Annotated in this window: 57 protein-coding genes (2 of these 57 only partly in view); 33 read left to right on the forward strand and 24 right to left on the reverse strand. The window is 64.2% G+C overall.

Features of this window, described 5'->3' with window-relative positions:
* From C0456_RS02405 to ppa, 3 genes are all read left to right on the forward strand, one after another.
* Positions 1 to 176: the 3' end of an ArsI/CadI family heavy metal resistance metalloenzyme gene (locus C0456_RS02405; protein WP_291047850.1), read on the forward strand. Its footprint begins 304 nt before the window's first position; the window shows 176 of its 480 coding nt (coding positions 305–480); its start codon lies beyond the left edge, outside the window; its stop codon occupies positions 174 to 176.
* A 120-nt stretch (positions 177 to 296) separates the two neighbouring features.
* A complete protein-coding gene (locus C0456_RS02410) occupies positions 297 to 1,571 on the forward strand; it encodes a hypothetical protein (RefSeq protein ID WP_291047851.1) in 1,275 nt (424 codons plus the stop codon).
* 130 nt (positions 1,572 to 1,701) lie between these two features.
* A complete protein-coding gene (gene ppa / locus C0456_RS02415; protein ID WP_291047853.1) occupies positions 1,702 to 2,238 on the forward strand; it encodes an inorganic diphosphatase in 537 nt (178 codons plus the stop codon).
* 81 nt (positions 2,239 to 2,319) lie between these two features.
* Here the strand turns inward: ppa and C0456_RS02420 are convergent, their stop codons facing one another.
* Positions 2,320 to 2,943 carry a carbonic anhydrase gene (locus tag C0456_RS02420; RefSeq protein ID WP_291047855.1) on the reverse strand — a complete coding sequence of 208 codons (624 nt, stop codon included), beginning with the start codon at positions 2,941 to 2,943 and terminating at the stop codon, positions 2,320 to 2,322.
* Positions 2,944 to 3,094: 151 nt separating this feature from the next.
* Between C0456_RS02420 and C0456_RS02425 the strand changes: the two genes are divergently transcribed.
* Positions 3,095 to 3,703, forward strand: coding sequence for a TetR/AcrR family transcriptional regulator (locus tag C0456_RS02425; RefSeq protein WP_291047856.1), 609 nt, complete (start codon positions 3,095 to 3,097; stop codon positions 3,701 to 3,703).
* Positions 3,704 to 3,735: 32 nt separating this feature from the next.
* Here C0456_RS02425 and C0456_RS02430 read toward each other — a convergent pair whose 3' ends face one another.
* Both C0456_RS02430 and C0456_RS02435 read right to left on the reverse strand, forming a co-directional pair.
* The gene (locus tag C0456_RS02430) at positions 3,736 to 4,278 is read right to left on the reverse strand and encodes a DUF1465 family protein (protein WP_291047858.1); all 543 of its coding nucleotides are present in this window, start codon (positions 4,276 to 4,278) and stop codon (positions 3,736 to 3,738) included.
* A 66-nt stretch (positions 4,279 to 4,344) separates the two neighbouring features.
* A complete protein-coding gene (locus tag C0456_RS02435; protein ID WP_035597314.1) occupies positions 4,345 to 4,530 on the reverse strand; it encodes a DUF1192 domain-containing protein in 186 nt (61 codons plus the stop codon).
* A 105-nt stretch (positions 4,531 to 4,635) separates the two neighbouring features.
* Between C0456_RS02435 and C0456_RS02440 the strand changes: the two genes are divergently transcribed.
* A complete protein-coding gene (locus tag C0456_RS02440; protein WP_291047862.1) occupies positions 4,636 to 5,610 on the forward strand; it encodes an NAD(P)H-quinone oxidoreductase in 975 nt (324 codons plus the stop codon).
* Here the strand turns inward: C0456_RS02440 and C0456_RS02445 are convergent.
* A complete protein-coding gene (locus tag C0456_RS02445) occupies positions 5,600 to 6,868 on the reverse strand; it encodes an aspartyl protease family protein (RefSeq protein WP_291047864.1) in 1,269 nt (422 codons plus the stop codon). The two genes, C0456_RS02440 and C0456_RS02445, sit on opposite strands and share 11 nt — an antisense overlap.
* Before the next feature lie 233 nt (positions 6,869 to 7,101).
* On the opposite strand from C0456_RS02445, the gene C0456_RS02450 reads away from it, so the two are divergent.
* The gene (locus tag C0456_RS02450) at positions 7,102 to 7,773 is read left to right on the forward strand and encodes a DUF1013 domain-containing protein (RefSeq protein ID WP_291047865.1); all 672 of its coding nucleotides are present in this window, start codon (positions 7,102 to 7,104) and stop codon (positions 7,771 to 7,773) included.
* A gap of 52 nt (positions 7,774 to 7,825) precedes the next feature.
* Here the strand turns inward: C0456_RS02450 and C0456_RS02455 are convergent, their stop codons facing one another.
* The 3 genes from C0456_RS02455 to C0456_RS02465 are packed head-to-tail and all read right to left on the reverse strand — an operon-like array spanning position 7,826 to position 10,259.
* Positions 7,826 to 8,398: a Smr/MutS family protein gene (locus C0456_RS02455; protein WP_291047867.1), complete on the reverse strand. Its 573-nt coding sequence runs from the start codon at positions 8,396 to 8,398 to the stop codon at positions 7,826 to 7,828.
* The gene (locus C0456_RS02460) at positions 8,364 to 9,593 is read right to left on the reverse strand and encodes an MltA domain-containing protein (RefSeq protein WP_291047869.1); all 1,230 of its coding nucleotides are present in this window, start codon (positions 9,591 to 9,593) and stop codon (positions 8,364 to 8,366) included. The genes C0456_RS02455 and C0456_RS02460 overlap by 35 nt, the downstream gene beginning before the upstream one ends.
* A 51-nt stretch (positions 9,594 to 9,644) precedes the next feature.
* Positions 9,645 to 10,259, reverse strand: a complete 615-nt coding sequence (locus C0456_RS02465; protein WP_291047870.1) for a Tim44/TimA family putative adaptor protein — start codon at positions 10,257 to 10,259, stop codon at positions 9,645 to 9,647.
* Positions 10,260 to 10,395: 136 nt separating this feature from the next.
* On the opposite strand from C0456_RS02465, the gene secB reads away from it, so the two are divergent.
* Positions 10,396 to 10,896 (forward strand): protein-export chaperone SecB, encoded by a 501-nt coding sequence (gene secB / locus C0456_RS02470; protein ID WP_291047872.1) that lies wholly within the window; start codon positions 10,396 to 10,398, stop codon positions 10,894 to 10,896.
* A gap of 7 nt (positions 10,897 to 10,903) precedes the next feature.
* Here the strand turns inward: secB and dnaQ are convergent, their stop codons facing one another.
* Genes dnaQ through C0456_RS02495 form a run of 5 tightly spaced genes read right to left on the reverse strand, consistent with a single transcriptional unit; the run spans position 10,904 to position 14,448 of the window.
* Positions 10,904 to 11,602 (reverse strand): DNA polymerase III subunit epsilon, encoded by a 699-nt coding sequence (gene dnaQ, locus C0456_RS02475; protein ID WP_291047874.1) that lies wholly within the window; start codon positions 11,600 to 11,602, stop codon positions 10,904 to 10,906.
* On the reverse strand, positions 11,599 to 12,207 hold the full coding sequence (coaE, locus tag C0456_RS02480) for a dephospho-CoA kinase (protein ID WP_291047876.1): 609 nt from the start codon (positions 12,205 to 12,207) through the stop codon (positions 11,599 to 11,601). Before coaE ends, dnaQ begins: the two co-directional genes overlap by 4 nt.
* Positions 12,204 to 13,016: a shikimate dehydrogenase gene (gene aroE, locus C0456_RS02485; RefSeq protein ID WP_291047879.1), complete on the reverse strand. Its 813-nt coding sequence runs from the start codon at positions 13,014 to 13,016 to the stop codon at positions 12,204 to 12,206. Before aroE ends, coaE begins: the two co-directional genes overlap by 4 nt.
* A complete protein-coding gene (locus C0456_RS02490; protein ID WP_291047881.1) occupies positions 13,013 to 13,609 on the reverse strand; it encodes a Maf family protein in 597 nt (198 codons plus the stop codon). The genes aroE and C0456_RS02490 overlap by 4 nt, the downstream gene beginning before the upstream one ends.
* Positions 13,606 to 14,448, reverse strand: a complete 843-nt coding sequence (locus C0456_RS02495) for a pyruvate, water dikinase regulatory protein (protein WP_291047883.1) — start codon at positions 14,446 to 14,448, stop codon at positions 13,606 to 13,608. The genes C0456_RS02490 and C0456_RS02495 overlap by 4 nt, the downstream gene beginning before the upstream one ends.
* A gap of 341 nt (positions 14,449 to 14,789) precedes the next feature.
* Here C0456_RS02495 and hemE point away from each other — a divergent pair, with 341 nt between their 5' ends.
* The 9 genes from hemE to C0456_RS02540 all read left to right on the forward strand — a co-directional run bounded on the left by hemE (position 14,790) and on the right by C0456_RS02540 (position 24,486).
* The gene (gene hemE / locus C0456_RS02500) at positions 14,790 to 15,824 is read left to right on the forward strand and encodes a uroporphyrinogen decarboxylase (protein WP_291047885.1); all 1,035 of its coding nucleotides are present in this window, start codon (positions 14,790 to 14,792) and stop codon (positions 15,822 to 15,824) included.
* Between the two features lie 15 nt (positions 15,825 to 15,839).
* Entirely contained in the window at positions 15,840 to 16,913 is a 1,074-nt protein-coding gene (hemH, locus tag C0456_RS02505) for a ferrochelatase (RefSeq protein WP_291047887.1), read from the forward strand.
* Positions 16,914 to 16,927: 14 nt separating this feature from the next.
* Complete coding sequence (locus C0456_RS02510) at positions 16,928 to 17,371, forward strand: CopD family protein (protein WP_291047889.1); 444 nt, start codon at positions 16,928 to 16,930, stop codon at positions 17,369 to 17,371.
* 97 nt (positions 17,372 to 17,468) lie between these two features.
* On the forward strand, positions 17,469 to 18,815 hold the full coding sequence (gene rho / locus C0456_RS02515) for a transcription termination factor Rho (RefSeq protein ID WP_367179190.1): 1,347 nt from the start codon (positions 17,469 to 17,471) through the stop codon (positions 18,813 to 18,815).
* Between the two features lie 12 nt (positions 18,816 to 18,827).
* Positions 18,828 to 20,153, forward strand: a complete 1,326-nt coding sequence (gene mnmE / locus C0456_RS02520; RefSeq protein WP_291047892.1) for a tRNA uridine-5-carboxymethylaminomethyl(34) synthesis GTPase MnmE — start codon at positions 18,828 to 18,830, stop codon at positions 20,151 to 20,153.
* Between the two features lie 64 nt (positions 20,154 to 20,217).
* On the forward strand, positions 20,218 to 22,083 hold the full coding sequence (mnmG, locus tag C0456_RS02525; RefSeq protein WP_291047894.1) for a tRNA uridine-5-carboxymethylaminomethyl(34) synthesis enzyme MnmG: 1,866 nt from the start codon (positions 20,218 to 20,220) through the stop codon (positions 22,081 to 22,083).
* A gap of 3 nt (positions 22,084 to 22,086) precedes the next feature.
* Entirely contained in the window at positions 22,087 to 22,710 is a 624-nt protein-coding gene (rsmG, locus tag C0456_RS02530) for a 16S rRNA (guanine(527)-N(7))-methyltransferase RsmG (RefSeq protein WP_291047896.1), read from the forward strand.
* Complete coding sequence (locus C0456_RS02535) at positions 22,703 to 23,509, forward strand: ParA family protein (protein WP_035597362.1); 807 nt, start codon at positions 22,703 to 22,705, stop codon at positions 23,507 to 23,509. Before rsmG ends, C0456_RS02535 begins: the two co-directional genes overlap by 8 nt.
* The gene (locus C0456_RS02540; protein WP_291047898.1) at positions 23,506 to 24,486 is read left to right on the forward strand and encodes a ParB/RepB/Spo0J family partition protein; all 981 of its coding nucleotides are present in this window, start codon (positions 23,506 to 23,508) and stop codon (positions 24,484 to 24,486) included. The genes C0456_RS02535 and C0456_RS02540 overlap by 4 nt, the downstream gene beginning before the upstream one ends.
* Before the next feature lie 33 nt (positions 24,487 to 24,519).
* On the opposite strand, the gene holA is transcribed toward C0456_RS02540, so the two are convergent.
* Genes holA through C0456_RS02560 form a run of 4 tightly spaced genes read right to left on the reverse strand, consistent with a single transcriptional unit; the run spans position 24,520 to position 29,061 of the window.
* Positions 24,520 to 25,551: a DNA polymerase III subunit delta gene (gene holA / locus C0456_RS02545; protein ID WP_291047901.1), complete on the reverse strand. Its 1,032-nt coding sequence runs from the start codon at positions 25,549 to 25,551 to the stop codon at positions 24,520 to 24,522.
* Positions 25,551 to 26,024 (reverse strand): LPS assembly lipoprotein LptE, encoded by a 474-nt coding sequence (locus C0456_RS02550; RefSeq protein ID WP_291047904.1) that lies wholly within the window; start codon positions 26,022 to 26,024, stop codon positions 25,551 to 25,553. The genes holA and C0456_RS02550 overlap by 1 nt, the downstream gene beginning before the upstream one ends.
* Complete coding sequence (gene leuS / locus C0456_RS02555; protein WP_291047907.1) at positions 26,021 to 28,588, reverse strand: leucine--tRNA ligase; 2,568 nt, start codon at positions 28,586 to 28,588, stop codon at positions 26,021 to 26,023. The genes C0456_RS02550 and leuS overlap by 4 nt, the downstream gene beginning before the upstream one ends.
* 50 nt (positions 28,589 to 28,638) lie before the next feature.
* On the reverse strand, positions 28,639 to 29,061 hold the full coding sequence (locus C0456_RS02560; protein WP_291047909.1) for a DUF3576 domain-containing protein: 423 nt from the start codon (positions 29,059 to 29,061) through the stop codon (positions 28,639 to 28,641).
* 122 nt (positions 29,062 to 29,183) lie between these two features.
* Here C0456_RS02560 and C0456_RS02565 point away from each other — a divergent pair, with 122 nt between their 5' ends.
* Positions 29,184 to 30,377, forward strand: a complete 1,194-nt coding sequence (locus tag C0456_RS02565; protein WP_291047911.1) for a porin — start codon at positions 29,184 to 29,186, stop codon at positions 30,375 to 30,377.
* A 73-nt stretch (positions 30,378 to 30,450) separates the two neighbouring features.
* Positions 30,451 to 30,903, forward strand: a complete 453-nt coding sequence (locus tag C0456_RS02570) for an NtrZ family periplasmic regulatory protein (protein WP_291047914.1) — start codon at positions 30,451 to 30,453, stop codon at positions 30,901 to 30,903.
* 68 nt (positions 30,904 to 30,971) lie between these two features.
* Here the strand turns inward: C0456_RS02570 and C0456_RS02575 are convergent, their stop codons facing one another.
* Positions 30,972 to 31,592, reverse strand: a complete 621-nt coding sequence (locus C0456_RS02575; protein ID WP_291047916.1) for a thiamine phosphate synthase — start codon at positions 31,590 to 31,592, stop codon at positions 30,972 to 30,974.
* 1 nt (position 31,593) lies between these two features.
* On the opposite strand from C0456_RS02575, the gene C0456_RS02580 reads away from it, so the two are divergent.
* The gene (locus tag C0456_RS02580) at positions 31,594 to 32,265 is read left to right on the forward strand and encodes a YggS family pyridoxal phosphate-dependent enzyme (protein WP_291047919.1); all 672 of its coding nucleotides are present in this window, start codon (positions 31,594 to 31,596) and stop codon (positions 32,263 to 32,265) included.
* Here C0456_RS02580 and C0456_RS02585 read toward each other — a convergent pair.
* Positions 32,262 to 32,768, reverse strand: coding sequence for a L,D-transpeptidase family protein (locus C0456_RS02585; protein ID WP_291047922.1), 507 nt, complete (start codon positions 32,766 to 32,768; stop codon positions 32,262 to 32,264). The genes C0456_RS02580 and C0456_RS02585 overlap by 4 nt on opposite strands.
* A gap of 96 nt (positions 32,769 to 32,864) precedes the next feature.
* Between C0456_RS02585 and C0456_RS02590 the strand changes: the two genes are divergently transcribed.
* Entirely contained in the window at positions 32,865 to 33,551 is a 687-nt protein-coding gene (locus C0456_RS02590) for a response regulator transcription factor (RefSeq protein WP_291047926.1), read from the forward strand.
* On the opposite strand, the gene C0456_RS02595 is transcribed toward C0456_RS02590, so the two are convergent.
* The gene (locus tag C0456_RS02595; protein WP_291047929.1) at positions 33,541 to 34,350 is read right to left on the reverse strand and encodes an exodeoxyribonuclease III; all 810 of its coding nucleotides are present in this window, start codon (positions 34,348 to 34,350) and stop codon (positions 33,541 to 33,543) included. The two genes, C0456_RS02590 and C0456_RS02595, sit on opposite strands and share 11 nt — an antisense overlap.
* A 242-nt stretch (positions 34,351 to 34,592) precedes the next feature.
* Positions 34,593 to 35,255 carry an outer membrane lipoprotein carrier protein LolA gene (locus C0456_RS02600; RefSeq protein WP_291047931.1) on the reverse strand — a complete coding sequence of 221 codons (663 nt, stop codon included), beginning with the start codon at positions 35,253 to 35,255 and terminating at the stop codon, positions 34,593 to 34,595.
* A gap of 179 nt (positions 35,256 to 35,434) precedes the next feature.
* Between C0456_RS02600 and C0456_RS02605 the strand changes: the two genes are divergently transcribed.
* From C0456_RS02605 to C0456_RS02620, 4 genes are read left to right on the forward strand one after another with little or no spacing between them, the layout of a single operon-like run.
* Positions 35,435 to 36,322, forward strand: coding sequence for a co-chaperone YbbN (locus C0456_RS02605; RefSeq protein WP_291047934.1), 888 nt, complete (start codon positions 35,435 to 35,437; stop codon positions 36,320 to 36,322).
* Positions 36,323 to 36,364: 42 nt separating this feature from the next.
* Complete coding sequence (locus C0456_RS02610; RefSeq protein WP_291047937.1) at positions 36,365 to 37,009, forward strand: LON peptidase substrate-binding domain-containing protein; 645 nt, start codon at positions 36,365 to 36,367, stop codon at positions 37,007 to 37,009.
* 8 nt (positions 37,010 to 37,017) lie between these two features.
* Positions 37,018 to 37,266 (forward strand): Trm112 family protein, encoded by a 249-nt coding sequence (locus C0456_RS02615; protein WP_291047939.1) that lies wholly within the window; start codon positions 37,018 to 37,020, stop codon positions 37,264 to 37,266.
* Positions 37,263 to 37,568, forward strand: coding sequence for a DUF971 domain-containing protein (locus C0456_RS02620; RefSeq protein WP_291047941.1), 306 nt, complete (start codon positions 37,263 to 37,265; stop codon positions 37,566 to 37,568). Before C0456_RS02615 ends, C0456_RS02620 begins: the two co-directional genes overlap by 4 nt.
* Here the strand turns inward: C0456_RS02620 and C0456_RS02625 are convergent.
* Entirely contained in the window at positions 37,565 to 38,800 is a 1,236-nt protein-coding gene (locus C0456_RS02625; RefSeq protein ID WP_291047944.1) for an FAD-dependent monooxygenase, read from the reverse strand. The genes C0456_RS02620 and C0456_RS02625 overlap by 4 nt on opposite strands.
* 219 nt (positions 38,801 to 39,019) lie before the next feature.
* Between C0456_RS02625 and C0456_RS02630 the strand changes: the two genes are divergently transcribed.
* Positions 39,020 to 40,378 carry an ammonium transporter gene (locus C0456_RS02630; protein ID WP_291047947.1) on the forward strand — a complete coding sequence of 453 codons (1,359 nt, stop codon included), beginning with the start codon at positions 39,020 to 39,022 and terminating at the stop codon, positions 40,376 to 40,378.
* 194 nt (positions 40,379 to 40,572) lie between these two features.
* Positions 40,573 to 43,077 (forward strand): DNA translocase FtsK 4TM domain-containing protein, encoded by a 2,505-nt coding sequence (locus tag C0456_RS02635; RefSeq protein WP_291047950.1) that lies wholly within the window; start codon positions 40,573 to 40,575, stop codon positions 43,075 to 43,077.
* Between the two features lie 191 nt (positions 43,078 to 43,268).
* Here C0456_RS02635 and C0456_RS02640 read toward each other — a convergent pair whose 3' ends face one another.
* Both C0456_RS02640 and C0456_RS02645 read right to left on the reverse strand, forming a co-directional pair.
* Positions 43,269 to 44,285 carry an aldo/keto reductase gene (locus C0456_RS02640; RefSeq protein WP_291047952.1) on the reverse strand — a complete coding sequence of 339 codons (1,017 nt, stop codon included), beginning with the start codon at positions 44,283 to 44,285 and terminating at the stop codon, positions 43,269 to 43,271.
* 61 nt (positions 44,286 to 44,346) lie between these two features.
* The gene (locus tag C0456_RS02645; RefSeq protein ID WP_291047955.1) at positions 44,347 to 45,981 is read right to left on the reverse strand and encodes a tetratricopeptide repeat-containing sulfotransferase family protein; all 1,635 of its coding nucleotides are present in this window, start codon (positions 45,979 to 45,981) and stop codon (positions 44,347 to 44,349) included.
* 203 nt (positions 45,982 to 46,184) lie between these two features.
* On the opposite strand from C0456_RS02645, the gene C0456_RS02650 reads away from it, so the two are divergent.
* Entirely contained in the window at positions 46,185 to 48,620 is a 2,436-nt protein-coding gene (locus C0456_RS02650) for a TonB-dependent receptor (protein ID WP_291047958.1), read from the forward strand.
* A 128-nt stretch (positions 48,621 to 48,748) separates the two neighbouring features.
* Positions 48,749 to 49,660, forward strand: a complete 912-nt coding sequence (gene rarD, locus C0456_RS02655) for an EamA family transporter RarD (protein WP_291047960.1) — start codon at positions 48,749 to 48,751, stop codon at positions 49,658 to 49,660.
* A gap of 115 nt (positions 49,661 to 49,775) precedes the next feature.
* Here the strand turns inward: rarD and C0456_RS02660 are convergent, their stop codons facing one another.
* Complete coding sequence (locus C0456_RS02660; RefSeq protein ID WP_291047962.1) at positions 49,776 to 50,903, reverse strand: serine hydrolase; 1,128 nt, start codon at positions 50,901 to 50,903, stop codon at positions 49,776 to 49,778.
* Between the two features lie 92 nt (positions 50,904 to 50,995).
* Between C0456_RS02660 and C0456_RS02665 the strand changes: the two genes are divergently transcribed.
* The 5 genes from C0456_RS02665 to C0456_RS02685 form a co-directional block, all read left to right on the forward strand.
* A complete protein-coding gene (locus C0456_RS02665; protein WP_291047964.1) occupies positions 50,996 to 51,874 on the forward strand; it encodes a CoA ester lyase in 879 nt (292 codons plus the stop codon).
* A gap of 142 nt (positions 51,875 to 52,016) precedes the next feature.
* On the forward strand, positions 52,017 to 52,721 hold the full coding sequence (locus tag C0456_RS02670; protein WP_291047968.1) for a hypothetical protein: 705 nt from the start codon (positions 52,017 to 52,019) through the stop codon (positions 52,719 to 52,721).
* Between the two features lie 134 nt (positions 52,722 to 52,855).
* Positions 52,856 to 53,203, forward strand: a complete 348-nt coding sequence (locus C0456_RS02675; RefSeq protein ID WP_291047970.1) for an ArsC/Spx/MgsR family protein — start codon at positions 52,856 to 52,858, stop codon at positions 53,201 to 53,203.
* A 199-nt stretch (positions 53,204 to 53,402) separates the two neighbouring features.
* On the forward strand, positions 53,403 to 53,672 hold the full coding sequence (locus tag C0456_RS02680) for a hypothetical protein (protein WP_291047972.1): 270 nt from the start codon (positions 53,403 to 53,405) through the stop codon (positions 53,670 to 53,672).
* 48 nt (positions 53,673 to 53,720) lie between these two features.
* Positions 53,721 to 54,461, forward strand: the 5' portion of a protein-coding gene (locus C0456_RS02685) for a MaoC family dehydratase (RefSeq protein ID WP_291047974.1). The gene runs 312 nt beyond the window's last position; 741 of the gene's 1,053 nt are visible here — the first part of the coding sequence; it begins with the start codon at positions 53,721 to 53,723; its stop codon lies beyond the right edge, outside the window.

The following is a 54,461-nucleotide window of genomic DNA, read 5'->3' on the forward strand; positions in this document are numbered from 1 at the left end:
GGATCAGCGATCCGGCCGGCGTTCCCTGGGAAGTGTTCCACACGGTTGGCGAAAGCGCCGTCTATGGCGGTGGGCCGGAGGTTGCCGGCGGACGCCTCGCCGCAACGCAGACCGGCATGGCGGTTGCAGCCCCTGCCCCCAAGGCGGAGGCGCCTGCCGCCAGCTGTTGCGGCTGACAGGACAGCAGCGGCCGAAAGGCTGACTGCGGGACTGAAATTCAGGGTTGGCGCGGGGCGAGGAAACGTTAGCCTCCGGGCATGAAGACTGTTTCCTGCTTGCTTCGCGCCGCCTGCCCGATGCTTTGTGCGGCTGGGCTGTTGCTGCCTTCGGGCGCGGCGATGGCCGGGGACCTTTCAAACCGGTATGAGATCACCGCCCGCTTTGATCCGGCCAGCGGGGCGATATCCGCTGACGGAACATTCACCGTGGTGGCCGATGGCGATGTGGCGGAAATCCGGCTGTTGCTGAATGCGGGGGTGGATATCACCGCCTTCACCTTCGGCGCGGGCGAGGCCGCGCGCATAGAGCCGGTGGCCACCTTTGGCGGCGAGGTTCTGGAAAAGACGCAGGCGATCATCGTGACGCCTGTGCCTCCCCTGACGAGAGGCGACACGCTGGAGATGGCCTTCTCCTATGCCGGCCATATCACCACGGACGACATCTTCATCGGGCGGGGCGTGGTTTCGCCCGGCTGGACGGAGATGACGCTGGAAACGCTGTGGTATCCGGTCTGGCTGGAAGAGTCGCTGGTGCGCTCCCGCGTCACGCTGGAGGTTCCAGAGGCGTATGAGGTTATCGGGCCGGGCGAGGCCACGCAGATTGCGCCGGGCCGCTGGACGCTTGATCCGGGCGGGCCGGTGGGCGGGCGGATCACCTTTGCGATGTCTGACAGCTGGGTGATGGAAGCGCGCGCGCTGGGCGGCGGGCTCTCGGCCCGGCTCTACAGTGTTGTGGCCGAACCCGAGGCGGATGAAATTCTCGGCACGGTCAGCGCGGCCTACAGCTATTATGCCGGCATCTTTGGCCCGCCGCGGACGGATAAATCCACGATCACCCTGCTTTATCCCAATATCGACCCCGGCCTTGTCTATCCCAACCAGGCCTATGCCACGGCGGGGGATTTCATCGTGATGAACCTCTCCAATCTGGAGGTGCAGCTCGATACGCTCAACCATGAGATAGCGCATCTCTGGTGGTCGGCCGGACAGCCGGGCACCGCGGACGAGTTTCTGTCAGAATCCGTGGCCGAATATCTGGCCATGCGGCGGGGAGGAGCGGCCTGGGGAGAGAGCTGGCTGGCAAAGCGCCGCAGCACACTGGACGCCGCCGCAGCCGAGGCTGAAGGCTCCATCCTGACCCTCGACGGATTTGGCCACGCCCGGCAGAGCCTGCTCTACGAGAAGGGCCCTTCCCTGCTTTGGCAACTGCAGGATCATATCGGCGAGGCAGCGATGGACGGCCTTTTCCGCGATGCCTATGATCGGCGAACCGAAACGCTGGAGAGCTTTCTGAGCCTTTTGGCCGACCGCGAAGGCGAGCAGGTCGCCGGCTGGTTCCGGGAAGCGCTTTGAGCCCGGATTTCCAGGCGCTGCGCGCCAATAACCCGCCTAGTTAACGATCCGGGCCTTGACCTTAAGCGCTGGCAGGTTCATCGGAGCGCCGAACTTTCCTGCCCTCCCACAGCGAAGGATGCGACGCGCTATGGACCTTTCCAAAATCTCCGCCGGCCACAATCCGCCTGACGACATCAACGTGCTGATCGAAGTGCCCCTCGGCGGCGACGCGATCAAATACGAGATCGACAAGGCCTCCGGCGCGATGTTCGTCGACCGCTTCCTCTACACCGAGATGCGCTATCCCTGTAATTACGGCTTTGTGCCCCACACGCTGAGCCTCGATGGCGACCCGGTGGACGTGATGGTGGTGGGCAACCGGCCGCTGGTGCCGGGCTCTGTCCTGCGCGCGCGCCCCGTGGGCGTGCTGATGATGACCGACGACAAGGGCCAGGACGAGAAGATCCTCGCCGTGCCCCACCCGAAACTGACGGGCTATTACGACAAGATCTCGACCTATCACGACCTGCCCCAGACCCTCTGCGACAAGATCCAGCACTTCTTCGAGCATTACAAAGACCTCGAGAAGGGCAAATGGACCCGTATCGACGGCTGGCAGGGCATCGAGAAGGCGCGCGAGCTGATCCGCGAAGCCGTGGCCCGCGAGCAGGCCAATACGAAGTAAGACTTCGCCCTTCAGAAACGAAAACGGCCCGGAGGGATGATCCTTCCGGGCCGTTTTGTTTTGCCCCCTGCCTTGGCGGGTTCAGGGCGCGACGATCTCGAAGCGTTTCGAGCGCGGGTTCCGCCAGTGCAGCTCGCCATGCTTGATGGCAAACCAGGCCCCATGGATTTCCAGCGCGCCGGCTTCGACCTTCTCGCGCACGAAGGGGAAGGTCATCAGGTTCTGGATGGAGGTTTCGATGCCTTCCAGTTCCAGCGCGAATTGCGGATTTACCGGCTGGGTGGCCAGCACACGCTCCCGCGCGTCATCCAGCAATTTAACCCAGGGGGCCACAAACTCGCCGATCAGCGGGCTGTCATTCTTGGTGAGGGAGGCGGTGACGCCGCCGCAACCGCCATGGCCCATCACCACGATGATCTTCACCTTGAGAATATTGACGGCAAATTCCAGCGCAGCCGAAACCCCGTGCAGCCCGCCATTGGGCTGATAGGGCGGCACGAGATTGGCCACATTGCGCACCACGAACATCTGTCCGGGGGCTGCATTGAAAATATCAGACGGCTCCGCGCGGCTGTCGGCGCAGCCGATCAGCATGATATCCGGATCCTGCCCATGACCGAGCTTCTGGTAGAGTTCTGCCTGCTCGGCGTACACACCGGCCCGGAAGCGCCGGTAGCCGGTGATCATGTCATCAACGGTTTTCATCCCAGTTCTCCAAGCTTTCGGAGGGGCGGATCGCCCAAAAACTGCTGGGGCGCAAGCAATTTTGAAACGAATTCTCCCTAACACGGAACGGTCAGTCTCGCCTGAGCGCCGAATCCGGTTTATCAAGGCGGGCCCCATGGAGAAACCAGACATGAGCACGCCGACCGAGACCCCGAGCACGCCTTCGCGCTCCCGCAAGGGCCCGACGCGCAGCGAAGTGTCCAAAGCGGCCATCCTCGAAGCGGCGCGCGACGAGATGGCGGAGAATGGCTGGCGCGGCTTCAGTGTCGATTCCGTCGCCAAGCGTGCCAGCGCCTCGAAACAGACGATCTATCGCTGGTGGCCCTCCATCGGCGCGATGTGTGTCGACGCTGCCCTGGCCCTGATCCCCGACGCCCCGGAGGGCGGGCGCGACCCGCAGGAGCGGATCACCGCGCTGATCATCCCGCTGGAGGCAGCCGCGCGCACCGGGCATGGCCATGCCGTGCTGCGGGTGGCGCTGCTGGCGGCGGCCGATGACAAGGATGCCGGGGAAGTCTGGCGCGCCTGGGTGGGCCGCGACATTCGCCAGCCGCTGCGCATGCTGCTGGCGGAATTGGCGGCAAAACGCGTGATCCGGCGCGATTTCGAGCTGGATGACGTGCTGGAACAATTGCTGGGACCGATCTTCCACCGGCTGACGATTTCCCGCGCGCCGGTCAAGGAAGGCTTCTGCGCCGAGCAGGCGACCGCCTTCCTGCGGACCTACGCGCAGTTCTGAGGGGTTGAATACTGAGGTGGGTGAGCTGCGCGCTATTTCGCGCGGCGCCAGATCATCAGCGGGTCAAACGCGCCGGTATCGGCCGCTTTCTGAAGCGCGGCCATCTGTTGGGACACCGGATTGGCCGCCCCAGCCGCGCGGCCGGGCTGGTAGAGGGCTTCATCCAGGCGGCAGATCTGTTCGAACAGCGCTTCGGCCCGGCCGACGAGTTCGAGGAAACGCGGCGGCAGGCCCCTGCCCTCCTGCATGGCCGGATCAAGGGCGGGTTCGTCCCGGCGGATGCGGTATTTGCGGGCGCTGGCATCTTCGCGGCGCATGTCACCATCGCGCACGGCCTTCTGCATCACCAGCCAGGAGGCCGCCTGCATCAGGCGCGTGGTCAGCTCCATGCTCCAGGCCGCATAGGTGAGGCTGGCTTCGCGGGGCAGGCTTTTTGACTGCTCGCGGCCGGGGCCATCGAGATAGGCGGCGGTTTCCTCAACCAGGGCCATGCCGCGCGTGAACACGGTGTCGAACAGCTTGCCACCCGTGAACGGCTCCAGCGGCTGTGGGGGAACCAAATCGCGCTCTGCCATCACATCTCTCCACGCGCTCTCGCGGCATATCTCCGCAGGTTTACCCTGCAAGCCGTTTCGGCCCGCTTAACTGTTACCACCAAACAGGGCATCTGCGGCGCGTTTCTGCGCTTTCTTTTTCTCAATCTCGGCCTCGCAGGCCAGAATTTCGGCTTTCAGCTGGCCGATGCGCGTTTCGAGTTCATCAATCGACATCTGGTCGAGGGCCTGCGCCTTGCGCACCAGGACGGGCTCTTCATCATTGAGGGCCATGGCTAATTCTCCGGGGAATGTCTCCGTCTCACTGGTTTCATCAAAGCAGAAAGCCGGGCTAGAAGCGACTCCGAGACCCTTAATACTGCGCAAGGAGTTACCCCGATGACCGCACTCATGACCGCCGCCCATGGCGAGCCTGGCGCGCCGTTGACACTGATCGAGCGGCCCCGGCCGGTGCCCGGCCCCGGCGAAATCCTGATCGAGGTGGCCGCTGCCGGTCTAAACCGCGCCGACCTTGCCCAGCGGGCGGGCCGTTACCCGCCGCCGCCGGGGGCTTCGGACATACTCGGGCTTGAGGTTTCCGGCGTCGTTGCCGGGATCGGACCTGGCGCGGCGCGCTTCCAGATGGGAGACCGCGTGTGCGCCCTGTTGGCCGGTGGGGGTTATGCCAGCCATGTGGTGGTGGATGAGGGCTCTGTGCTGCCGGTGCCGCAAAGCATCGACCTTGTGACGGCGGCCTGTTTTCCCGAAGCGATGATGACGGCCTGGGCCAATGTGTTTGACCGGGCGGGCCTGAAACCGGGCGAGACCTTCCTCTGCCATGGCGCCACCAGCGGCATCGGCGTGATGGCGATCCAGATGGCGAAGGTCTACGGCGCCTCGAAAATCTTTGGCACGGCCGGATCAGAGGAAAAATGCGCGCTGGCCCGGGATCTGGGCGCCGACATCGCCATCAATTACCGCGCCGAGGATTTCGAAAAGGTGGTGAAGGAAGCGGGCGGCGCAGACGTGACGCTGGACATGGTGGGCGGCGATTACATCCAGAAGAATATCGGCGCCGCAAAAGCCGATGGGCGGATCATCAACATTGCCTATCAGAACGGGATGACGGCGACGGTGAATTTCGGCCTTGTGCTGATGAAGCGCCTCTCCCTGATGGCAACCACCCTGCGGGCCCGGCCTGTGCCGGAGAAATCGCGCATCCGGGCAGCCGTGGAGGCCGATTTCTGGCCGCATGTGGCCAGCGGAAAGATCCGCCCCGTGCTGGATACGGTCTATTCGCTGGCCGAAGCGGAAGTGGCCCTCGCCCATATGGACAAGGGCGGCCATTCGGGGAAAATCCTGCTCAGGGTGTAGGCAGACTGGCGGGGGGCAAGAGTTCAAACCGCCGCGCGCCGAAATCGATCACATAGCCGGTGGTGGCGTTGAGGATGTCCTGGCCGATCAGGCCGTGGCGCCCATCGGCCGCATCGTCCAGGACATGAATGTCGCTGAGCGTCACGGTCTGTCCGGCGATCTCAATCTCAAGGCGGGGAATGATGGCGGCGTCTTCAAACACGCGTTCTCCCCCTGCCCCGCCGATCCGGGTGCTGTCTGACGTGGCCCCTTCCAGCAGGGCCGGGTAATCGAGCACCGCACGCGGCGTGAGATGGCTGGTGGTGGCGCCGCTGTCGATGAACATGCGGACCGGGGAACCATTCGCCTTCAGAAGCGCGATGGGGCTGAGGCCGCTGAACACGAGATTCGAGCCCTCGGTCCAGCCTTCCTCCGAGGCGGCATGGCGAAGCCATTCAGTCTCGCCTTGCTGCTCGAAGCTGACCCGGCCGAGCGCGGCGAAAACCGGGAGGCCGATGATCGCCGGTATCGTGTAAGCCCCGTCCGCAAATGAGAGCGCCTCATCGGGCAGCACGATGAAGACCACATCTGTCATCTCGCCGCCCGCCAGAACGAGATTGCTGGCAATGCCGATCCGTCCGGCTACGGAATCGTTTGCCGAGGCGCCGACGGAGATATCCCCCTCCAGCAGATGCACGCCGAGCGCTTCGGCAACCGAGGCCATGATGGTGGAATAATTGGCGCCGGTATCGAGCACCGCGTCCTGCGGCTGTCCGTTGATCAGGGCGGTGGCACGGGGAAGGCCCGCCAGATCGCGGGTGATCTCTGCTTCACCGGTATCGGCAACATGGGCGCGCATGGCGGCTGCCGGTGCGGCCGTGCGGGCAAAGTCGCGCGCCTGGGCCGCGCTGCGGGCCGCCTCTTCATCTGCTTCCGGCAAGGCCGCGTCGGCAGCCTCGAAAGCATCGGCCGCCTCGGCAAAACGGCCCTGCCGGAGATAGACACCCGCTGAGACAGACCAGGCGGCTCGCTTCAGGGGGGCTGCCATCGCGTCATCTTCGGCAGCTGCGGCAAGGATTTCCAGCGCGGCATCATCTTCCCGCCGCAGCGCCGCCAGCGCGCCCTGCGCCACCGCGCTTTCTTTCCCATCCGACCCCGCAACCGCCTCGATCACGGCCAGATCATTCTGACGGATGGCGGCGGCCAGATCGGGCGGATCCGCCCAAGCGGCAGAGGCGAAGAAAAATGTAACCGGCAGGGCAGCAAGCAGGGGTTTCATCGCAGCACTCCTTCTCCCGCGATTAATATCGATAAACGATAATGATTGCAAGCCATGAAACCCTGAGTGTCAGATCCGGCGAGGTTGCATCCCTTCGCGCTTCCCAAGGGGACGCATTTGGCCTATAAGCCTTTCAAGGTTCACAGTTTGCCTGAAACCTCATCCCGCCCGGCACTCGCGTGCCGGGCGGCTGCATTTCAGGCCCCCAGTTTGGAAAGATACAGGAGACTTCCATGGCCGATGTCCTGATGCCCCGCGCCACCGCCGTCTGGCTCCTCGACAACACGACGCTGACCTTCGCGCAGATCGCGAAATTCTGCGGCCTGCACCATCTCGAGGTCAAAGGCATTGCCGATGGCGATGTTGCCGAGAACATGCGCGGCGTTGACCCGATCGCCGGCGGAATGCTGTCGCGCGAAGAGATCGCCAAGGGCGAGAAAAACCCGGATTATGAGCTGCAGGTGGCCAAATCCAAGATCGCCCACATTCCCCAGCCCAAGCGCAAGGGCAGCCGCTATACGCCGGTGATCCGCCGTCAGGATAAGCCCGACGCCGTGGCCTGGTTCATCCGCAACCACCCGGAAGTGACCGACGCGCAGATCATCAAGCTGATCGGCACCACCAAGACGACGATCAACAATGTGCGCGACAAGTCTCACTGGAATGCCCAGAATATCCGCCCGGTTGACCCGGTGACGCTGGGCCTCTGCAGCCAGATCGAGCTGGATGAGGTGATCTCCAAGGCATCCGACCGCCGCCGCAAGATGGACGCCGAGCGCGCCGCACGCGGCGAAGGCCCCGGCCTCACCCCGGCCAAGGATACGGCTGACGCGTATGAGGTTGAGGAAGAGGATGTCCGCAAGAAGGACGTCTCGGCCGCAGACGTGTTCCGCGACTTCGACTGATCCTCCGGTGTCAGACAAATTTGAGAGCCGGGCCTTTCGGGGCCCGGCTTTTTTATTCCATCCGCCTCAGGAACACATAGAACGCGCCGCTGCCGCCATGCTTGGGATGGGACTCGGCATAGCCGGAGACGAGCGCGCGCGCCTCCGGGCTTTCCAGCCAGAGCAGGAAATTGCGCCGCAACACCCCCTGCCCTTCCCGCCCCTTGCCGGTGATGACGAGAACGCAGCGCGCCCCGTCCGCCTGCTGAGCGATCAGGAAGCCTGGCAGCGCGCGCGAAGCGCTGATCTGCGTATGCCCGTGAAGATCAAAGGTGGAGGCAATATCCAGCTTGCCGCGCCGGACGCGCTTTTCGCGGCCACGGTCTGCGGGCGGGACCGGCGCTCGCGGCGCGGGCTGTTCGGGCGGAGCAGCGCGGGCGGGTGTTTTGCGCGCAGGCTTTTTCTCGTCCCGCAGCTCGGCTTCGCCTGCTTCGAGCGCGGCCTGGAAATCCGGCAACGAGGCTTCGCGTGGGCCGATGCGCTTCACCGTCGAGGCGACCTTCGCCCAGGCGCGGACCTCTTCTTCGCTGAGCCGGCGGCCTTTCACCGGTTCAGCCCATGTCCGGCGCAGTCTCGAGCGCAGCAACAGGACGCGCGCCAAGATTGTGATAGAGCCGCTCAGCCACCTTGCGCGGCAGGAGCACCCACAGGCGGCCCTGCGCATTCATCGTGCCGGCACGCTGGCCGGCGTCAAATCCGGTGCCGAAATAGATGTCGCCGCGCACGGGGCCCTTGATGGCGCCGCCCGTATCCTGCGCGATCAGCAGGCCGGACCATGCCCCGCCGAGGCCCGGCGCCGTAGTCTGCACGAACATCGGCACGCCGAGCGCATGGAAGGAGGGGTCCACTGCCATGGAGCCGAGCGGGGTGAGCGGTACATTGTGCGCGCCATTGGGGCCGAGCGCCGCGTCGCCTTCGGGCAGCGCCTGGAAGAAGACAAAGCGCGGATTGATGTTCATGGCCTGACGCACTTCATCCGGGGACGCACGGTCCATCCAGGCGCGGATGCCCTGCATGGACCCTTCCCCGCGCGTGATGCGGCCAGTTTCGATCAGCCAGTTGGCGACCGATTTGAAAGGCTGGCCATTATGCGCGGCATAAGCGGCGCGCATGGTGTGACCGTCCGGAAAGATCAGGCGGCCGGAGCCCTGCACCTGCAGGAAGAAGACATCAGAGGGATGCGCCCAGGCGATGACCGGCGCGGAGACATTCGAGGCGATCTCGGCCCGCGGCGGATAAGGCCGGGTGGTGCCATTGGGCAGGCGCTGGAGCGGGCTGTCACCATTGGCCACGAAATCTGACGGCAGGGCGAGCACAGGCTCGGTGAACCCGGGCTCGGGCGTGCGGCGAGCTTCGTACATCGGCTCGAAATAGCCGGTGAAGCGGGGCTTGCCTTCCGGATCGATGATCTCGACCGGGACGAACAGGGATTCAAACACGCGCCGGGCGGCCGCGTCATCCAGCGGGGTGGAGAGCGAGGCGCAGGCGGGCGCCCAGTCTTCGGCAGTTCCCGCCCAGGCGGCATTGCGCGAGAGCGGCGCGTCCCAGGCGCGGCGGGAGAAACGGTCGCAGGTGCGCCGGAAGGCTTCGAGCGAGGCGGCAAGCGGGGCGCTCTGCCAACCGGGCAGATCGCGGTAGCTGGCGGGGCTGGAGGCGGGCGGCGGCGTAAACAGGCCGGGCACCTGCTGGCCGGGGCCCGTCACCGGTGGCGCGGGGCGCGGCGCGGTCTGACAGGCTGCCAGAAGGAGTGCGGCGAAAAGAAGCGAGACAAGACGGATCATGGCCCGCCGGTTATGCCGCGAAACCCCTTAACTTGTCATCTGAGAGATATGTCAGGCAGCAACATCCACATCATCCAGCAGCCAGTTCGGGTCGCTGGAGGAAACATTGCGCATGAAGGTCCAGATTTCGCGCGCGATGCGGGTTGTCTCGCCATCGCCCAGTTCGGCCTCATAGCGCACCATCACGCGGGCCATCGTGCCATCCAGTTCGGCACGCTCGATCTCGGCTTTCTTGATGCGCAGCAGCTCGAACGGACGGGCGCCGCTGGCATCGCGCGCGGCGATCGCCGCGTCCCAGGCTTCATACACGTCATCATCCAGCAGCGGACGCAGGGCATTGCGGTCGCCCTTGGAATAGGCGGCCACAATCATCTGATAGGCGGCCTTGGCACCGCGCATGAAGTCTTCAGCGCGGAAAGACGGGTCGGCATTATAGATGTCTTCGAGGCCGGCCGCGGCGGGGCCGGTAAAGATCGGGCGCTCATTATCGACCCGGCGCTGCATCGGCACAGGGGCCTCTCCCTGCGGGGCGCGTTTTTCCGGCGTCGGCGCCGGGCGCTGCATCGGGCCTTCATCCCCTCCCCGGCCAAGGGCGGAGTAGAGCCGCCACAGAACGAACAGGGCGACAGCCGCAAGGATAAGGACTTCAATCAGCGGGTTGGACATTTTAGCGGCGAAATCCTTCAGTGCATTTACAGGGTCTCCGGCACACATAGTGCCACTACCGTCCTGTTGCCAGCCCATGCGTTGCACCTGACGGGGCTGCATGCTAGGCGCGAGACCCTAACTTCAGAGGTGGATAATGACAGATACGAGCGCCCCCGGAAACCCCACCCCCGGTCAGCAGCCCGCCAATCCGCCGAGCCTTCGTGTGCTCGGCCAGTATGTGAAGGATCTCTCTTTCGAGAATCCGGGCCATGCACCGGTTCAAACCCAGCCGAATATCGATCTGGGGATCGATGTGGGCGCCACGCCGCATGCCGATGGCAACGGCCTGTTCGAGGTTTCCCTGAAACTCTCGGCCAAGGCGACGGCTGGCGAAACTGTCCTGTTCATTTCTGAACTGGACTATGCAGGCCTGTTCCAGCTGCAGAACGTGCCGGAAAACCAGATTGAGCCGATGCTGCTCATCGAATGCCCGCGCCTGCTTTTCCCTTTTGCCCGCCGCATCATTGCCGAGATCACCCGTGAGGGCGGCTTCCCGCCCCTGCTGATCGATCCGGTCGATTTTGTCGCGCTGTATCAGGCGCAATACCGCCGCGCCGCAGAGCGCGTGCAGAACGGAAATGGCGGCGCGAACTGATCGCCCGTCAGAGATACGACTTCCAGAGCGCGTCCGGCCCAAGCTTCTCGACAAGCGCAGCATGGGCGGCGCGCTCTGCCTCGGTCACCAAAGACGGCAGCGGCTCTGGCCGCTGTTTTGCCGCAGGGCGCTTGTAGCTGCTGCTGTCAAAGGCCGGCTCGAACGCGAAGGCGCGGGCCCGCCCGCCTAGCAGTTCCAGATAGACGCTCGCGAGCAGCTGGCTATCGAGCAGCGCGCCGTGGAAGGTGCGGCTTTCCAGAGAAATGTCGAACCGCTTGCAGAGCGCGTCCAGGCTGGCCGGGGCGCCGGGATAGCGTTTACGCGCGATCCGAACCGTGTCGACCCAGCGCTCTTCCGGAATAATGTCCCGTCCGCAGCGTTGCAGCTCCATATTCAGGAAGCCGCGGTCGAAGCTGGCATTGTGCGCGACGATGGTGGCGTCGCCCAGGAAATCCATGAAAGCATCTATAATGTCGGGATGCTCGAAGGGCGGCTTGTCGCGCAGGTGATCATCGGTGATGCCGGTGATGCGGATCGTGGCTTCGGATACCGGCTTGCCGGGATTGATCAGGCGGCGGAAAGTCTTGCCCGTCGGGATGTGATTGATCATCTCGACCGCGCCGATCTCGATGATCCGGTCGCCTTCATTCGGATTGAGGCCGGTGGTCTCGGTATCGAAGGCGATTTCGCGGATACGGTCTGTCATGACGCCTCTCCGGAAGCGATTCGCTGCATCAGGGCAATGATGGCGCGGACCTGGTCGCGTGCAAAGTCGAAACCATGGGCTGTCGACAGGATAAAGTCGGCGCGGGCGCGCTTGTCGGCGTCTGGCATCTGGCGGGCGAGGATAGCCTCGAACGCATCTTCCGTCATGCCGGGCCGGGCGAGCACGCGGGCGCGCTGCACATCGGCCGGCGCGGTGACCACCAGCGTGTAGGTGCAATGCCGGTTGCCGCCGGTTTCAAACAGCAGCGGAATATCCAGCACCGCAAACGGCGCGCCCTGTTCTTTCGCCCGGCGGCGGAAATCAAGCTGGGCCTCTCCGGCGAGCGGGTGAACGATGCCTTCCAGCCGCTTCATCGCGGCGGCATCATCCAGCACGCGGGCGCGCAGCTTCTGCCGGTCTATGGCGCCCTTCTCGGCGACGCCAGGAAAGGCTTCCTCGATCGGGGCCACCGCTGCGCCGCCTTCGGCATAGAGCGCGTGAACGGCGGCATCGGCATCATAGACCGGCACACCGGCGTCGCGGAAAAGGCCCGACGTGGCGGACTTGCCCATGCCGATGGAACCGGTCAGCCCAAGGATGATCATGAGGTTGCCTCCACAAGTCTGCGGCAGCGGGCATGGGCTTCGGCCATATCCGGCATGACGCCGAACCAGTGATCAAAGCTGATGGCTGCCTGGGCCACCAGCATGCCCAGCCCGTCCAGCGTGCGCCAGCCCTTGGACTTGGCTTCGGCCAGCGCGGCAGCCGCGCCTTTGCCATAGCTGATATCATAAAAGATGCCGCCAGCCGATTGGGGCAGCTCCAACTCTCCGCCCGAATGGCCCAGGCTGAGCGTGTTGACGGCGAGCGCCGCAGAGGGAAGCTGGCGCAGCCCCTCTTCCAGCGAAAGCACGCGCGCGCCGGGCGCGAGTTCCCGCGCCAGGGCTTCTGCCCGCGCCACCGTCCGGTTACAGATCGTCAGCTTTGCGCCGCGCTCAGCCAGCACAGAAGCAACTGCCCGCGCAGACCCCCCTGCCCCGAGCAGGAAAACCGCGCGGCCGGAGACATCAATCTCGCCATAGTCAAGCGTCAGTCCAAAGCCGGGGGCATCTGTATTGTCGCCAATCCAGCCATTGTCGCGGCGGACGAGGAAATTCACCGCGCCGAGGCGCTGGGCGGTTTCACTGACCGATGCAGAGAGGCGCAGGGCCTCTTCCTTGTGCGGAAGGGTGACGTTGAGGCCGATAACGCCTTGCCGGGCGAGCCCCTCCAGACCGGCAGCCAGTTCGCCCGCCTTGACCTCGAAGGCCGAGTAAACCGCGTCAATCTGATTGCCGCGCAGCCACCCATTATGGATGAAGGGCGAAAGCGAATGGGCGATGGGATCGCCCACCACGCCGAGAAGATGTGTCATGTAGGAAGCACTTTCCGGATACGGAGGTAGTCCAGGAGCGGCAGCAGGGGCAGACCGAGAATGGAGAAATAATCTCCCTCGATCCGCGCAAACAGCTGCGCGCCCAGACCCTCGAGCTGGTAAGCCCCCACAGTCGAGAGAAGCGCGTCGCCACAGGCCGAAACATAGGTTTCGATGAATTCTTCCGTGAGCGGGCGCATGGTCAGTTTCGGCCGGGCTAGGTGGCGCCAGACTGGCGCGCCATCCTCGCAGACGACAATCGCGGTTTCCAGCGTGTGGGATTTGCCCGACAGCTGGCGCAGATGGTTTTTCGCCGCCTCAAGATCAGCGGGCTTGTCGAAGGCCTGATCGCCAAGGGCGAGCATCTGGTCCCCGCCGATCACAAGACCGGGGCGCTGGGCTGATACGCGCATCGCCTTGAGCTCCGCCAGCTGCATCGCCTGCTCGCGCACGGGCAGCCTGTTGGCGCGCATCGCGTTGCGGAAGGCTTCCTCATCCACATTCGGCGCGGCGCTCTCGGCTTCAACACCGGCAGCGGCCAGCAGCGCGCGGCGGCTCTTGCTGGTGGATGCAAGCGTGACGGCAAGGCTCATGAATGCCCCCAGCGTTCATGCAGCATGTTGAGAATGCCGGCGGCAGTCTCTTCCACCGAGCGGCGGGAGACATCTATCGTTTTCCAGCCATTGCGCTGGAACAGGCGGTTGGCCTGGGTGATCTCGTCGCGCACGGCTTCTTCGTCAGCGTATTCGGTGATCTCGTCCTGGTTCAGCGAGATGAGCCGCTGACGGCGGATCTGCACGAGGCGTTCGGCGGAAATCTTGAGGCCGACAACCAGCGGGCCCTTGTCGCCCAGTTTTTCCATGAAGTCCGGCAGCGGCACGCCGGGCACCAGCGGGATATTCCCGGCCCTCACCTTCCGGTTTGCCAGATATACGCAGGTTGGCGTTTTCGACGTGCGGCTGACGCCCAGGAGGATGACATCGGCGCCGATCAGGCCTTCCACATTCTGCCCATCATCATGGGCCAGGGTGAAGTTGATCGCTTCCATCCGCTCGAAATAGTCTTCGTCGAGGGCGTGCTGGCCGGCGACCCGGTTGTTCGGGGCCACACCCAGATGGCGGCTCAGCATGGCAATTGACGGGTCCAGCACCGGCAGGGTGGGTATGCTCCGCTCACGGCAGAAGGCTTCCAGCCGGCCGCGCAGCGCGCCGTCCGAAATGGTGTACCACACCACACCGGGGGCCGCCTCGATCTCCTTCATCACTCTTTCAAGCTGACGTTCGGAGCGAACGAGGTAATAGTTGTGTTCCAGCGGCTGCACATTCTCGAACTGGGCGCAGGCCGCGCGCTGGATGGCGTTGAGCGTCTCGCCCGTACTGTCGGACACGAGATGCACATTGAAGTAGATGCTGGGGCGTTGAGGCTGGGTCACGGATGTCTCTTGCCGGTCTGGCGCCGATTTCACAAGGGGTGTGACTCCCATGTGGAATTCCAAATCACACACACGGATTCACAGGCGACTCACAATTGCAGGATTCTCACCTCTGGAGAGTCACGCTGCGTTCTCCTCTGTGATTCCAACACGGACGTTTACACCCTGTTAACCATTGACTCATTTCGGATTTGAAACGCCACAGCATCGCGGGCCAATCTGTGACTCGCCTGTGGATTTGCCGGGATAAAGCGTTAACAGATGGGTTATCCCTGAATCCCTCGGGGTTATAATCATAAGCGCCCTGACGGGCATTTAGATGAGATTGGGAAGGGGACTTCGTGGCAACGTCCGTTAAGAAATTGCTGGCTGTACTGTCAGGCGAGGCTGTGAAACCACCTCCGGTGTGGATGATGCGCCAGGCTGGGCGCCACCTGCCCGAATATCTGGAGACGAGAGCGAGAGCGAAAGACTTTCTCGATTTCTGCTACACCCCGTCCCTTGCCACCGAAGCCACGCTTCAACCCATCCGCCGCTATGGCATGGACGGGGCAATCCTCTTCGCAGACATCCTGCTCATCCTGGATGCGATGGGTCTGAAAGTGGCTTTCGAGAAGGGAGAAGGCCCGCTGGTCGAACAGATTTCCGGCCCATCCGATCTGGGAAGGGTCACGCCTCAGAAAGCGGCCGACCGTCTCGCGCCTGTCTATGAAACCGTTTCCCGCGTGAAAGCCGCCCTGCCTTCGTCCACCACGCTGATCGGATTTGCCGGTTCACCCTGGACGGTCAGCCTCTATGCCGTCGAGGGCCGGGGCAAGACCGACAAGTCCACCGCCTGGCGCTGGGCCCATGGCCGGCCGGAGGATCTGGCAGCCGTAATGGATCAGGTCACCGAAGCGACAGCGCATTATCTTTCCCGCCAGGTCGAGGCCGGCGCCGATGCGCTGATGCTGTTTGACAGCTGGGCCGAGGGCCTTCCGGACAACATCTTCCGCGAAGTCGTCATCCAGCCGACGAAGAAGCTGGTCGCCCGGCTGCGGGAAATGGGCATCACGGTGCCGGTGATCGGATTTCCGCGCGGCGCGGGCGTCATGCTGCCCGAATATGTGCGGGAAACCGGGGTCACAGCTGTTGGGCTGGACACGGCTGTCTCGCCCGCCTTCATCAATGCGCAGTTGCCGGCGGGTTTTCCGGTCCAGGGGCATCTTGATCCCCTCCTCCTGATCGAAGGGGGCGGGCGACTTGACGCACGCGTCCGCGAATTGCTGGACGCCTACAAGGGACGGCCCCATATCTTCAATCTCGGTCATGGCATTCGCCCCGAGACCCCGATTGCGCATGTCGAACGTGTGCTGGAACTGATCAGAACCGAATAGAAAGTGAGGGCCGAAATGGGCCGCCGGATCGCTGTTGTCTTGTTCAACCTGGGTGGCCCGGATACCGGTGACGACGTTCAGCCTTTCCTGAAAAATCTATTCCGGGATCCGGCCATCATCCGGGCACCTCTTCCTATCCGCTGGCTGATTGCCCGGCTAATTTCTTCCCGGCGTGCGCCGATGGTGAAGCAAAACTATGCCCTGATGGATGCCGGGGGCGGCTCTCCCCTGCTCCGCGAAACCAAGAAACAGTCTGCGGCGCTTGAGGCGGAACTGGCGAAACGGCTGCCGGGAGATGAAATCCGCTGCTTCATTGCGATGCGCTATTGGCACCCCTTCACCGAGGAAGCCGCTGCCGAAGTCCAGAGATGGGGCGCTGATGAAGTCGTCCTCCTGCCGCTTTATCCCCAGTTCTCCACCACCACGACGGGATCCTCCCTGACCGCCTGGAACACTGCATACAAGGGCAAGAGCCGCACGGTCTGCTGCTATCCTTTCGAGGAGAATTTCGTTTCCGCCCATGTCGACCGGATCATGGAAGCTTGGGAACGCGCCGGCCGGCCGGAAAAGGTAAACCTCCTCCTCTCCGCGCATGGTCTGCCCGAAAGCGTGGTGAAGGCCGGCGATCCCTATCAATGGCAGTGTGAAACACTGGCTGAAATGGTTGCCGGCCGTGTGCCGGCCCATTGGGAGGTCAGCGTCTGCTATCAGTCGCGCGTGGGTCCGCTGAAATGGATCGGCCCGGCGACCGAAGGAGAGATCGAGCGCATTTCCGAACAGGGCGGCAATATCCTGATCGCGCCGATTGCCTTCGTTTCAGAACACATCGAAACGCTGGTTGAGCTTGGTGAGGAATACCGCCTCATTGCCGAAAAGCACGGCGCGGCGAGCTATACCCGTGTCGAGGCGCTGGGCATCCATCCCGGCTTCATCGCCTCGCTGGCGGGTGAAGTGACCCAGGCGCTGGCCATGAAAGAGTCCATTCGCTCCTGCGCCGGCGGGCGCCTCTGCCCTTCCGGCTGGAGCGGCTGCCCCCATGCGGAAACAAAACAGAAAGCCGGCGTCCGTATTACGGAAAAAGCCGTCTAGCGGGGAGCGCAGGCATGGATCTCTATAACTGGCTGAAAGCCGGGCATGTGGTATTCGTCATCGCGCTGATGGCCGGATTGCTGGTCTATCCGCGCTACAAGATCCACCAGCTCTCCAGCCAGCCGGGCGAGCCCCTCTTTGAAACGATGAAGAAATCCTCCGGCCAGCTCCGGATGATCATCCTCAATCCCAGCCTTATCCTTGTATGGGTCTTCGGTCTGGCCATGGTTTATGTCGACTGGCAACGTGGCGGACAGCTCTACCTTGAGGGATGGTTTCACGCGAAACTTCTGCTCGTGCTCATCATTTCCGGCCTGCACGGCTATTTCATCGGTCTTGGCAAGAAGGTCGACCGGGTGACAGGTACGGTTCAGGCTAGGACCCTGCGGATGATGAATGAGGTCCCCTTCCTGCTAATGATCGGCGTCGTGATCCTGGTGATCGTGAAGCCTTTCTGACAGGGCCAGGGCCACAATCCCCTTATGGGCGCTTGACGGGCAACCGGTTTGTGGCGGATAAGGCACGGGCTGGCCCGCCAAGTCCTTTGGCGCCGCGATGTATTTTCGCCCGGCCCCTCCCCTTTTGACTATTCCAAGTCCGGATACTGCCCGAATGGCTTCCACGATGCTCGACAACCTTACCAGTGTGACTCTGCGCGAACTCAAGGCGAAGTCGCCTGAAGAACTCCTCGCCTATGCCGAGGAGCTCGAGATCGAGAACGCCTCCTCGATGCGGACGCAGGACATGCTGTTCGCGATCCTCAAGGAACTCGCTGACAGCGAAGTCGAAATCACCGGCCAGGGCGTGCTCGAGGTTCTCACCGACGGATTCGGCTTCCTGCGCTCGCCGGAATCAAACTACTTGCCCGGCCCGGACGACATCTATGTCAGTCCCGAAGTGTTGAAGAAGGCCAACATCCGCACCGGTGATACGGTCGAAGGCCCGATCGTCGCCCCGCAGGACAGCGAGCGTTACTTCGCGCTGACCGATGTGAGCCGCATCAATTTCGAGGAACCGGAGAAGGCCAACAAGAAGGTTCACTTCGACAACCTCACCCCTCTTTATCCGGAACAGCGCCTCAAGATGGAGAGCCGCGATCCGACCAAGAAAGACCGTTCGGGCCGCGTCATCGACATCGTCTCGCCGATCGGCAAAGGCCAGCGCGCCCTGATCGTTGCCCCGCCGCGCACCGGTAAAACGGTTCTGATGCAGAACATCGCCGCGGCCATCGAAGAAAACCATCCGGAATGCTACCTCATCGTTCTGCTGATCGATGAGCGCCCGGAAGAGGTGACCGACATGCGCCGCACGGTGAAGGGCGAAGTTGTCGCCTCCACCTTTGACGAGCCGGCGACCCGCCACGTCCAGGTGGCCGAAATGGTCATCGAAAAGGCCAAACGCCTTGTCGAACACAAGCGTGATGTCGTGATCCTCCTCGACTCGATCACCCGTCTTGGCCGCGCCTATAACACCACCGTCCCCTCCTCCGGCAAAGTGTTGACCGGCGGTGTGGATGCCAACGCCCTGCAGCGCCCGAAGCGTTTCTTCGGCGCCGCGCGGAATGTCGAGAATGGCGGCTCGCTGACAATTGTGGCCACCGCCCTGATCGATACCGGCAGCCGGATGGATGAAGTCATCTTCGAGGAATTCAAAGGCACCGGTAACTCCGAAGTCGTTCTCGACCGGAAGATTGCCGACAAGCGGACCTTCCCGGCCATCGACATCATGAAGTCAGGCACGCGGAAAGAAGAACTCATCACGCCGCAGGACCAGCTTTCGAAGATCTACATCCTTCGCCGCATCCTTGGCCCGATGGGCACGACCGATGCGGTCGAATTCCTGCTCGACAAGCTGAAGCAGACGAAGACCAACGAAGAATTCTTCGAAGCGATGAAGAACTAGAGGAGCGGCCCGATGGGCGCGCGCGACACAATCTGCGCTCTCGCCTCGGGCCCTCCGCCGTCGGCCATTGCCATCATCCGCATTTCCGGCCCGGCGGTTGCCGAGGTCGGAGAGCGATTTCTCGCGTCCGGATTGCCGGAACCCAAACGCGCGGCGCTGACATATATATATGACGCCGCCGGCGAGCAGATCGACCAGGGCCTCGCGCTCCATGCGCGCGCCCCAAACTCCTATACCGGCGAAGATACACTCGAGCTCTACCTGCATGGTGGCCCGGCCGTCATCGATCATGCCCTCCGTGCACTGACATCCGTTCCCGGAATACGTTTGGCTGAGCCCGGGGAGTTCACGCGGCGTGCCTTTGAAAATGGTAAACTGGATCTTACCGAGGCCGAGGGCGTAGCTGACATCATCGAAGCGGAAACGTCCGCGCAGAAATCCCAAGCCCTTCGCCAACTCGGCGGCGGCCTCACCGAAATCTATGAGGCCTGGCGCGAGGAACTGACCGGCGCGCTCGCCCTCATCGAAGTGATGATCGACTTTCCCGATGAAGGCGATGTCCCCGAAGATACCGCCGCCCCCATCCTTCAGCGCCTCGGCAAGGTGATCGCCGAGATCGAAACCGCCCTCGGCGACCGGGGGGTTGGCGAGCGCATCCGCGATGGTTTTCGCATTGCCATTGTCGGCCCGCCGAACGCGGGCAAGTCGTCCATCCTCAACCGGCTTGCCCGGCGCGAAGCGGCCATCGTCACCGACATCGCCGGCACGACGCGCGACGTCGTCGAGGTGCGGGTGATCCTCGGCGGTCAGGTTGTCTGGATTGCAGACACCGCCGGTCTGAGGGAAACCGAGGATGTGGTCGAGGCTGAAGGCGTCCGCCGGGCAATCCGCGCGGCGGCCGAGGCGGACCTCCGCATCCATGTGATCGATGGCGCGGCCCCCTCCCCTCCCCCCGGCCCGATCGAGACACAGGATATTGTCGTCTTCAACAAGGCGGACGCCCGGCCGGGCATCCGTGGGCCCGAAGGCGCGCTGCCCCTCTCGGCGGCAACAGGCGAAGGCATGGATACGCTCGAAGCCTCGATTGCCGGTTTCGTCTCCCAGCGGGCCGCCTCGGTCGAGGCGCCGGTCATCACCCGCGCGCGTCACCGGGAAAAGCTCGCTGCCGGTCTCGCCAGCCTGGTCTCTGCCCGCGACGCCCTCACCCAGGATATCGGCGCCGAACTTGCCGCAGAAGACGTCCGCATGGCTCTGCGCCAACTCTCCTCAGTCATCGGCAAGGTCGATGTGGAAGATGTTCTGAGCGCTGTCTTCTCCAAATTCTGCATCGGAAAATGACCCCTAGGGTTTGAGGGCGCCCGGCGTTATATAGCCGCCTCAAGCAGCGCTTAAGGGTTGGTTAATGCCGGACTTCCCGGATTTCGACGTTATTGTCATTGGTGGCGGCCATGCCGGCTGCGAAGCGGCGGCCGCGTCCGCCCGCTTTGGCGCGCGCACCGCGCTCATCACCCACAGGCTGTCGACGATTGGCGAGATGAGCTGCAACCCCGCCATCGGGGGGCTCGGCAAAGGCCATCTCGTGCGCGAGATCGATGCGCTCGATGGCGTCATGGGCCGGATGGCGGACAAGGCCGGCATCCAGTTCCGGATGCTCAACCGGTCCAAGGGCCCGGCCGTCTGGGGGCCCCGCTCGCAGATCGACCGCAAGCTCTACCGCGAAGCGATGCAGGCCGAGCTGGCCGATTATCCAAACCTCACCCTCATTGAAGACGGCGCCGAGGATCTGATCGTCGAGGATGGCACCATCCGGGGCGTGATCGGCCTCACCGGCAAACGCTATTCAGCGGCCAGGGTCGTCATCACCACGGGCACCTTCCTCAAGGGCGTGATCCATATCGGCGCCAAACGCATTCCTGCCGGCCGGATTGGGGAAGCGCCCGCGCTTGGCCTGTCTGACCGGCTCTATGCCATCGGCCTGCCGATGGGCCGCCTCAAGACCGGTACGCCCGCCCGCCTCGACGGCCGCACCATCCATTGGGACCGGCTCGAGATGCAGCCGGCCGATGACCAGCCGATCCCGTTCTCCTTCCTCAACTCCGAGATCACGGTCCCGCAGGTCCAGTGCGGTATCACCTGGACGACGCCGGAAACCCATTCGATCATCGAAGCCCATATGGAAGAGTCCGCAGTCTATTCCGGCGCCATCTCCGGACGCGGCCCGCGCTATTGCCCTTCCATCGAAGACAAGGTGAACCGCTTCGGAGACCGCGACCGGCATCAGGTGTTTCTGGAGCCAGAGGGCCTCGACGATCACACCGTCTATCCGAACGGCATCTCCACCTCGCTTCCCGAAGAGGTCCAGGAGAAGTTCATCCGGACAATCCCCGGGCTGGAAGAAGTCACCATCCTCCAGCACGCCTATGCGATCGAATATGACTATGTCGATCCGCGCGCGCTGAGCCCGGCGCTGGAAGTCAAACTCATGCCGGGTCTCTATCTGGCGGGCCAGATCAACGGGACAACCGGATATGAAGAAGCCGGCGCTCAGGGCCTGATGGCCGGCCTCAACGCCGCGCGCGCCGCCGCCGGAAAAGACCCGGTCATTTTTGATCGGGCTGAAGCCTATATCGGCGTCCTGATCGATGACCTGGTGACCCGCGGCGTGACTGAGCCCTATCGGATGTTCACTTCACGCGCCGAATACCGGCTTGCGCTGCGCGCCGATAATGCCGACCAGCGCCTTACCCAGAAAGGCATCGAGGCCGGTGTCGTGGGCGAGAAACGCGCCGCAATGTTTCACGTGAAACATCGGGCTCTGGAATCGGCCCGGAATCTTCTGAAAAGTCTCAATCTCAGTCCGGCGGCTGCCGCACGTAATGGATGGGCGGTCAATCAGGATGGCCGCGTCCGCTCAGCCTGGGAATATCTCTCTTATAAGGAGATCAGCTTCGCGCATCTGGTGGCCGTCTGGCCCGAGCTTTCTGAGCTCCCTCCAGACATCATTGCTCAGATCGAAATCGAAGCGCTCTATTCGGCCTATCTGGATCGCCAGGCTGAGGATGTGGCCGCGCTCCGCCGCGATGAAGCGCTGACCCTTCCCGCCGATCTCGACTATGACCTGATCGGCGGCCTCTCGAATGAGGTCCGCCAGAAGCTGAAAGCGGTCCGTCCGGGCACACTCGGTCAGGCTGCGCGGATTGAAGGCGTCACACCGGGCGCGCTGACGGCGCTACTCGGCCACGTCCGCCGTGTCCGCAAAGCGGGGTAAAAGATGAGCGCGCAAGACGACCGCGCGGCCTTTCTGGCCGCCAATGATGTTTCACGTGAAACATTGGACCGTCTGGACCGGATCATTTCGGAGCTCGATGTCTGGCGGCAGAAATCCAATCTGATCGGCCCGAAAGAGTGGCCCCAGATCTGGACGCGCCATGTCGGCGACTCCTGGCAGCTTCTGGACCATATCCCCGAAACCGCCCGCGTGGTGGATCTCGGATCGGGCGCCGGCTTTCCTGGCCTCATCATCGCGGCGGCCCGGCCCGGCGCCCATGTCACGATGATGGAATCGGTCGGCAAGAAATGCGCTTTCCTTCGCGCGGCCATCGAGGCGGCCAGTCTCAACGCCGCCGTTTATCAGGGCCGGATTGAAGCAGCGCCGCCCAGCAAAGCCGATATCGTTACCGCACGGGCCTTTGCGCCAATGTCACAACTTCTGGAATACGCATCTCCCTGGCTCCGAAAAGGTGCAACGGGGGTTTTCCCGAAGGGCGAACGCTGGAAAGAAGAATTGACTGAAGCCCGCCAAAGGTGGAATTTCGCTTATGAAGCGATTCCAAGTCGCAGTGGTGGGTCAGGCGTCATTTTGATTGTCAGGGAGGTCTTACGTCGTCATGACTAGGCCCAGAATCTTCGCTGTGGTGAATCAAAAGGGAGGTGTCGGCAAAACGACGACCTCCATCAATCTCGGGACCGCGCTCGCCGCCGTCGGCCGCCGCGTTCTGATCGTCGATTTCGATGCCCAGGGAAACGCGTCCACCGGTCTTGGCATTTCACGTGCCGAGCGCCTGATGACCTCCTATGATCTGGTGGTCGATCGCGTGCCGCTCGAGGAGGCTGTCCTCTCGACCATCGTTCCGCGTCTCGACATTGTTCCGGGTGATGAGAACCTGTCCGGGGTCGAAACCGAGCTTGCCGGCGATGCCCACCGGTCATACCGCCTCAAGGAGTCGCTGCACTCCTATATCGACCGGGTCGAACAGGGCGGCCTCGTCAAGTATGACTATGTCCTGATCGATTGCCCGCCATCGCTTTCGGCGCTGACCGTCAATGCGATGACCGCCTCGGACGCGCTGCTGGTTCCGCTCCAGTGCGAGTTCCTTGCTCTGGAAGGTCTGACCCAGCTTCTGCGCACCGTCGAAGTGGTCCGCTCCGGCCTCAATCCGACGCTCGAAATCCAGGGCGTCGTGCTGACCATGTACGACCGCCGCAACAGCCTGTCAGACCAGGTGGCCAATGAGGTCCGCGCCTTCTTCGGCTCGAAAGTCTATAATACGGTCATTCCGCGCAATGTCCGCCTGTCGGAGGCGCCGTCCTTCGGCAAGCCGGCGCTCCTCTATGATTATCGTTGCCCCGGCAGCGAGGCGTATATCCGTCTCGCCTCCGAAGTGCTGCAACGAGAAAAGGCGAGGGCGGCGTGAGCGATCCGGCAGAAGACAATCGCGGACGCCCCAGCCGGCTCGGCCGGGGTCTTTCTGCGCTGATCGGCGAAGTCGAGGCGATGAATGTCCGTCCGGTGGCGCAGCCTGCGGCGGCGTCGTCTCCGGGGGAAGCGGTCCCGGCTGGCACCAATGCTACCCCTGGCGGGCAAGGGGCCAGCGAGATCGCGCTCGACAATATCCGGCGCAACCCGGCCCAGCCGCGCCGGACCTTCACCGAGGAAAACCTGCGGGAGCTGGCAGAGTCGCTGAAGGCAAAGGGCGTGCTTCAGGCGATCCTCGTCCGTCCTGATCCCAAGGAAGAAGGCAAGTATCAGATCATCGCCGGGGAGCGCCGCTGGCGCGCTGCGCGCATGGCGGGCCTCACCTCCATTCCCGCCGTGATCCGCAATGCCGACGAGCTGGAACTGCTCGAGATCGGCATCATCGAAAACGTCCAGCGTTCAGACCTCAACCCGATCGAGGAGGCTGAGGCCTATGAGGCGCTGATGAAGCGCTTCGGCCGGACACAGGAAAGCCTTGCCTCCAGCGTCGGCAAGAGCCGCGCGCATATCACCAACACGCTGCGTCTGCTTCAGCTTCCCGACGGCGCACGCACCCATGTCCGTGAAGGCCGGATCAGCGCCGGCCATGCCCGCGCCGCGCTCGGCGCGCCAGATCCCGAAGGCCTGATCGAGCTGGCGGTAGAGAAGGGGCTCAGCGTCCGTGAGGTCGAGGCGCGCGCGCGCGACGCCCGCAACAATGCGCCGATCGAAACCAAGTCGATGGACAGCCTGGCCCCGCCGGTCAAGGACATCAACACCGAAGCGCTCGAGGCAGACATCAGCCGCACGCTGGGCCTCGATGTCGATATCCGCCACGGCAAGCATGGCGGCGAGATCCGCATCAAGTACCGCGACCTGGAACAGCTCGACGAGGTGTGCCGCCGCCTGACGGCCAAGCGCCGCGCGCCGGAGTGAAGCGCCTGGCAGGCCTGCGGAATAAATAATCCGTTAACGAACGTTTTCGGCAGCCCTTGCCAGATCGTTAATCAGCAGGCGGATCACGGGATCGCCCGTTGGTCCAGCGAGCTTCGTCTGACGCTCGGCATCATGGATGCGTTCCATCACCCGCATCAGGCGGCGCGCGGGCCATTTGCTAAGGCGCGCGCGGAAGGCCGGCCATTCGTTCGGCCAGACTTGCGGGCGGAGATACTTGCCGGGGTTTCCATCCCCGCCGGCGATCTTCTCATGTGCGCTCAGCATCCGGAGCACTTCCATCTGAAGCGAGCGCAGGATCGAGATGCCACTCGTTCCGTTCTCGGAAAGCTTGTCGAAGGCAGTCTGCGCTTCGCCCGGCCGCCCGTCCAGCGCGGCGGAGACAATGCCGGAAATCGCCTGTTTCACATCCGTTGCCGAAAGCGCGCGGACATCTTCCAGGGTCAGCGGCCGGCCGAGGCCGCGGGCATAGAGGGCGAGCTTCTCGATTTCCGAATTGGCAAGCCCCCGGTTTCCGGGAAGATCACCCACGAAAGCGTCGAGGGCAGGGGGGTCTATCACCGCGCCTTCGGCCAGAAGCGCAGTCTTCACGCGGCTGGCCACATCGGCTTCTTCTTCGGCGAAGAACTGCAGGCAGGCGGCGCGTTTGGCGCTTTCGGCCGCCGCGCGGAGTTTGGACCGGGCCGGAAGGCTGCCCGCTTCGATCACCAGCTTTGCGGCAAAGCGCTGGGGGTCCTTGTCGCCCGCCTCGATCGCTTCGCCCAGGAGAGCGGCAATCTTGTCGCCGCTGGTGCGCACGCGAACGGCGCGCGCATCCCCCAGCAACGAGACGGCCTCCAGCGCATCGAAGAGGAGGGCGGGTTCTTTCTTGATCGCGTCGTCATCGAGCACGGTCACATCCATGCCCTGCTTGCCGCCCCAGCTGGCGATCAGGCTCTGCCCGGCATCGAAGGAGAGCCCTTCATCCTCGCTGAAGGCGAGCACGGCCCAGACTTCCGGATCAGGCCGCCGGGCGAAACCCTCCGCCGCGCGTCCCTTGTGCAGCATCAGGGGCTCGCAAATTTCAGGCGGATATCGTCGGCAATCTGTTTGGCCAGAACCCGCATCGCGCGGTCACCCGCATCGGTCTGGGCGGCAATATCGCCATAGGGCGAGTCCGGTACAAGGAAGCCGGTTTCGACATCGGACCGTCCCGTCACCCGCACATTCTCGCCTTCAAGCCGGTAGCTTCCGCTCGCCATGATGCTGGAGCGGGACGCTGCCCCGTCGGGCAACAGCGCCAACCGGGTAAGGTCGCTCTGCAAATTGACCGTCAGCGTGACCTGCTCGGTGAGACCCGGCAGCCCCACGGCCAGCTCTTCCTGAAGCGCGCGGCGGAGCATATGCCCCTGGCGGCCTTCAATGGGTGAAACCGAGATCAGGCCGGATTCGGCATGCTGTCCGTTGACCGGCGCATAGACCGGCTGAAAGCCGCACGCGGCGGTAGCAACGAGCAGCAGGGCGGCGACGACGTGCTTCATGCGACCACGATATTCACAATCCGGCCGGGCACAACAATCGTTTTCTTCACGCTCTTGCCCTCGATGAAGCTGGCCACTTCCGGCAGGGCCCTGGCGGCTGCCTCCACATCCCCGGCCGCCATGTCCTTGGCAACGGTGATTTCTCCGCGCCGCTTGCCGTTCACCTGAACCGCCAGCGTCACGTTATCATCAACCACCAGCGAAGCGTCCACCTCCGGCCAGCTCGCCTGTGAAACAAGGCCCGGCTTGCCGAGTCGTTCCCAGCAGGTTTCGGCCAGGTGCGGCATGAACGGCACCAGGCAGCGGGCCAGCATGTCGGCCCCTTCGGCCCGCGCGCCGAGGGTCGCCGGATCAGACTCGGCCTTCTTCAGCGTGTTCACCCATTCATGCACGGTGGCGATGGCGGAGTTGAAGCGGAACTCTTCGATGGCCTTGTCGATGCTGGCGACGGCCTTGTGGCTTGCCTTGCGAAGCGCGGTCGAGGCGTCATCGCTGGCGGGGGCAGGGAAGGGGCCCGTCTCGGGCAGAGCGTCAACGAAGGACCAGACCCGCTGAACGAAGCGCGCCGCGCCCTCGGCGCCAGACTGGGTCCACTCCACATCCCGCTCGGGCGGAGAGTCAGACAGAACGAACCAGCGCGCCACATCGGCCCCATAGGTGGCGACGATGGCGTCGGGATCGACCGTGTTCTTCTTGGACTTCGACATCTTCTCGATGGCGCCGACCTTCACCGGCTTGCCGGTGGCAATCTCGAACACCTTGCCGTCCTTCCGTTCGATGGCGGAAGGCTCCAGCCATGTTCCGGCCTCGGACTTGTAGGTCTCGTGCGTTACCATGCCCTGCGTGAAGAGACCCGCAAAGGGCTCGCCCGATGGCAGGTCCAGCTCGCCCACATCCCGCATCGCGCGCGAGAAGAAGCGCGAATAGAGGAGGTGCAGCACAGCATGCTCCACCCCGCCAATATACTGGTCCACCGGCAGCCAGTAGGCACGCTCGGCCGGATCGGTCGCGCTCGCAAAGCGGGCATAATACCAGGAGCTGTCGACAAAGGTGTCGAGCGTATCGGTCTCCCGGCGCGCGGGCTTGCCGCAATTCGGGCAGTTCACATGCTTCCAGGTTGGGTGCCGGTCCAGCGGATTGCCGGGCACATCAAAGGTCACATCCTCCGGCAGGCGCACCGGAAGATCCGCCTGCGGAACGCCCACCACGCCGCACTCCTCGCAATGGATCACGGGGATCGGGCAGCCCCAATAGCGCTGGCGCGAAACGCCCCAGTCGCGCAGGCGGTAATTCACCTTGCCTTCGCCCTGGCCGTCAGCCTCGATCTTCGCAATCGCCGCGCGCTTGGCGTCTTCGATGGAGAGCCCGTCGAGGAAACCAGACTTATATATATGTCCGGGTCCGGTATAGGCTTCGGTGCCCACCTCAAACGCTCCGGCATCCGCGCCCGGCGGCAGCACCACCGGGAATACGTCCAGCCCGAACTTGCGGGCAAAGTCGAGATCGCGCTGGTCATGCGCCGGGCAGCCGAAGATGGCGCCCGTGCCGTATCCCATCAGCACGAAGTTTGCGACCCAGACCGGAACCGTCCGTCCCGGTTCGAACGGATGAGCGACCGTCAGGCCGGTATCGAAGCCCAGCTTCTCGGCCTTTTCGATCGCTTCCTCGCTGGTGCCGACTTGGGCGCATTTCGCGCGGAACGCTTTCAGCGCATCAGACTTTTCCGCCAGCTGGATCGTCAGTGGATGATCCGGCGACAGAGCAACAAAGCTCGCCCCGAACAGCGTGTCCGGCCGTGTGGTGAAAACGGGGATGCCCTTTTCAAAGCCGGCTGGCGCGGCGCCCTCAAAGGCAAAGGTCATCTCCAGGCCTTCGGACCGGCCAATCCAGTTGGCCTGCATCGTGCGAACCTTCTCCGGCCAGCGCTCCAGCTTCTGAACCGCGTCGAGCAGGTCATCCGCATACGCGGTAATCTTGAAGAACCATTGCGTCAGCTCGCGCTGCTCGACCAGGGCGCCCGAGCGCCAGCCGCGCCCGTCGATCACCTGCTCATTGGCCAGCACCGTATTGTCCACCGGGTCCCAGTTCACCTTCGAGGCCTTGCGATAGACAAGGCCCTTCTCGAACAGTTTCAGGAACAGGGCCTGCTGGGCGCCATAGTATTCGGGATCACACGTCGCAAACTCCCGGCTCCAGTCGAGTGACAGGCCGAGCTTGCGGAACTGTGCCTTCATCGACTCGATGTTGGCATACGTCCATTTGCCGGGGTGAACCTTGCGTTCCATGGCGGCGTTTTCCGCCGGCATGCCAAACGCGTCCCATCCCATCGGGTGAAGCACATTATAACCCTTGGCGCGCTTGTGCCGGGCCACCACGTCGCCCATCGCATAGTTGCGCACATGGCCCATATGCAGGCGGCCGGAAGGGTAGGGGAACATCTCGAGGACGAACGCTTTGGGCGCGCCGGGCGCCTCGGCTGGCACCTTGGTCCTGAAAATGTCGGCCTTCTCCCAGGCTTCACGCCAGCGGGGCTCCGCGCTCTGCGGATCATAACGGGTGGCCATCCTGGGCTCCCTTGAATGGAATTGAATTACGTAAGTCTTCTATCGGGGCTTTAGCGGATCTGAGAGGTCCGAAGAAGTCGCGCCCGTTCAAGAATCTTGTTTTCCAGCTGGATGGCCGTTTCCGGGTCAGCGGCCGCATCGGTCCACTGGCCCTCGGTGTTCACCTGGCGGTGAACGGTGACCTTCACGCCATCGGCGCGCAGGCGCGAGTCCAGAATGAACACGGTGGCCTTCACGCGCTCGTTCGGCGTGTCCGGAAAGCTTTTCCAGTCATAGGAAATGATGCCGCCGATCGGATCGGTGGACTGAAGCGGCAGCGTGGACAGCGTATCCAGCGTGGCGCGCCACAGATACGGGTTCGATGCGCCGACCGACTGGACCACAAGCGGGCCATCATTGGCTTTACCGCGCGATTGGCAGCCCGAGACGAGCAGCAGGCCGGCAAAGGCGGCGGTGAGGATCGGCTTGATCATGTTCATTTTCCGCATGCAATTCCTTGTTGACCCGGCGTGTATAACAAGGGGGTTCTGGCCTCGCCAGTATTGTTATGCGCTTGGCTGAGTCAGCCGCAGCGCCCGTGATGGAGCCGCCCGTGATGCTTAACGCCCGCCTGCTTGCCTTCGCCCTTGCCGCGCCGATGGTGGCGCTCGCCCCGGCGGCTTCGGCCCAGGATGTGTGGGATGATCCGGGCGGGGTCGAAAGCGAGGCGGGCGTGGAGATCGCGCTGGTCGCCGCGCCCGATGCAGATGAAGCCATCCTTGGCCTCGCAAAGGCCCGCATGGCGATCAACTATGTGCTGATGAACGGGGCCGAGATCGGCGCGGTCGGCGGGCTGGAGCTTCAGCGCGACCATCCCGCCCGCGCGGGGTTCAGCGGCGTCTTCCCGCCCTCGGCCGGGGCAGGGGCCTCCTCAGGCGGCGCGTTCAGCGGCCTTGCCCGCGGCGACACCCCGGCAGACCGTGATCTGCGGATCAGCCTGGAGACGGCCTACATCTATATAGACGGCGGTTATGGCGAAGCGCGCCTTGGCGCGGATGAAGGCATCGCCACCCGCTTCTTTGAGGGTGGCCCGGCGCTCTTTGCTCATGCCGGCCTCGTCAATCCGGCGCTCGATCCCACCGGCCAGATCATCGCCCGCACCGATCATGATCTCACCGGCCCGGCCGCCAAGATCAGCTACGCTACCCCCCGCATCCTCGGCCTGCGCGGCGGGGTCTCCTACACACCCACCGCTGATCGCCGGGGCGTGGACCGGGACACTGAAAGCGACTTTCCAGGATCGCCCCGTCCCCAGATAGAAGACGCCTTCGAGGTGGCGCTCAATCTCTCCCGCCGCCTGCCGCAAAGTGGGGTCCGCCTGCGCGCGGCCGCCGCCTACAGCCAGGCCGAAGCCCGCTTTGCGCCAGACCCCACCCTCTATGGGACGGTCGAGACCTGGTCGGCGGGTGCCTCGGCAGAGTTCTCCCGCCTGCGCCTCGGCGGCAGCTATCTGGAATCAAACAATGGCATTGCCGCCGGGCCGGGGGACTATTCGGCCTGGGCCGTTTCGGCCGCCATTCCGTTTGGAAAGCTGCAGGCGGTCGCGGAAGTCTCTGGCGCAGAAGATGAATTTGCCGGCCTCAGCAGTGACAGCTGGCAGATCGGCCTGGTCTGGACGCCGAATGAGGACTGGCGGCTTGCATCCGGCTGGCGGGACGTGGATACTGGATACCTGAATTCCGGCGGGCAGATCCCCTCCACGGGGGGGAGTCGCAACGGCATTGTGATCGAAATCACACGTTCCCTGTAATTCCTCGCTTTATCAGAAACTTAATCTTCCATTAAGCGGACCCCCTCACTATCATCAGTGGTTGGGAGTTACTATGCGCGTAGACCTCGTTCTTTCTTTCGCCCTTGCGGCCGCAGCCTTCACGCTGCCGGCTGTTGCGCAGGAACGCGTGACGAGCGAATTCATCCGCGTTGAGGCCCCCACACTGTCGGAAACCAATTCGGCCCGGTCTGAATGGTATCGCCAGTTCTCCGAAGGCAAGCCCGCCGAATCGCGTCTGCAATGGCAGGCAGAGCCCAATCAGGACTTCTCGGTCCAGATCGGCAAGGATTCCCGCTGGCAGCTGAATTTCGACAAGGTCACCCGTCCGGGTGAAACCTATCTTCCGCGCGAGGAAGTTCAGGCCGGCGCCACATTCCGCGTCACCCCCCGCTTCTCGGTCGGCGGTGAAGTGCGGTTCGGCGCCGATGAACTTGATTCGTCCAAGCGCTGGGAAAACCAGGATGTCGAAGCCGGCATCCGTCTGAAGTCCGCCTTCAAGTTCTGATCTTCTGAAAATCTTGGCTGCCTGAAGCGCGCCTCTCTGGGCGCCGCTCGCTTTTCTGCGTCTTGCTGTCAGACCCTGAAACAGCCCCACCCATCAATCGCGGCCATCCCGGCTGAATCCGAAATGGAGAGTGCGTTATCCGGATTCACGCCGCCCAAGGCATAGACAGGGAAGGGCAGGGAAGGGACCAGCCGCCGGAATCGCTGCGCGCCCATGGCCGTACCCGCGCTGGCGCTGCGTGACGCAAAGACGGCCGAAAACAGCACCGCCTTGACCGGAAGTGTCCGGAAGTGTCCGAAATTGTCCCCTCTGTGTCCGCTCATGGTCTGCAGTTTGAACCGCCCGCGCCACTTGCGGGAGGCGCCCGCCATCCTTCCCGGCCAGTGAACGCCGTCCGCCCCGATCTTCGCGGCCAGCTCGGCATCAGCCCCGATCAGTAGCCGAAGTTTCCGCGCCCGGCACAGCTTCAGCAGCCGCCGCGCCACGATTTCCCGGTCCGGCGCCCCGAAATGCCGGTAGATCACCCCCCAGCCTGCCGGAAGCCCGGCCACTATCGCTTCCGGGTCCGGCGTCCGCGCCGGATCGGTCAGGAAAAACGCCGGCGGCAACCCCTCCGGCAGGTGGCGCGCCGCCACCCGCGCGGCCATCTGCGCCTTGCGCCTCGAACTGGATTGGAGTTTCTCGATCATCATGACGACTGATAGCCTGAACCAGGACATTGCCAACCGCCGCGCCGGGATCCTCGCTGCGCTTGCTGCCGCCAGCGCCTCCGCGCCGGAGCTGATCGCTGTCTCCAAATCCCAGCCGGACGCGGCCATCGAGGCGATTCTCGCCGCAGGGCAGCGGGTTTTCGGGGAAAACCGCGTTCAGGAGGCCCAGGCGCATTGGGAAAGCCGCCGCGAAGCCTATCCGGATCTGGTCCTGCATCTGATCGGCCCCCTGCAGACCAACAAGGCGGCCGATGCCGTGCGCCTTTTCGATGTCATCCAGACGCTCGACCGGGAAAAGCTCGCCGATGCGCTCGCCGCCGCCATGGATAAGGAAGAGCGCCGCCCCCAGCTCCTCATTCAGGTGAATACGGGCGAAGAACCCCAGAAAGCCGGGGTTATCCCGTCAAAAGTGGGCGATCTGCTGCGATACGCCCGGGAGCAGGCAGGGCTGGAGGTAGCCGGCCTGATGTGCATCCCCCCGGCGGATGAACCCGCCGGCCCGCATTTCGCGCTGCTGAAGAAGATCGCCCGCGATTACGGCCTCGGCCTCCTCTCTATGGGCATGAGCGGGGACTATGAACTCGCCGCCCGCTATGGCGCCACGCATGTCCGCGTCGGAACTGCCCTGTTCGGGGATCGCAGCGCCGCTTAGGCCCGGATTTCGATCACCGACCCGCCCTGAAGCCGTTTCAGCACCGCGCGAAGATCGCCCTCTGCCAGCGCCACGCATCCTTCCGTCGGCAGATAGCCTGGCCGCGCCACATGCACAAAGATGGCGCTGCCTTTGCCCGCCACGGGCGGGTCATCATTATACCCAAGCTCGACAATCAGATCGTAGAGCCCGTCCGCCCGCCACAGCCGCTCATGGCGGGCAGGGCAGGGCAGGGGCACCCATTGATTATAGCGGGCATCGCCCGGCGCGTCGCACCAGCCATCTTCCGGCCGCAAGGCAATCGCCGGAATGCCCGTTTCCGGCGCCGGCCCCTTGTCCGGCCTGTACCAGACGCGGCGCACCGGCCAGATACCGGCGGGCGAAGCGCCGTCACCCTCGCGCTTCTCCGCCGCCGGCAAAACGCCGCCTTTGCCCAGCGCGCAGCGCAGGGAAAGCCCGCCGCCTTCCAGCCGCCCGTCTGAAAACGCGATGAAATGCGTCACCTGGCTGCGCCTCCCGTTCTTGTTATTGGATAAACAGGCGCCACCTTTCTATGCAAGCGGCAGGCGCGATCGGCGCTGATGAGGCGGGATACGCAGATGACGGCCAAAAAGTTCATTCTCATCGTCGATGACGAGGAAGATCTGCGGGAAACCCTCGCCGAGCAGTTCGCTCTGAGCGATGGCTTCAGCGTGCTGACCGCCGCCACCGGCGAAGACGCCCTCGCCAAACTGGCCGAAGAACGCGTTGATCTCATGATCCTGGATGTCGACATGCCCGGCATGAGCGGCCGGGATGTCTGCCGGAAGCTGCGCGAGGCGGGCAACCGCGTCCCCGTCATCATGCTCACCGGGCGTTCCGGCGAAAGTGACACGGTGGCCGGGCTTGAGGCCGGCGCGAATGATTATATCGCCAAACCGTTCAGCTTTGCGGTGCTGCTCGCCCGCGTCCGCACCCAGCTGCGCAGTTTCGAGCAGACCGAAGACGCCACCTTCGACATTGGCCCCTATGAATTCCGCCCCTCGATGAAGGTGCTGCGCACCAAGGAAGGCCGCCGCATCCGCTTGACGGAGAAGGAAACGGAGATCCTGAAATTCCTCTACCGGGCAGGGGGCAAGGCGGTTGCGCGGGAGACGCTGCTTTCAGAGGTCTGGGGCTATAACGCGGCTGTCACCACCCATACGCTCGAAACCCACATCTATCGCCTGCGCCAGAAGGTCGAGCCTGATCCGTCGAACGCCCAACTGTTGCTGACCGATACCGGCGGCTACCGCCTCAGGCCCTGAGGCTTACCGTCACCGGCGCATGGTCTGACGGTTTCCAGCCGCTCCGCCAGGCTGGATGGATGCGGTAGGAGCTAACGTCCACATCCTCCATCGCCGCCTTGTTGGCCCAGATATGGTCCAGCCGCCGGCCCCGGTTGGAGGCCGCCCAGTCTGCGGCGCGGTAGCTCCACCAGGTATAGAGTTTCTGCTCCTCCGGCACGGCCAGGCGGGCAATGTCCTCAAAACCGGCGGATCTGCGCGACTCCTCCAGCCGCTCGGTCTCCTGCGGCGTATGCGAGACGATGCCCAGCAGCTGCTTGTGGGACCAGACATCATTCTCATGCGGGGCGACGTTGAGATCGCCGACGAGAACGCGTTTCACGCCCTTTTTCAGCTTCTTGTAGCCCGGCCCCAGCCGCTCGAGGAAATCCAGCTTGTGATCAAACTTGTCATTCACATGCGGGTCGGGAACATCCCCGCCGGCAGGCAGGTAGATATTGTGGATCTCTAGGCCCGAAGGCAGGCGCGCGGCAATCACCCGCGCATGGTTCTCCCGGCAGAGGTCAGGCACATCCACCTTCTCCAGCGGCAGCCGCGAGGCGATCGCCACCCCGGCATGGCCGCCGCGCTGGCCCCGGATCACCAGATGCGGCAGGCCCATCTCCTTGAAGGCTTTCAGCGGAAACTCGCCGTCCTGGCATTTGGTCTCCTGCAGGCACACCACGTCCGGCTTTTCAGCCGCCACGAAGGCTTCGACATTCGGCGCGCGCAGGCGGACGGAGTTGATATTCCAGGTGGTGATCTTGATCGGGCGGGTCATGCGCCTCTGGCTAACATCTGCCCCTTAAACGTCAACGCGCCCGAACGCGGGGAGTTCGGGCGCGCCGGACGCTTGAGCGTCTTGATGTCCGGACAGCGTGTATCCGGTGTCGAGCGGCAGGAAGGTATCGCAGCGGGGGGGTCGGTGCTGCGCGGTTTCCTGTCCGCCGATGTGTCTTTTATGTCACGCCGGGCCGAAAACCTCAAATTAACTCGGCGTAACAGCTATCACGCTTTCGTGTATCAGTTGTTGTCGAAGTCCCGCAGGATGAACAGGCGGGGATTGAGGCGTGCGCCCGTCTCCACATTGGTCAGCGTCACCGAGGTATTGCCGCCGTTGGCATCCGTGGTGCGCCAGCCGACCAGCGAATTATCCGCCGAGGCCAGCACCAGGGTCAGCGTGCCTTCCATGTCGCCGCTCTTGTCCTGAACGGTGATGTTGGTCCGGCCATTGGCACGGCGCACATCAATCACATTCGCCTGGCTCTCGAAATCCAGCCGGTCGCTCAGCAGCAGCGACAGCGGCGTCGATTTCAGCGGCACCCGGTCGGTGGTTTCCAGATCGCTGTCCTGCAGGGCAACGGTCGTGCCATCGCTCACCATTAGCAGCGGGACGGGATCATCATAATCAAACCGCACCTTGCCGGGGCGCTGCATGGCAAACTGGCCGGTGGAGAATGAGCCGTCCGGCGAATACTGCTCAAACCGGCCGCGCGCCGTCTTCACAGTGGCGAGCGCCTGGGAGGCTTCCTTCAGCAGGGCTGCCCGCTCGGCGCCTGACAGCTGGGCTGCGGCCGCCGGGGCGGTAATCGAGGGGCTTACAGGCGCCTGTTTCAGCGCCGGCAGCAGGGGAGAGGCCCCGGCAATCATCGCGGCAGCAGCAAGCGGAGCAAAGAAATTCATCATCGTTCTGGCCTCCTTTATATGACCATACGGGATCACGCCTACACTTAAGGGGCTGAACCGGGCCTAAACAGGGCGCATGGCAGATTTTCATCAACCGGCTGCGGCGCGCGGCGGCGTGCCCGCTTGCGCTCGTCTTTCTGCAGTCCCATCTTTGCGCCCGAAACAAAGGGATTCTTGCAATGAGCAACGCTGAACTCCAGCACGTAAAGGAAGGTACCGATCAGGGCTTCATGGCCGATGTCGTGGAAGCCTCCATGACCCAGCCGGTGATCGTCGATTTCTGGGCCCCCTGGTGCGGCCCGTGCCGCACGCTCGGCCCGATCATCGAGAAGGTGGTCGAAAGCAAGAAAGGCGCGGTCAAGCTCGTCAAGATCAACACCGAGGAACACCAGGCCTATGCCGGTCAGCTCGGCGTGCGCTCCATCCCCGCCGTCTATGCGTTTGACAAGGGCCGCCCGGTCGATGGTTTCCTCGGCGCGCTGCCGGAAAGCCAGGTCCGCGCCTTCGTGGAAAAGCTGCTCTCGGGCACCGATGACGCGCAGATGATCGCCGAAGCTCTCTCCCAGGCCGAAGCGGCCAGCCAGAAAGGCGATATCGCGCTCGCCGCTGAAATCTACGCCGCCATCCTGCAGCAGGATCCGGAAAACATCGGGGCGATTGCCGGGCTTGCCCGCTGCCACCTCGCCAATGGCGACAAGGAAGCGGCCGAAGCCACGCTCGCCATGGTGCCGGAAGCCAGGAAGAATGACAGCGCCATCAAGGGCATCCGCATGGCCATCGAGATGATGGCCGACGCGCCCCCGCCGAGCGAGCTGGACGCGGCCCTCTCCGCCGTGATGGCAGCGCCGGGCGATCACGCCCAGCGGTTTGAACTGGCCGAGCAGTATGCCGCCCTCGGCAAGTATCAGGACGCGGCCGATCACCTCTTGATCATCCTCTCCGCCAAGCTCGACTGGGAAGGCGGCAAGGCAAAAGACAAGCTGCTGAAGATTTTCGAAGCCGCCGGTCCGACAGATCCGGTCACCATCGAGGGCCGCCGCCGTCTCTCCTCGCTGATGTTTGCCTGAACCCCCTGATGGCCAGCCCGCGCCGGGCGAAAGGAAAAGATCATGGCGCCCTATCGCAAGACAGCCGACCTGCCTGCGACCCTTGCCGTGTTCCCGCTCCCCGGCGCGCTGGTTTTCCCGCGCTGGCAGCTGCCGCTGAACATCTTCGAGCCGCGCTATCTCAACATGATCGATGATGCGATGAGCGGTTCGCGGCTCATCGGCATGGTGCAGGCGGTTGGCGGCCCGCGCCAGTCGCCGCTGATTGCCGAGGTCGGCTGCGCGGGCCGCATCACCAGCTACACCGAAACCCCCGATGGCCGGTATCTCATCTCGCTCACCGGCGTCTGCCGCTTCGGGGTCGTGCGCGAGCTTGATGTCACCACGCCCTACCGGCAGGTGAAGCCGGACTGGGAGCGCTTCGCCCAGGATCTGGTGCTTCCGCCGGAAGGGGAGGGGAGCGCGCGCGAGACGCTGATCGCCGCCTTCCGCCACTATGCCGCTGCCAATGGCCTGGAGACGGACTGGTCCGCCCTGCAGGAAGCTTCGCTTGAAACTCTGGTTCATGCGCTGGCCTCGGGATGCCCGTTCGAACCGATGGAAAAGCAGGCCCTGCTGGAAGCGCCCAGCCTCGCCGAGCGTGCGGCTGCCTTGACGGCGCTTCTGGAGTTCGGCAGTGCCGCAGGTGGCGAAGGCCCCGTCCAATAGGAGCAGACATGAGCGAATTGCCCGGCGATGAGCCAAGGGACGGCATTGTCCCCTTCGAGCATAACGGCGTTGATCCGCGCCTGCTCGAAACCCTGATCTGTCCGCTGACGCGCCAGCCGCTCGCCTATGACCGGGCCCGCAATGAGCTGGTCTCGAAGAATGCGCGCCTTGCCTATCCCATTCGCGGCGGCATCCCGATCATGCTGCCGGAAGAAGCGCGTGATCTCGATGAGGCTGAAGAGGCCGCCGCGCCATGAGCGCCCAGCCCTGGCCGGTCAAACTCACCTTCCGCGCCGGCGCGCAGGAACTCGTTGCCGAATTTGATGATGGCGCCTCCGGCCGGGTGGATTACCGCACGCTCCGGCTGGAAAGTCCGTCTGCGGAAGTGCAGGGCCATGGCCGGGGTCCGAAACCGCCGCCACCCGTGGTGCCGGAAGACATCCGTGTCCTGAAGGCAGAGCCGGTGGGTCGCTACGCCGTGCGCCTCTTCTTTTCCGATGGCCATTCCAGCGGGCTCTACACCTGGAATGTGCTCCGCGCGCTGACGGTGCGGGATTAGCGCATCAGGCTCGGCAGATGGTCCTGGTCGGCGCTGGCCTGGCGGGCAAGGGCCTGGCGGATCGGGGCAATCCTGTTGGCCGCAGTCAGGGCGAGCGCCCGCAACGGTTTGAGCATCACATTGTCATTGGAGAAGGTCCGGTCCACCGCGTCCATGAACAGCGCGGTGGAGGCTGAATCAAAGCGCCGCCATTCGCGGTAGCGCGCCAGCACGGTCTCGCTGCCCGGATCAAGGCCCACCTCGCGCGCCTCCAGGATCACATCATAGAGAGCGGCAACATCCTTGAAGCCAAGGTTCAGGCCCTGTCCGGCCAGCGGGTTCATCCGGCGGGCCGCGTCGCCCAGCAGCGCCACGCGCGGCCCCGCCATGTCGCGCGCGATCTTCAGCACAAGCGGATAGGAGAGGGGAGGGCCTTCCAGGGTCATCGGTCCTGCAAATTCGGCAAAGCGGGCATTGAGTTCTGCCTCGATTGCTTCCTTCGGCATCTTGGCCAGCGTCTCGGCCGCGCCGGTCTTCATATACCAGGCAAGGTTTGCCCGGTTATCGGGCAGGGGCAGGGTGGCAAACGGGCCTTCCGGTGTGAACAGCTGGCGGGCAATGCCGCCATGCTGCCGGGAGAGTTTCACGTCTGCCGCGAACACAGACTTGCCATAGCTGCGCCCCTCGGTGCCGATCCCGGCAGCCTCGCGCACGGCAGAATGGATGCCGTCACAGGCGGCAATCACGGCGCAGCGGATGCTTTCCCCACCCTCAAGATGCACCAGCGCGCTCGAAGGGCCCGCCTCATAGCCTGAAAAACGGGCGCCGCGCTTCCAGACGAGGCCTTCGGTCTCGCCTGCTTTCCGGTCGAGGGCGGCCTGAAGCGCGCCAGCAGGCACCAATTCGCCCAGTGCTTCGCGGCCGCCCTCGGGCAGGTCGTCATTGGAAAACGCCGCCCAGGGCGCGCCAAACCAGTGGGTGCCGCCATCGACCGCTTCCAGCCCGTTGAGCGGCTCGGTCAGGCCGGCGAGATCGCCGTGAACCCCGGCCGCGCCAAGCAATCGCCAGCTGCCCCGCACGATCGCGAAACTGCGCGTATCTGCAGCCGGCGCAGCACTTTCAGGGCGCACGTCCACCAGCACTGTGCGCAGGCCGGCCTTGGCCGCCAATACGGCAAGCGACGTGCCGACAGGGCCGGCACCGATCACCGCAAGGTCTGCGTCCAGGGGGGCAGGAAACACGGTTTCAACCATGTGACTGAGGTAGCCTCGAGAGGGCGTCTGGTCCAGCGATGGCGCCGGTTTGGGCGATTGGCCGCATCTCTGCACAAGTTCTGACCACCTCAGAGCAGAATCGAAGCTCGCCTCTGCGTCATGTGCGACTTTTCCGGGCAGGCACAATCATATCGCGGTGGGAGAGCGCTGGGGGTCACCGGGCTCTGCGTGATGAAGATGGCAAGTAAGGAGGGGCCAATGGGCCAACTGATTGGACGATGGATCCGCGGGGCGACACTCGCGCCGCTGGCACTGCTCACGGCAGGCATTGCATATGCGCAGGAAGACGATGTGGCGGCACGTCTGGCCGCGCTGGAAGAAGCGGTGAGCGGCAGCGCCAGCGCTTATGTGGACAACAGCTACCTTTTCCTTATCGGGGGCCTGATCGTCATGTTCATGGCGGCCGGCTTCTGTATGCTGGAAGCAGGTCTCGTGCGGTCCAAGAACGCCGCCATGCAGGCCACCAAGAACGTCACCCTGTTCGCCGTCGCCGGCCTGATGTTCTGGGTTGTCGGCTACAACATGGCCTATCCGGGCGCCACCACGCTGATGGGTCTCCTCGGCACCACGCCCGGCCCCTGGAGCGGCGGCGATCTCTCCGTCGAATCCGATGGCGGCTATGCCCCGGCGTCTGACTGGTTCTTCCAGATGGTGTTCGTCGCCACCGCGGCCTCGATCGTCTCGGGCACCGTGGCCGAGCGTATCAAGATCTGGCCCTTCCTGATCTTCACCGCAGTTCTGACCGCGTTCATCTACCCGATCGTGGCCAGCTGGGAGTGGGGCGGCGGCTATCTCGACAGCGTATGGGGCTTCTCCGACTTTGCCGGCTCGACGCTGGTTCACTCCACCGGCGGCTGGGCAGCCCTCACCGGCGCGATCATCATCGGCGCCCGTAAAGGCAAGTATTCCGGCGGCCATGTGAACCCGATGCCGGGCTCCAACATCCCGCTCGCAGCCCTCGGCACCTTCATCCTGTGGTTCGGCTGGTTCGGCTTCAACGGCGCCTCGCAGCTTGCTGCCGGCACCGCCGCTGACATCAACTCGGTCGCCCAGATCTTCGCCAACACCAACATGGCTGCCGTCGGCGGCGTGCTGGCCGCGATGGTCACCACGGCGATCCTTTACAAGGGCAAACTCGACGCCACGATGATCTTCAACGGCGCCATCGGCGGCCTCGTCTCGATCACGGCTGAGCCGCTGGCCCCGTCGATGGGTCTCTCGGTCCTGATCGGGGCTGTCGGGGGTGTCCTGGTCGTGGTCTCCGTGCCGCTGCTCGACAAGTTCAAGATCGACGACGTGGTCGGCGCCATCCCGGCTCACCTTGTCTGCGGCATCTGGGGCACGATGATTGTTCCGCTGTCCAATGGCGATGCGACCTATCTCGGCCAGCTCGTCGGCGTGGCTCTGACCGGCGTGTTCGTGGTCGTCGCCTCGGCCATCATCTGGCTGGCCCTCAAATTCACCCTCGGCGTCCGCCCGAGCGAGGAAGACGAGGAAATGGGTCTGGACCGGGCAGAAATCGGCCTGGAAGCCTATCCGGAATTCTCCAACCGCTAATCAGGATAGAATTCCACAGACCTTTGGCCCCGGCGGAGCAATCCGCCGGGGTCTTTCACATTCCACTCTCCGGCGTAACCCCCGCGCGAATTGCAGATTCTTTCAAATTTCAGCCGATCCGTTTGCAGGGCGTTAAGCCTAACGGGGCCATGGTGAAGACCCGCACCAGAGTCCAATACGGAGCGTCCTCCCCGATGACAGATTACGCCAGCCGCGATTCAGAACTCCGCACGGTGAGTGACCCCGTCTGGAGAATTCTGACAGGCGCTGCCGCCTTTGGCGCAGGGGTCTTCGTGTGCGGAGCCGTGGGCTCCTACACGCCCACCGATCCCAGCTGGAATGCGGCCACAGGCGCTGCCGTGCAGAACCTGTTCGGCTCCAGCGGGGCTGTCTTCGCAGATCTTGCCCGCCAGACGCTCGGCTGGTCGGGCTGGATTGCCGGCCTTGCCCTGATGATCGGCGGCGCGATGCGCGCTGTGCTCGTCGGCAAGCCGCGTGTGCGCCGCTGGGTGATGGGGGCTATCTCGGTGCCGCTTTCGGCGGCCTGCTTTGCCTCCTGGCCCGTGCCGGAATCCTGGCCGCTCAGCGCCGGTCTCGGCGGCATGCTGGGCGATGGCCTGTTCAATCTCACCGTCCTGCCCTTCCGCGTGCTGATGCTGCCCTCTCCGCAGGTCTGGGCCGGGCTCCTGATGGGCGGCCTTGCCCTCTGGACCGCGCTTTCCGCCCTCGGCTTCGGCCGCCGCGACGCCCAGCTGCTTCAGGAAACCGCCACCCGCGGTGGCCGCCATGCTGCCCTTCAGGCGCGCGGGGCAGGGGATATGCTGCTGCGCATCGGCCAGAAGCTTGTCACCCGCGAACCCGCCCTGCCGCACGACACGGCCGCTCCCGCCGCCCCGCGCGAAGAACGCACCCTCATCATCAAGTCGGACGAGGATTACGTCCCCACCTCGCGCTATCTGCGCGATCTCGATGACGAAGACGAAGACTACGCCCGCAACGAGGACGACGAGCGTTGGGACGATGAAGACGACGAGGACGGCTATGAAGCCGCCAATGACGAGGATGAAGACGCCGCTCGTCCGCCGCGCTTCACCTTCTCCAAGCCTGTCCAGGCGCCGCGCTCGGCTTCCGTGCCGAAAGTCGCCCAGCCCGAGCGCCGCCGCGCCGCCGCCACGCGCCTGCCGCCGATCGACCTCTTGCAGGAACCCGAGGAGCGCCGCGAGACCATTGATGAGGAAGCCCTCATCGCCAAGGCCGCGCGCCTTTCCGAAGTTCTCAAGGAATTCGGCATCCGTGGCCGGATCAAGGAAGTGCGCCCCGGCCCGGTGATCACCCTGTTCGAGATGGAACCGGCGCCCGGCGTGAAATCTTCCCGCGTCATCTCCCTGGCAGACGACATCGCCCGTTCGATGAGCGCTGTCTCCGCCCGTGTCGCGGTCGTGCCCGGCAAGAACGCCATCGGCATCGAGCTGCCCAACGAGGAACGCGACACGGTCTGGCTGCGCTCGCTGCTCCAGTCGGACGCCTATGCCGGCAGCCGCTCCAGCCTGCCCATGGCACTGGGTGAAGACATTGGCGGCCTGCCCACCGTGGTTGACCTCGCCAAGATGCCCCACCTCCTGATCGCCGGCACCACCGGCTCGGGCAAGTCGGTCGGCGTCAACGCCATGATCCTGTCACTGCTCTACCGGCATACGCCCGAACAGTGCCGCTTCATCATGATCGACCCGAAGAAGCTCGAACTCTCCGTGTACGAAGGCATCCCGCACCTGCTGGCGCCGGTCGTCACCGAAGCCGACAAGGCCGTCAACGCGCTCAAATGGACCGTGCGCGAGATGGAAAGCCGCTACGAGCTGATGTCGAAAGCCGGCGTGCGGAATCTTGCCGGCTATAACGAGAAGGCCGCGAAGTATCGCGCCGCCGGCGAAGAGATGACCCGCAAGGTCCAGACCGCTTTCGATGATCGCGGCAAGCCGGTCTATGAAACCGAAGTCCTGCCTGTGGACCATATCCCCAACATTGTCGTCGTCATCGACGAGATGGCAGACCTGATGCTGGTTGCCGGCAAGGAAGTGGAAAGCTGCGTCCAGCGTCTCGCCCAGATGGCGCGGGCCGCCGGTATCCACCTGATCACCGCCACCCAGCGTCCGTCCGTGGACGTCATCACCGGCACGATCAAGGCGAACTTCCCGACGCGCATCTCCTATATGGTCACCAACAAGGTCGACAGCCGCACCATCCTCAACGAACAGGGTGCCGAGCAGCTCCTCGGCATGGGCGACCTCTTGTACCAGGCCCCCGGCAAGAAATCCCAGCGTCTGCATGGCCCCTTCGTGGCCGATGAGGATGTGGGCGCGGTGGCCGACTGGCTGCGCGAGCAGGGCGAGCCTGATTATGTGATGGACATCCTCGAGGCGCCGGACGATGGCTCCACCGGCTCGGCCGTGATGGACGCCATCCTCGGCACCGGCGGCGGCGGCGATGATGATGAAGGCCTCTTCTCCCAGGCCGTCCAGATCGTCGTCCGCGACCAGCGCGCCTCCACCTCCTATCTCCAGCGCCGTCTGAAGGTGGGCTATAACAAGGCTGCCGGTCTGATTGACCGCCTCGAAGAAGAAGGCGTCATCTCCGCCCCCAACCATGCCGGCAAGCGCGAAGTCCTCGCCGGCGGCGGCAACGGCAAGGCCAGCGCCGCTTAACTCCCGATCTCTCCAGCCATGGTGGGGCCCCGCAAAGGGGCGGCCCCGGCCTTCCGAAGAAGAGGGCGGGGCCATCCCTTTTCTGGATTGTTTAGTCCAGTGCCCGGCTCATGATCGGAAGAAACGCCCTCTTTCCCCTCTCCCTCTGGGAGAGGAGGGGCCCGCGCCCAAAGGGCGTGGGAGGTGAGGGCTCACCCCATCGGATAGAGAATCTCCCGCGAGACCTTGTCACACGCCTTCATCACATCTTCCGGCAACACAAGATCGGCCGCCGCCAGAATATCCGCCAGCTGATCAAAGCGCGACGCCCCCACAATCGTGGACGCCACAAAGCTGTGCTGCTTCGACCAGGCTGTCGCCAGTGTCACCGGGCTCATGCCGGCCTGTTTGGCAATCTCCATATAGCGCGCCGTGGCCGCCAGGGTTTTCTCATTAATGAAGCGCTGCGTCATCGCCGTATGGCGCCCGCCCTTGTTGGCATAGGCGGAAAAGCGCGCGCCTTCGGGGAACGCCCCGCCCTGATACTTGCCAGAGAGCACGCCGCCGCCCAGGGGCGAATAGGGGATAAGGCTCACCCCCTCGCGATCACAGATCTTGGAAAGGGCGTCCTCGAAGCGGCGATTGTTCAGCGAGAAATTGTTCTGGATCGTCTGATACCGGACCGTGCCCAGCCGGTTGGAGGTCTCGATGGACTTCATCAGCCCCCAGGCGTCTTCATTGGAACAGCCCACGATGCGCACATAGCCTTCGCGCACGAGGTCATCGAGGGTTTCCATTGTCTCGTCGAAACCGGTGCCATGGTCGGGCCAGTGGGTCTGGTAAAGGTCGATATAGTCGGTCTGCAGCCGGGTCAGGCTCGCCTCCACCGCGCGGCGGATATTGTGCCGGTCCAGCGCCGTCATGCCCGCGCGCTGCGATCCCTTGATCCAGCCATGCGATGGCCCGCACACTTTCGTGGCCAGGATGATCGCGTCCCGGTCCTTGGTCTTCATCCAGCGCCCGAAGATTTCCTCGGTCAGCCCGCCATATTTGAGGTCGGGCGGCACCGGATAGTTTTCGGCGGTGTCGAAGAAGTTGATCCCGGCGTCCAGGCTTGCGTCCAGAATGCGGAAGGCTTCCTTCTCGTCGGTCTGGGTTCCGAAGGTCATCGTCCCCATGCAGATGTCAGAGACATAGATAGCACTTTTGCCGAGGCGGCGGTGTTGCATGGCGTTTGCTCCCATAAGGCTTGTCGCTGCCCACCCTAGCGCCGCCTGCGCCAAGCGCCAGTCATCCCGGCCCGCGCTCTCCCCGCGTCAGGCAGCCTTCAGCCTCCAATATGTCCAGCGCCGGCTTTAGGCCGGCCTGATACCGCCGCCAGCGGCCAAGGGCGGAAGTATACAGCGGCTCGCGCACCTGCGCCGAAGAGGCGGTTGCCACCGGCGCAGCATTCTCGTGGAACGCAAGGCAGCCCGCCTCGAAGGGCAGGCCGCAGAACGCCAGAAGGCGCCGGGTCTCTGCTTCCTGAGCGGTCACCACCTGTTCGTAGTGCACGACCGTGAAACGCCCCGGCGGCAACACCTCTTCATAGCGCCGCACCAGCCGGTCAAACCCGGCATAATAGCGGGCCGTGTCCTCCAGCGTGTAGGCATAGTTGTAATAGGAGAAGCTGGTGGCAAACATCTGCCGGTAGTTCGATAGCACTGTGTCTGCCGGATGCCGCCGCAGGCAGATCACCCGCGCGCCCGGCAGCGCCGCCAGGATCACCGGTGCCAGCAGGATATTGAGTGGCATCTTGTCGGTGAACATCCCGGCAAGGCCCAGCGAGGTGCGCACGCTGTCCAGATAGGCTGCTCCGAGGACGGAGAGATCAAGGCTGCCCGCCGCCGCCAGCGTCTCCGGGTCCAGCACCAGATTGGAGGGCGTCTTCGCCTGCCGCTTCAGGCAGAGCGCAAAGTCTGAAAGCTCCCCTGCCGGGGTGACGGCGCTGTGGCTTGTCAGGATGCGGTCCACCAGCGTTGTGCCCGTCCGGGGCATCCCGCAGATGAAGACCGCGCCGTCGCCGGCCGGGGCAGGGGATACAGGCAAGGCTTCTGCCAGCGCGCCGGCAGCAGCGAACAGGGCCTTGTCCCGCTCCGGGTCGTGCCGGATCAGGCGGCGCTTGCCCGCCTTGGCGCGGGAGAGCCAGGCAAGGGCTTCTTCCGGCTGTTTCAGATCCTCATGCGCCTTGGCCAGCGCGTGACCGATGCGCAAGGCTGCATCAGCCTCCTGCGCGTGGCGCGCAAACATCGCTTCCAGCGCGGCGATGTGATTGTCCTCTGCCGTCTGACGGGTGATCTGCACCAGAGACGGCAGGCCGCGCGTATCGCCGGGATCGGCGGCGGCGCAGCTCCGGTAGGCGTCCCGCGCCCGCGCCAGGTCTCCGGCAAACTGCAGCGCGGCGGCATGGTTATACTGATAGTTCGCATTCCCCGGCTCTGCTTCGGTCGCCGCCGCATAGAACGGCAGGGCTTCGCCATGCAGGCCGGCCCGGCTCATCACCACGCCAATCGTGTCACACGTGTAGGCGTCCTGGGGGCCCAGCGCTGCCGCCGCCCGGATGGCGGTCACCGCGTCGCTGCGCCGGCTCAGCGCCAGAAGGCAGCGCGCCTGCTGGGCCAGGGCGCCGGCATGGGCCGGATCGAGGCGCGCAGCCGCCGCGAAGAGTTCTTCCGCCTTGCCGGTATTGCCATGGTCCAGCGCCAGCTGGCCGAGCAGGTAATAGGCCTGCGCCGTCCCCGGCGCTTCCTTCAGCACCGCCAGGCACAGGGCATGGGCCTCCTGATAGGCCCGCGCCCGCAACAGACGCGCCGCTTCTGCCAGCTTCGGCCCGGTCAAACTTGGGTCTGAAAACGTCTTCTGCAGGGCAAGTCTCTCCGGCTGCATCAGAATTGAGCATGCCCGATGCACTTTGCTGCAGCCGGGCGAAAAATCAAACCGGCCTTTGCCGCGCCTCTTGCTGCAGGCTGGGACTGCACAGCTTCTGGTCAGGTCGAGGGGACGTTTAACGACATCGCAGAGGTACACATATGATCCGGAAATACCTGCTCCTGTCCGCAAGTGCTGCGGTGCTGGCCAGTGGATTGCCCTTGTTAGCCCAAGCCCAGGAGGCCGCCGATAGCGAGCTCCGTGTAGAGGCGGTGACGGTGACCGCCACCCGCCGCGCCGAAAGCGTGCAGGACATCCCCATCAACATTTCCGCCATCGGGGATCAGCAGATCGCGGAGCAGGGGTTTGATGAACTTGCCGACATGCTGGCTTATGTGCCCGGCATCAACGTGGTTGACCGGGGCGGGCGCCAGGGCAACCCGCTGATCGTGCGCGGATTGAATGCCGATGGCCTCGGCTCGGGCGATGGCAACAATAATGGCGGCGGCACGGTTGCCACCTATATCGGCGAGATTCCCGTCTATCTGGATCTGAAGCTCAATGACCTGGAGCGGGTGGAGGTTCTGCTTGGCCCTCAGGGCACCCTCTACGGCGCAGGCACCCTCGGCGGCGCCATCCGCTACATCCCGAAGAAGCCCGACTTTTCGGGCGATACGCTCGACGTGCGCACGGAAGTCTATCAGTATTCGGAAGCTGACGACCTCTCCTATGATGCCGGCTTCACCATCAACAAGGCGCTCGCGCCAAACTTCGCCCTCCGCGCGTCGATCGATTACGAGAATGATTCCGGCTTCATCGACTATCCCTATGTCGTGCGTGAGATCGGTGTCTCCAATCCGGACCCGGATTTCACAAACCCTGCAGATGTTGCCGCAAACCTCCGCCGCATCACCGACGCCGACAGCGAGGAAACCCTCTCTGCCCGCGTCGCGGCCCGGTGGGAGCCGCTGCCCTGGCTTGATACGACGCTCACCTATTATCTGCAGAAGTCCGATATCGGCGGCCGCCGCGGCTCCAGTGCCCGCTCCACTGTTCCGGCAGGGGACTATGAACTCGCCAAGCGGGTGGAAGAGCCCAACGAGATCACCAACCAGCTTCTGGCGCTGGAAATGGTCGCAGACCTCGGCTTTGCAGAGCTCACTTCGGCCACCGGCTATTCCCGCTTCAACGACAACGGCCAGCGCGATCAGACCGATCTGCTGATCACGCTGGAATACAGCTATGAAGCCTTCCCCACCTTCACGTCCTTTACTCAGGAAAAGGGCCGGGAAAGCCGGATCAACCAGGAACTCCGCCTTGTATCGACCACGGAGGGTCCGCTGAGCTGGATCGTGGGGGCGTTCTACAACCAGTTTGAAGGCGCCGGCTATTCGGCCGAATACACGCCCGGCTATGCCGCCTTCGCCGGCTTCAATCGCCCGGACGACCTTGAATACTTCTCCCAGTCCTTCTCCAAGCTCGAAGAGTCGGCCTTCTTTGGCGAGCTTAGCTACGACATCACAGACAGATGGTCCGTCACCGTAGGCGGACGATATTACCAGTATGACCTTGAATCCTTCAGCGATGTCGATTTCCCGCTGTTTGATCCGGGCTTTGCCCGGGTCGGGGTCAGCGCCCTGGAATCCAGCCTGCGCTCGGACTTTGCCGCCGGCAGCCCGAACGGAACTGAGCGCACCAGCCAGTCGGATGAAGGCACGCTCTTCAAGTTCAACACATCCTACAAGCTGACCGACGATATTCTGGGCTATTTCACCGTCTCGGAAGGCTACCGCATCGGGAACCAGAACGGCATTGCGGTCTGCCCGGATTATGACCCCACCAATACCCAGCAGGGCGCCTGCGCGCTGCTGCCGGGCCAGCAATACGGGCCGGGCGCCGGAGACATCTCCACACGGGATGAAAGCCAGTACCTGCCCGACAAGACGATCAATTACGAGCTTGGCTTCAAATCGACGCTCGCCGGTGGCCGCGTCACGCTCAACGGCGCGATCTACTATATCGAGTGGAAAGACCCGCAGCTGACTTCGGCCACCATCAATGCGTCCATCCCGATCACGGTGAACGCCGAAGGCGCCGAAACCAAGGGTATTGAACTGTCGGGCAACTGGCGGGTCACCGAGGCCTTGTCCGTGCGCGGCAGCTACAGCCATTCGGAAGCCTCGCTCACCGCGCTCGCGCCGGGCCTTGTGGGCACCATTTCGCCGCCGGGCTTCAGCACGATCCTTCTCGACGGCCAGGACGGAGACCGGCTGCCGGGCTCTCCGGAAGACCAGTTCTCGATCTTCGGCTCCTATGTCTACCCGCTGCCTTCAGGGCGCACGCTGACCTTCAATGGCGGCTATTCCTGGCAGGGCGATGTGCTCAGCCGTACCGGCGGGCGCGGCGGCGGGCTGACGCTGGACAGCTATGGCGTGGCCAATGCCTCGGCGGTCTATGATGCCGGCAAATGGCAGGCGACCCTCTTCGTCAACAACCTGTTCGACGAGTATTATGAGACCGGTGTTGTTTCCACGCCGCTCTCCAACCAGATCGTGGCGGATGACAACGGAGACCCGGTCTATATCCGCTCCTTCTACACCTATGTCGGCGCGCCGCGCGCGATCGGCATCCGGGCCAGCTACAAGTTCGGCCAATAGGGGCAGGGCAGGAAACCTGACGGAAAGCCGCGCCGGAAGGCGCGGTTTTCTCCATTGAATTTCGCTCCATGGCGGTTGAGCAAAATCCGGGTGGCGGAAGGGTGCGGCCGGGCCTATAGCACGCCGCCATGAGCCCCGCCCTTCGCCTTGGTTTTCCCGCCGCCCTCCTCTCCTACCTGATCTGGGGGAGCCTGCCGCTCTATATCCGCGCCATGCAGCATACCGGCGCGCTGGAGCTGCTCGCCCACCGTGTCCTCTGGTCGGTGCCCACGGCCATCCTGTTCATCGCGGTCGCCGCCAACTGGCGCGATGTCCGCGCCGCCTTCACGGGAAGTAATCTCAAATGGCTCACCGTGTCCGGCCTGCTGATCGGGGCGAACTGGGCGATCTATATCTGGGCGGTCAATGCCGGGCGCACGATGGAAGCCTCGCTGGGCTATTACATCAACCCGCTGGTCAATGTGCTGTTCGGTATGCTGATCTTCTCGGAAAAGCTGCGCCCGGCCCAATGGGTCGCCGTCGCCATCGCCGCCATCGGGGTGGGCGTGATGACCTTCGCCTTCGGCCGCGTGCCCTGGGTGGCGCTGATCCTCTGCATCACCTTTGCCTGCTATTCGGTGATCCGGAAGAAGGTCGCCATCGACAGCCGCGCCGGTTTCCTGGTCGAGGTGGCGCTGCTCGCGCCCGTTGCCCTCGCCTGGCTCACCTGGTTTGCCACCACCCAGCCCGGCGGCCGCTGGCTCGGGGAAGGGGGCTCAGACATCCTGCTGCTGATGGCGGCGGGCCCCATCACCGCCATTCCGCTGATCCTCTATGCCCTCGCCGCCAAGCGCCTGCGCTTCTCCACCATCGGCATGATGCAGTATATCGGCCCCACCATTCAGTTCCTGATCGCGGTGCTCGTCTTCAAGGAAAGCTTCGGGATGACCCACGCCCTCGCCTTCGGCTTCATCTGGACGGCGCTGATCGTCTTCACCGCCGACAGCCTGATGGGCGACGCCAAGGCCCGGCGCCTGGCGCGCACGGCCCGGCCCGCCTGACGCGGCACAAGAAAACAGCGGCCTCCCTCGGGAAGCCGCTGCAAGGTAAGTGCATGACGGAAATGGAGCCTTCCAGTTCCGAAGCTGCCTCTGCAATGCGTGTGCCAGCTATCGCTCAGAGACAGCCATAGGCCGCCTCCACCAGCGCCGCCGCGCGCGGATCGCCCACCAGAGAGGACGACTGCCGGTTCATCACATAGGCCGCCGCCAGCTCCCGCGCGGGGTCCGCAATCGCCATAGACCCGCCCCAGCCCGAATGGCCCAGCGTCTCCGGGTTGGGGCCAAAACTGCCATGGCTGTTGATCATGATGCCCGCGCCAAACCTGGTATCCATCGGCAGCACCAGGTCCGGCCCGTCCACGCGCGGGCGGATCAGCGCGTCCAGTGTGTCGCGCCGGATCAGCGTCTTGCCCCCGGCAATCTGCCCGCCGCGCGCATAGGCTTCATAAAGGCTCGCCACCGCCAGGGCCGCGCCATGCCCGTTCGCCGAGGGGATTTCGATCTCGCGCCAGGCCCGGCCCGCCCGGTCGGGCGAAGACCATTTATAGACAAACGCCGCCTTCCGCTCCGGCGTCAGATTGCCCAGCGGCGCCAGCGCCTTGGGCCGCAGCATGTCGCCCACGCGCGGCTCGTCGGCTTCGGGCAGGCCGATCTGGAAATCGATGCCCGCCGGGCCGCAAATGTCTTCCTTCAGGATCGTGCCCACGCTGCGCCCGGTGATACGCTTGACCACCTCGCCCAGCATGTAGCCCCAGGTCAGCGGGTGATAGCCATGCGCGCTGCCCGGCGGCCACATCGGGGGCAGGGCGGCAATCGCGGCGGCGCAGGCGGGCGGGTCGAGCCACAGCGCCGGGTCGATCTCCTTCTCGAAGCCCGGCAGGCCCGCCTGATGGCTCACCATCTGGCCAATCGTCACCTCGCCTTTGCCTTCGGCGGCAAATTCGGGCCACACATCGGCCACCGGCGTTTCATAGCCTGCGGGCAGGGTCTCCACCGCCATCGCCAGCACCAGCGCCGAGATGCCCTTGGAGGCAGAATAGATCGGCACAATCGTCGTCTCGTCCCAGACGCGTTCCTTGCCCCGGTCGGCCCAGCCGCCGCGCAGGTCCACCAGCGTCTCTCCGCCGATGCGCAGGGCAAAGCTCGCCCCATGCTCCTCGCCGCTGGCAAAATTCGCCTCGAAGGCTTCGCGCACCGGCTCGAAACCGGGGGCCACATGGCCTGAAATGGGCGTATCAGTCATTCTTCGGGCTCCCTGTCACATTGATTTCGGCCCGGAAACAGGCCACCCCTTCGACCGCAAGAGACCCCATACCGTCAAGGAGGCAAAGCCCCATGTCCACCAAGCACCGTCCGCGCCGTTCCTGCCTCTATATGCCCGGCGCCAATACGCGCGCGCTGGAAAAGGCCCGGGAAATCCCGGCTGACACGCTGATCCTGGACCTCGAAGACGCCGTCGCCCCCGAAGCCAAGGAAGAGGCCCGCGCCGCCATCCTCGCCGCTGTCGCCCAAGGCGGCTATGGAAAGCGCGAGATCGTCATCCGCATGAACGGCCTCGACACGCCCTGGGGCCATGATGATCTGAAAGCCATCGCCACCTCCGGCGCCCATGCCGTGCTCGCGCCCAAGGTCACCGGCCACCGGGACATCGAACGCCTTAACACCCTGCTGCGCGAGGCGGGCGCGCCCGATACAATGGCCCTCTGGGTGATGATCGAAACCCCGCTCGCCATCCTCAACATCAAGGATATCGCAGCCGCTGCCATCGGCACACATCTCGCCGCCTTCGTCATGGGCACGAATGATCTGGCCAAGGAATACCGTGCCCGGATGACGGCTGACCGGCTCGCCTTCCAGACAGCGCTGCAGCTCACCATCGCGGCGGCCCGCGCCTATGGCCTCACCGCGATTGATGGGGTCTATAACGACATCAAGAATGAAAGCGGCTTCCGCGACGAGTGCGAGCAGGGCCGTGATCTTGGCTTTGACGGCAAGACGCTGATCCATCCCAGCCAGGTGGACGAGGCCAACCGCATCTTCGCCCCCAGCCCGCATGATGTCGAACAGGCCAAAGCCGTCATCGAAGCCTTCGCCGATCCCGCCAATGCCGGCAAGGGCGTGCTGAAGGTGAACGGCAAGATGACCGAACTGCTGCACCTGGAAGAAGCCCGCCGTGTGGTCGAGATGGACGCCGCCATCCGCGCGCTCGCCTGACGGGGACGGCCGGGGGAGGGGCGCCCATAAGGCCGCTCTGTCCCCCGTTTTCGTGAGATAAAAGTCCAGCCGTGCCAGGGCGTTATCAGAAAAATGGGCGCATCTTATCCACCCCCGCCGCGCCCATGGTATTTTCTGCGCCATGGACACCGAAGATCAGATCCCGGAAGAAGATGCCCTGAACTACCTGCTCGGCCGGGCGCGGTGGTTCATCCTCAATCTGATCGATTTCATTGACACTGCGCTTGCCCGGCTGCCGGCCTCTCCGCCGCGCCAGGCCATCGCCTATCTCACGCGCCGCGCGCTGCTTCCGGCAGAAGCGGCCCTGCGCCGCGCCATCCTGCTGATCGCCAGCGAGATGGAAATGCCCGTCCCCCGCGCGCCCCGCGCAAAACCCACGCGCCCGCCTGCGCCGCCGCTGCGCAGGCAAGCGCCTGCCGACCGCGCGCCCATCTTCCGGATGAGCGAGCCCCCGCCGCGCCCCGCAAAGGCTGAAAGCATTGTTCCGAAGGCAGACTATCTGCCCGAACACCTTCTGCCCCGTATCTGTATACTGACAGACGACGTTCTGGGCGCGCCGCCTCCGCCGCCCCTGCCTGCGCCGGCAGCCCGCGATCCGGGCGCCCGCTTCTTCCGGCGGCTCGCCGCCCTGCGCCAGGCCTATGACGATCCCCGGCGCGAAGCCCGCCGCTGGCTGCGCCGCAATGCGGCCCCCGCCCCGCGCCCCGCGCCGATCATCTCGGAGAAAATCCCCGGCATGCGCCGCGCCCTCGGGCCAGACGCCCAGGCCCTCCTCCGGGAGCTGACAGAAAAAGCCCTGCGCACCCTCACCCCCAACACCTCCTGACCTGGCTTTGAATGCCCTAGGCCGTCATCCGCCTCCTCTGCTGCGCAGGGGAGGATAAGGGCGTTTCGCCGCCGCCCTCGACACGCCCCCAAAGCCCCCTAAGTCAAAGCCTGAAAAAAGCTCAGGAGGCCCCCATGACCTACATCCTCATCCACAATCCCGGCTGCGGCTCGTCGAAGAAGGGGCTGGAGCTTCTGAAAGCCAACGGCGTTGAGCCGCAGATCCGCAAATACATGTCCGCCGCCGAACGCCTCAGCGTCGAGGAGCTGAAAGACATCGCCAAAAAGATGGGCGCCAAATCCCCGCGCGCCTTCCTGCGGGAGAAGGACGCCGCCGCTGCCGGCCTCCCCGAAACGGCCTCCGATGAAGCGGTCTATGCCGCCATGGCGGAAAACCCGAAACTCATCCAGCGCCCCATCGGCCTCAACGGCAAGAAGGCCGTCCTCGGCCGCCCGAATGAAAAACTGCTCGAGATTGTGTAAGCGCCAGAAGGGGGCAGCCCCTCTCCTCCGTCATCCCGGAATTTGCGCAGCAAATATCCGGGATCCAGCCTTGCGCCACTGGATCCCGGTCTTCGCCTGCGGCGAAACCGGGAAGACGGCTGCTTTGGATCAGCCAATCGATCAAATTTCACCGATTGGCTGAAGGGGATGTTTGCCGGGAAGTGCCATAACCGGCCCCATGTTGCTTATCGCCCTCTCAACTGCCGGTCTCCTCCTTGCCTTTTCGGCCTTCGCCGCCTTCGGGCTGCCCTGGCTTGTCATGGGGGGCCGGGCTTTTGAGGAGTTCCCGCAGCGGCGCGATCAGCACGTAATGGCCGGCATGCTGGCCACCGCCGCCCTCTGCCTTGCCTGCATGCCCCTGCTCGGCTCGGCGCTCACCGCCGCCAGCCCCCAGCTGCAACTCTTCGCCGAGACGGTGCTGGCCGTGCCGGAACGCTTCTGGAGTTAACCGCCGGAAGCGGCTAAAGCCTCGCCCATCAGAAGATGAGGGCAAGCCATGGCGACCAGCACGAAATCCAATCCCGGCAACTTCTTTGAAGATTTCAAGCCCGGCGAAACGCTGATCCACGCCACCCCGCAGACCGTCACCGAGGGCGACATCGCCCTCTATCGCGCGCTGACCGGCAATCGTTACGCCCAGTATTCTTCCGCCGAATTTGCAAAGGCCGCCGGCCTGCCGGGCCTCTGCGTGGACCCGCTCCACGCCTTCCACATCGTCTTCGGCAAGACCGTGCCGGACATCTCCCTCAATGCCGTCGCCAATCTCGGCTATGCCGATGGCCGCATCCTGCGCCCGGTCGAGCCCGGCGATACCCTCCGCGCCAGCTCCGAAGTGATCGGCGTGAAGGAGAATTCCAACGGCAAGACCGGCGTGGTCTGGGTCCGCACCAAGGGCGTCAACCAGCGCGCCGAGGAAGTCATCACCTATGTCCGCTGGGTGATGATCAACAAGCGCGATGCCGCCTCGCCCGCCCCGGCAGAAGTCGTGCCCAGCCTGCCCTCTGCCGTCGCCCCGGCAGACCTTACCGGCTTCCCGGAAATGAAGGCCTGGCCCTTCGCCCAGTCGGGCAGCCGCCATGTCTTCGAGGATTATGAAGTGGGCGAGAAGATCAGCCATGTCGACGGCATGACGGTCGAAGAGGCCGAACACCAGATCGCCACCCGGCTCTACCAGAACACGGCCAAGGTGCATTTCGATGCCCATGGCCAGAAGGCCAGCCGCTTCGGCAAACGCCTC

Origin of the sequence: Hyphomonas sp. (assembly GCF_013823385.1) — a bacterium.
Lineage (GTDB): Bacteria > Pseudomonadota > Alphaproteobacteria > Caulobacterales > Hyphomonadaceae > Hyphomonas.

What these genes read in the sequence shown, in the direction of transcription:
- C0456_RS02425 (WP_291047856.1), top strand. Translation starts at nt 3,095, where the DNA reads ATGAGCACGCCGACCGAGACCCCGAGCACGCCTTCGCGCTCCCGCAAG.
- C0456_RS02630 (WP_291047947.1), top strand. Translation starts at nt 39,020, where the DNA reads ATGGGCCAACTGATTGGACGATGGATCCGCGGGGCGACACTCGCGCCG.
- rsmG (WP_291047896.1), top strand. Translation starts at nt 22,087, where the DNA reads ATGAGCGCGCAAGACGACCGCGCGGCCTTTCTGGCCGCCAATGATGTT.
- mnmE (WP_291047892.1), top strand. Translation starts at nt 18,828, where the DNA reads ATGGGCGCGCGCGACACAATCTGCGCTCTCGCCTCGGGCCCTCCGCCG.
- rarD (WP_291047960.1), top strand. Translation starts at nt 48,749, where the DNA reads ATGAGCCCCGCCCTTCGCCTTGGTTTTCCCGCCGCCCTCCTCTCCTAC.
- C0456_RS02420 (WP_291047855.1), bottom strand. Translation starts at nt 2,943, where the DNA reads ATGAAAACCGTTGATGACATGATCACCGGCTACCGGCGCTTCCGGGCC.
- C0456_RS02435 (WP_035597314.1), bottom strand. Translation starts at nt 4,530, where the DNA reads ATGGCCCTCAATGATGAAGAGCCCGTCCTGGTGCGCAAGGCGCAGGCC.
- C0456_RS02570 (WP_291047914.1), top strand. Translation starts at nt 30,451, where the DNA reads ATGCGCGTAGACCTCGTTCTTTCTTTCGCCCTTGCGGCCGCAGCCTTC.
- secB (WP_291047872.1), top strand. Translation starts at nt 10,396, where the DNA reads ATGACAGATACGAGCGCCCCCGGAAACCCCACCCCCGGTCAGCAGCCC.
- C0456_RS02605 (WP_291047934.1), top strand. Translation starts at nt 35,435, where the DNA reads ATGAGCAACGCTGAACTCCAGCACGTAAAGGAAGGTACCGATCAGGGC.
- C0456_RS02575 (WP_291047916.1), bottom strand. Translation starts at nt 31,592, where the DNA reads ATGATCGAGAAACTCCAATCCAGTTCGAGGCGCAAGGCGCAGATGGCC.
- C0456_RS02615 (WP_291047939.1), top strand. Translation starts at nt 37,018, where the DNA reads ATGAGCGAATTGCCCGGCGATGAGCCAAGGGACGGCATTGTCCCCTTC.
- C0456_RS02600 (WP_291047931.1), bottom strand. Translation starts at nt 35,255, where the DNA reads ATGATGAATTTCTTTGCTCCGCTTGCTGCTGCCGCGATGATTGCCGGG.
- C0456_RS02465 (WP_291047870.1), bottom strand. Translation starts at nt 10,259, where the DNA reads ATGTCCAACCCGCTGATTGAAGTCCTTATCCTTGCGGCTGTCGCCCTG.
- C0456_RS02640 (WP_291047952.1), bottom strand. Translation starts at nt 44,285, where the DNA reads ATGCAACACCGCCGCCTCGGCAAAAGTGCTATCTATGTCTCTGACATC.
- C0456_RS02680 (WP_291047972.1), top strand. Translation starts at nt 53,403, where the DNA reads ATGTTGCTTATCGCCCTCTCAACTGCCGGTCTCCTCCTTGCCTTTTCG.
- C0456_RS02440 (WP_291047862.1), top strand. Translation starts at nt 4,636, where the DNA reads ATGACCGCACTCATGACCGCCGCCCATGGCGAGCCTGGCGCGCCGTTG.
- C0456_RS02595 (WP_291047929.1), bottom strand. Translation starts at nt 34,350, where the DNA reads ATGACCCGCCCGATCAAGATCACCACCTGGAATATCAACTCCGTCCGC.
- coaE (WP_291047876.1), bottom strand. Translation starts at nt 12,207, where the DNA reads ATGATCATCCTTGGGCTGACCGGTTCCATCGGCATGGGCAAGTCCGCC.
- C0456_RS02580 (WP_291047919.1), top strand. Translation starts at nt 31,594, where the DNA reads ATGACGACTGATAGCCTGAACCAGGACATTGCCAACCGCCGCGCCGGG.
- C0456_RS02645 (WP_291047955.1), bottom strand. Translation starts at nt 45,981, where the DNA reads ATGCAGCCGGAGAGACTTGCCCTGCAGAAGACGTTTTCAGACCCAAGT.
- C0456_RS02625 (WP_291047944.1), bottom strand. Translation starts at nt 38,800, where the DNA reads ATGGTTGAAACCGTGTTTCCTGCCCCCCTGGACGCAGACCTTGCGGTG.
- C0456_RS02445 (WP_291047864.1), bottom strand. Translation starts at nt 6,868, where the DNA reads ATGAAACCCCTGCTTGCTGCCCTGCCGGTTACATTTTTCTTCGCCTCT.
- C0456_RS02620 (WP_291047941.1), top strand. Translation starts at nt 37,263, where the DNA reads ATGAGCGCCCAGCCCTGGCCGGTCAAACTCACCTTCCGCGCCGGCGCG.
- ppa (WP_291047853.1), top strand. Translation starts at nt 1,702, where the DNA reads ATGGACCTTTCCAAAATCTCCGCCGGCCACAATCCGCCTGACGACATC.
- C0456_RS02490 (WP_291047881.1), bottom strand. Translation starts at nt 13,609, where the DNA reads ATGAGCCTTGCCGTCACGCTTGCATCCACCAGCAAGAGCCGCCGCGCG.
- C0456_RS02665 (WP_291047964.1), top strand. Translation starts at nt 50,996, where the DNA reads ATGTCCACCAAGCACCGTCCGCGCCGTTCCTGCCTCTATATGCCCGGC.
- C0456_RS02430 (WP_291047858.1), bottom strand. Translation starts at nt 4,278, where the DNA reads ATGGCAGAGCGCGATTTGGTTCCCCCACAGCCGCTGGAGCCGTTCACG.
- dnaQ (WP_291047874.1), bottom strand. Translation starts at nt 11,602, where the DNA reads ATGACAGACCGTATCCGCGAAATCGCCTTCGATACCGAGACCACCGGC.
- mnmG (WP_291047894.1), top strand. Translation starts at nt 20,218, where the DNA reads ATGCCGGACTTCCCGGATTTCGACGTTATTGTCATTGGTGGCGGCCAT.
- C0456_RS02675 (WP_291047970.1), top strand. Translation starts at nt 52,856, where the DNA reads ATGACCTACATCCTCATCCACAATCCCGGCTGCGGCTCGTCGAAGAAG.
- holA (WP_291047901.1), bottom strand. Translation starts at nt 25,551, where the DNA reads ATGCTGCACAAGGGACGCGCGGCGGAGGGTTTCGCCCGGCGGCCTGAT.
- C0456_RS02670 (WP_291047968.1), top strand. Translation starts at nt 52,017, where the DNA reads ATGGACACCGAAGATCAGATCCCGGAAGAAGATGCCCTGAACTACCTG.
- leuS (WP_291047907.1), bottom strand. Translation starts at nt 28,588, where the DNA reads ATGGCCACCCGTTATGATCCGCAGAGCGCGGAGCCCCGCTGGCGTGAA.
- C0456_RS02510 (WP_291047889.1), top strand. Translation starts at nt 16,928, where the DNA reads ATGGATCTCTATAACTGGCTGAAAGCCGGGCATGTGGTATTCGTCATC.
- C0456_RS02590 (WP_291047926.1), top strand. Translation starts at nt 32,865, where the DNA reads ATGACGGCCAAAAAGTTCATTCTCATCGTCGATGACGAGGAAGATCTG.
- C0456_RS02560 (WP_291047909.1), bottom strand. Translation starts at nt 29,061, where the DNA reads ATGATCAAGCCGATCCTCACCGCCGCCTTTGCCGGCCTGCTGCTCGTC.
- C0456_RS02535 (WP_035597362.1), top strand. Translation starts at nt 22,703, where the DNA reads ATGACTAGGCCCAGAATCTTCGCTGTGGTGAATCAAAAGGGAGGTGTC.
- hemH (WP_291047887.1), top strand. Translation starts at nt 15,840, where the DNA reads ATGGGCCGCCGGATCGCTGTTGTCTTGTTCAACCTGGGTGGCCCGGAT.
- C0456_RS02565 (WP_291047911.1), top strand. Translation starts at nt 29,184, where the DNA reads ATGCTTAACGCCCGCCTGCTTGCCTTCGCCCTTGCCGCGCCGATGGTG.
- C0456_RS02550 (WP_291047904.1), bottom strand. Translation starts at nt 26,024, where the DNA reads ATGAAGCACGTCGTCGCCGCCCTGCTGCTCGTTGCTACCGCCGCGTGC.
- aroE (WP_291047879.1), bottom strand. Translation starts at nt 13,016, where the DNA reads ATGACACATCTTCTCGGCGTGGTGGGCGATCCCATCGCCCATTCGCTT.
- C0456_RS02450 (WP_291047865.1), top strand. Translation starts at nt 7,102, where the DNA reads ATGGCCGATGTCCTGATGCCCCGCGCCACCGCCGTCTGGCTCCTCGAC.
- C0456_RS02610 (WP_291047937.1), top strand. Translation starts at nt 36,365, where the DNA reads ATGGCGCCCTATCGCAAGACAGCCGACCTGCCTGCGACCCTTGCCGTG.
- C0456_RS02635 (WP_291047950.1), top strand. Translation starts at nt 40,573, where the DNA reads ATGACAGATTACGCCAGCCGCGATTCAGAACTCCGCACGGTGAGTGAC.
- rho (WP_367179190.1), top strand. Translation starts at nt 17,469, where the DNA reads ATGTATTTTCGCCCGGCCCCTCCCCTTTTGACTATTCCAAGTCCGGAT.
- C0456_RS02660 (WP_291047962.1), bottom strand. Translation starts at nt 50,903, where the DNA reads ATGACTGATACGCCCATTTCAGGCCATGTGGCCCCCGGTTTCGAGCCG.
- C0456_RS02460 (WP_291047869.1), bottom strand. Translation starts at nt 9,593, where the DNA reads ATGATCCGTCTTGTCTCGCTTCTTTTCGCCGCACTCCTTCTGGCAGCC.
- C0456_RS02410 (WP_291047851.1), top strand. Translation starts at nt 297, where the DNA reads ATGCTTTGTGCGGCTGGGCTGTTGCTGCCTTCGGGCGCGGCGATGGCC.